Source organism: Streptomyces sp. NPDC046349 (assembly GCF_055587885.1).
The window spans coordinates 266,057-321,480 of record NZ_JBVJFK010000006.1; the positions used below are offsets into that span (position 1 = coordinate 266,057).

52 protein-coding genes (1 of these 52 cut by a window edge) are annotated in these 55,424 nt (G+C 72.8%); 29 read left to right on the plus strand and 23 right to left on the minus strand.

Annotation, left to right across the window (positions count from 1 at the left end):
* Positions 1–88: 88 nt before the first annotated feature.
* Both ACZ6JS_RS16545 and ACZ6JS_RS16550 read left to right on the plus strand, forming a co-directional pair.
* Complete coding sequence (locus tag ACZ6JS_RS16545) at positions 89–1,027, plus strand: beta-ketoacyl-ACP synthase III (RefSeq protein WP_469298496.1); 939 nt, start codon at positions 89–91, stop codon at positions 1,025–1,027.
* Entirely contained in the window at positions 1,024–1,797 is a 774-nt protein-coding gene (locus tag ACZ6JS_RS16550) for a thioesterase II family protein (protein WP_469298497.1), read from the plus strand. The genes ACZ6JS_RS16545 and ACZ6JS_RS16550 overlap by 4 nt, the downstream gene beginning before the upstream one ends.
* Positions 1,798–1,859: 62 nt before the next feature.
* Here the strand turns inward: ACZ6JS_RS16550 and ACZ6JS_RS16555 are convergent, their stop codons facing one another.
* Positions 1,860–3,137, minus strand: a complete 1,278-nt coding sequence (locus ACZ6JS_RS16555) for a M6 family metalloprotease domain-containing protein (protein ID WP_469298499.1) — start codon at positions 3,135–3,137, stop codon at positions 1,860–1,862.
* Between the two features lie 276 nt (positions 3,138–3,413).
* Between ACZ6JS_RS16555 and ACZ6JS_RS16560 the strand changes: the two genes are divergently transcribed.
* The 4 genes from ACZ6JS_RS16560 to ACZ6JS_RS16575 all read left to right on the plus strand — a co-directional run bounded on the left by ACZ6JS_RS16560 (position 3,414) and on the right by ACZ6JS_RS16575 (position 8,144).
* The gene (locus ACZ6JS_RS16560) at positions 3,414–4,073 is read left to right on the plus strand and encodes a TetR/AcrR family transcriptional regulator (protein WP_469298500.1); all 660 of its coding nucleotides are present in this window, start codon (positions 3,414–3,416) and stop codon (positions 4,071–4,073) included.
* Between the two features lie 93 nt (positions 4,074–4,166).
* Positions 4,167–5,705 (plus strand): MFS transporter, encoded by a 1,539-nt coding sequence (locus ACZ6JS_RS16565; protein ID WP_469298502.1) that lies wholly within the window; start codon positions 4,167–4,169, stop codon positions 5,703–5,705.
* Positions 5,706–5,817: 112 nt separating this feature from the next.
* The gene (locus ACZ6JS_RS16570; protein WP_469298504.1) at positions 5,818–6,642 is read left to right on the plus strand and encodes a dioxygenase family protein; all 825 of its coding nucleotides are present in this window, start codon (positions 5,818–5,820) and stop codon (positions 6,640–6,642) included.
* Positions 6,643–7,166: 524 nt separating this feature from the next.
* Complete coding sequence (locus ACZ6JS_RS16575) at positions 7,167–8,144, plus strand: sigma-70 family RNA polymerase sigma factor (RefSeq protein WP_469298506.1); 978 nt, start codon at positions 7,167–7,169, stop codon at positions 8,142–8,144.
* A 181-nt stretch (positions 8,145–8,325) separates the two neighbouring features.
* On the opposite strand, the gene ACZ6JS_RS16580 is transcribed toward ACZ6JS_RS16575, so the two are convergent.
* Positions 8,326–9,312, minus strand: coding sequence for a helix-turn-helix transcriptional regulator (locus ACZ6JS_RS16580; protein WP_469298507.1), 987 nt, complete (start codon positions 9,310–9,312; stop codon positions 8,326–8,328).
* Between the two features lie 62 nt (positions 9,313–9,374).
* Between ACZ6JS_RS16580 and ACZ6JS_RS16585 the strand changes: the two genes are divergently transcribed.
* Positions 9,375–10,937: an MFS transporter gene (locus ACZ6JS_RS16585; protein ID WP_469298508.1), complete on the plus strand. Its 1,563-nt coding sequence runs from the start codon at positions 9,375–9,377 to the stop codon at positions 10,935–10,937.
* Positions 10,938–11,037: 100 nt separating this feature from the next.
* Here ACZ6JS_RS16585 and ACZ6JS_RS16590 read toward each other — a convergent pair whose 3' ends face one another.
* Positions 11,038–11,808, minus strand: a complete 771-nt coding sequence (locus ACZ6JS_RS16590) for a DUF6227 family protein (RefSeq protein WP_469298510.1) — start codon at positions 11,806–11,808, stop codon at positions 11,038–11,040.
* 192 nt (positions 11,809–12,000) lie between these two features.
* Here ACZ6JS_RS16590 and ACZ6JS_RS16595 point away from each other — a divergent pair, with 192 nt between their 5' ends.
* A complete protein-coding gene (locus ACZ6JS_RS16595) occupies positions 12,001–12,642 on the plus strand; it encodes a vitamin K epoxide reductase family protein (RefSeq protein WP_469298512.1) in 642 nt (213 codons plus the stop codon).
* Between the two features lie 117 nt (positions 12,643–12,759).
* Here the strand turns inward: ACZ6JS_RS16595 and ACZ6JS_RS16600 are convergent, their stop codons facing one another.
* Complete coding sequence (locus ACZ6JS_RS16600) at positions 12,760–13,170, minus strand: rodlin (protein WP_469298514.1); 411 nt, start codon at positions 13,168–13,170, stop codon at positions 12,760–12,762.
* Between the two features lie 276 nt (positions 13,171–13,446).
* On the opposite strand from ACZ6JS_RS16600, the gene ACZ6JS_RS16605 reads away from it, so the two are divergent.
* Together ACZ6JS_RS16605 and ACZ6JS_RS16610 are read left to right on the plus strand one after the other, a co-directional pair.
* On the plus strand, positions 13,447–13,878 hold the full coding sequence (locus ACZ6JS_RS16605) for a hypothetical protein (protein ID WP_469298515.1): 432 nt from the start codon (positions 13,447–13,449) through the stop codon (positions 13,876–13,878).
* Positions 13,879–14,023: 145 nt separating this feature from the next.
* Positions 14,024–14,263, plus strand: coding sequence for a chaplin (locus ACZ6JS_RS16610; protein WP_030845163.1), 240 nt, complete (start codon positions 14,024–14,026; stop codon positions 14,261–14,263).
* Positions 14,264–14,376: 113 nt separating this feature from the next.
* On the opposite strand, the gene ACZ6JS_RS16615 is transcribed toward ACZ6JS_RS16610, so the two are convergent.
* The 5 genes from ACZ6JS_RS16615 to ACZ6JS_RS16635 all read right to left on the minus strand — a co-directional run bounded on the left by ACZ6JS_RS16615 (position 14,377) and on the right by ACZ6JS_RS16635 (position 17,498).
* The gene (locus ACZ6JS_RS16615) at positions 14,377–14,724 is read right to left on the minus strand and encodes a hypothetical protein (protein WP_030845165.1); all 348 of its coding nucleotides are present in this window, start codon (positions 14,722–14,724) and stop codon (positions 14,377–14,379) included.
* 191 nt (positions 14,725–14,915) lie between these two features.
* A complete protein-coding gene (locus ACZ6JS_RS16620) occupies positions 14,916–16,121 on the minus strand; it encodes a chaplin (protein WP_469298516.1) in 1,206 nt (401 codons plus the stop codon).
* A gap of 120 nt (positions 16,122–16,241) precedes the next feature.
* On the minus strand, positions 16,242–16,475 hold the full coding sequence (locus ACZ6JS_RS16625; RefSeq protein ID WP_469298518.1) for a chaplin: 234 nt from the start codon (positions 16,473–16,475) through the stop codon (positions 16,242–16,244).
* 239 nt (positions 16,476–16,714) lie between these two features.
* Entirely contained in the window at positions 16,715–17,125 is a 411-nt protein-coding gene (locus ACZ6JS_RS16630) for a rodlin (RefSeq protein ID WP_030767099.1), read from the minus strand.
* 118 nt (positions 17,126–17,243) lie between these two features.
* Entirely contained in the window at positions 17,244–17,498 is a 255-nt protein-coding gene (locus ACZ6JS_RS16635) for a chaplin (RefSeq protein WP_469298519.1), read from the minus strand.
* Positions 17,499–17,672: 174 nt separating this feature from the next.
* Between ACZ6JS_RS16635 and ACZ6JS_RS16640 the strand changes: the two genes are divergently transcribed.
* The 9 genes from ACZ6JS_RS16640 to ACZ6JS_RS16680 all read left to right on the plus strand — a co-directional run bounded on the left by ACZ6JS_RS16640 (position 17,673) and on the right by ACZ6JS_RS16680 (position 29,304).
* Positions 17,673–18,764 carry a DUF3344 domain-containing protein gene (locus tag ACZ6JS_RS16640; RefSeq protein WP_469298521.1) on the plus strand — a complete coding sequence of 364 codons (1,092 nt, stop codon included), beginning with the start codon at positions 17,673–17,675 and terminating at the stop codon, positions 18,762–18,764.
* Positions 18,765–18,783: 19 nt separating this feature from the next.
* On the plus strand, positions 18,784–19,980 hold the full coding sequence (locus tag ACZ6JS_RS16645; protein ID WP_469298522.1) for a glycosyltransferase: 1,197 nt from the start codon (positions 18,784–18,786) through the stop codon (positions 19,978–19,980).
* Positions 19,977–21,509, plus strand: a complete 1,533-nt coding sequence (locus ACZ6JS_RS16650) for an exopolysaccharide biosynthesis polyprenyl glycosylphosphotransferase (protein WP_469298524.1) — start codon at positions 19,977–19,979, stop codon at positions 21,507–21,509. Before ACZ6JS_RS16645 ends, ACZ6JS_RS16650 begins: the two co-directional genes overlap by 4 nt.
* Positions 21,509–22,978, plus strand: a complete 1,470-nt coding sequence (locus tag ACZ6JS_RS16655) for an O-antigen ligase family protein (protein WP_469298525.1) — start codon at positions 21,509–21,511, stop codon at positions 22,976–22,978. Before ACZ6JS_RS16650 ends, ACZ6JS_RS16655 begins: the two co-directional genes overlap by 1 nt.
* Positions 22,979–23,358: 380 nt before the next feature.
* Positions 23,359–25,263, plus strand: a complete 1,905-nt coding sequence (murJ, locus tag ACZ6JS_RS16660) for a murein biosynthesis integral membrane protein MurJ (protein WP_469298527.1) — start codon at positions 23,359–23,361, stop codon at positions 25,261–25,263.
* Positions 25,253–26,026, plus strand: a complete 774-nt coding sequence (locus ACZ6JS_RS16665) for a polysaccharide deacetylase family protein (RefSeq protein WP_469298529.1) — start codon at positions 25,253–25,255, stop codon at positions 26,024–26,026. Before murJ ends, ACZ6JS_RS16665 begins: the two co-directional genes overlap by 11 nt.
* 5 nt (positions 26,027–26,031) lie before the next feature.
* Positions 26,032–27,333, plus strand: a complete 1,302-nt coding sequence (locus ACZ6JS_RS16670) for a glycosyltransferase (protein WP_469298785.1) — start codon at positions 26,032–26,034, stop codon at positions 27,331–27,333.
* Positions 27,334–27,403: 70 nt separating this feature from the next.
* Entirely contained in the window at positions 27,404–28,165 is a 762-nt protein-coding gene (locus tag ACZ6JS_RS16675; RefSeq protein WP_469298530.1) for a YveK family protein, read from the plus strand.
* The gene (locus ACZ6JS_RS16680) at positions 28,162–29,304 is read left to right on the plus strand and encodes a GNAT family N-acetyltransferase (protein WP_469298532.1); all 1,143 of its coding nucleotides are present in this window, start codon (positions 28,162–28,164) and stop codon (positions 29,302–29,304) included. The genes ACZ6JS_RS16675 and ACZ6JS_RS16680 overlap by 4 nt, the downstream gene beginning before the upstream one ends.
* Positions 29,305–29,471: 167 nt before the next feature.
* On the opposite strand, the gene ACZ6JS_RS16685 is transcribed toward ACZ6JS_RS16680, so the two are convergent.
* Positions 29,472–31,151, minus strand: a complete 1,680-nt coding sequence (locus ACZ6JS_RS16685) for a glycoside hydrolase family 26 protein (RefSeq protein ID WP_469298533.1) — start codon at positions 31,149–31,151, stop codon at positions 29,472–29,474.
* A 294-nt stretch (positions 31,152–31,445) separates the two neighbouring features.
* Here ACZ6JS_RS16685 and ACZ6JS_RS16690 point away from each other — a divergent pair, with 294 nt between their 5' ends.
* From ACZ6JS_RS16690 to ACZ6JS_RS16710, 5 genes are all read left to right on the plus strand, one after another.
* A complete protein-coding gene (locus ACZ6JS_RS16690; protein WP_469298535.1) occupies positions 31,446–32,711 on the plus strand; it encodes a carboxylate--amine ligase in 1,266 nt (421 codons plus the stop codon).
* 64 nt (positions 32,712–32,775) lie between these two features.
* Entirely contained in the window at positions 32,776–34,089 is a 1,314-nt protein-coding gene (locus ACZ6JS_RS16695; protein ID WP_469298787.1) for an NAD(P)-binding domain-containing protein, read from the plus strand.
* 13 nt (positions 34,090–34,102) lie between these two features.
* Positions 34,103–34,378, plus strand: coding sequence for a hypothetical protein (locus tag ACZ6JS_RS16700; protein WP_469298537.1), 276 nt, complete (start codon positions 34,103–34,105; stop codon positions 34,376–34,378).
* 12 nt (positions 34,379–34,390) lie between these two features.
* Entirely contained in the window at positions 34,391–36,478 is a 2,088-nt protein-coding gene (locus ACZ6JS_RS16705; RefSeq protein WP_469298538.1) for a SpoIIE family protein phosphatase, read from the plus strand.
* A gap of 71 nt (positions 36,479–36,549) precedes the next feature.
* A complete protein-coding gene (locus tag ACZ6JS_RS16710; RefSeq protein WP_469298540.1) occupies positions 36,550–36,723 on the plus strand; it encodes a hypothetical protein in 174 nt (57 codons plus the stop codon).
* A gap of 37 nt (positions 36,724–36,760) precedes the next feature.
* Here ACZ6JS_RS16710 and ACZ6JS_RS16715 read toward each other — a convergent pair whose 3' ends face one another.
* Positions 36,761–37,198, minus strand: coding sequence for a DUF6299 family protein (locus tag ACZ6JS_RS16715; protein WP_469298542.1), 438 nt, complete (start codon positions 37,196–37,198; stop codon positions 36,761–36,763).
* Positions 37,199–37,353: 155 nt separating this feature from the next.
* Between ACZ6JS_RS16715 and ACZ6JS_RS16720 the strand changes: the two genes are divergently transcribed.
* The gene (locus ACZ6JS_RS16720; RefSeq protein WP_469298544.1) at positions 37,354–37,938 is read left to right on the plus strand and encodes a DUF4352 domain-containing protein; all 585 of its coding nucleotides are present in this window, start codon (positions 37,354–37,356) and stop codon (positions 37,936–37,938) included.
* A gap of 57 nt (positions 37,939–37,995) precedes the next feature.
* Positions 37,996–38,490 carry a DUF5949 family protein gene (locus ACZ6JS_RS16725; protein ID WP_469298546.1) on the plus strand — a complete coding sequence of 165 codons (495 nt, stop codon included), beginning with the start codon at positions 37,996–37,998 and terminating at the stop codon, positions 38,488–38,490.
* A 133-nt stretch (positions 38,491–38,623) separates the two neighbouring features.
* Here ACZ6JS_RS16725 and ACZ6JS_RS16730 read toward each other — a convergent pair whose 3' ends face one another.
* The 5 genes from ACZ6JS_RS16730 to ACZ6JS_RS16750 all read right to left on the minus strand — a co-directional run bounded on the left by ACZ6JS_RS16730 (position 38,624) and on the right by ACZ6JS_RS16750 (position 43,944).
* Positions 38,624–39,871: a cytochrome P450 gene (locus tag ACZ6JS_RS16730; RefSeq protein ID WP_469298547.1), complete on the minus strand. Its 1,248-nt coding sequence runs from the start codon at positions 39,869–39,871 to the stop codon at positions 38,624–38,626.
* A 145-nt stretch (positions 39,872–40,016) separates the two neighbouring features.
* Positions 40,017–41,174 carry a low temperature requirement protein A gene (locus ACZ6JS_RS16735; RefSeq protein ID WP_469298549.1) on the minus strand — a complete coding sequence of 386 codons (1,158 nt, stop codon included), beginning with the start codon at positions 41,172–41,174 and terminating at the stop codon, positions 40,017–40,019.
* A gap of 301 nt (positions 41,175–41,475) precedes the next feature.
* Positions 41,476–42,267 carry an ABC transporter permease gene (locus tag ACZ6JS_RS16740; protein WP_469298551.1) on the minus strand — a complete coding sequence of 264 codons (792 nt, stop codon included), beginning with the start codon at positions 42,265–42,267 and terminating at the stop codon, positions 41,476–41,478.
* Positions 42,264–43,220 carry an ATP-binding cassette domain-containing protein gene (locus ACZ6JS_RS16745; RefSeq protein WP_469298553.1) on the minus strand — a complete coding sequence of 319 codons (957 nt, stop codon included), beginning with the start codon at positions 43,218–43,220 and terminating at the stop codon, positions 42,264–42,266. Before ACZ6JS_RS16745 ends, ACZ6JS_RS16740 begins: the two co-directional genes overlap by 4 nt.
* A 55-nt stretch (positions 43,221–43,275) precedes the next feature.
* On the minus strand, positions 43,276–43,944 hold the full coding sequence (locus ACZ6JS_RS16750) for a DUF4097 family beta strand repeat-containing protein (RefSeq protein ID WP_469298555.1): 669 nt from the start codon (positions 43,942–43,944) through the stop codon (positions 43,276–43,278).
* Between the two features lie 243 nt (positions 43,945–44,187).
* Between ACZ6JS_RS16750 and ACZ6JS_RS16755 the strand changes: the two genes are divergently transcribed.
* On the plus strand, positions 44,188–44,934 hold the full coding sequence (locus ACZ6JS_RS16755; protein WP_469298557.1) for a helix-turn-helix domain-containing protein: 747 nt from the start codon (positions 44,188–44,190) through the stop codon (positions 44,932–44,934).
* 562 nt (positions 44,935–45,496) lie between these two features.
* Positions 45,497–45,709: a hypothetical protein gene (locus tag ACZ6JS_RS16760; protein WP_469298558.1), complete on the plus strand. Its 213-nt coding sequence runs from the start codon at positions 45,497–45,499 to the stop codon at positions 45,707–45,709.
* 22 nt (positions 45,710–45,731) lie between these two features.
* Here ACZ6JS_RS16760 and mscL read toward each other — a convergent pair whose 3' ends face one another.
* The 7 genes from mscL to ACZ6JS_RS16795 form a co-directional block, all read right to left on the minus strand.
* On the minus strand, positions 45,732–46,232 hold the full coding sequence (gene mscL, locus ACZ6JS_RS16765; protein ID WP_469298788.1) for a large conductance mechanosensitive channel protein MscL: 501 nt from the start codon (positions 46,230–46,232) through the stop codon (positions 45,732–45,734).
* Between the two features lie 123 nt (positions 46,233–46,355).
* Entirely contained in the window at positions 46,356–46,691 is a 336-nt protein-coding gene (locus ACZ6JS_RS16770) for a hypothetical protein (RefSeq protein ID WP_469298559.1), read from the minus strand.
* A gap of 348 nt (positions 46,692–47,039) precedes the next feature.
* Positions 47,040–47,888 (minus strand): orotidine-5'-phosphate decarboxylase, encoded by an 849-nt coding sequence (gene pyrF, locus ACZ6JS_RS16775; protein WP_469298561.1) that lies wholly within the window; start codon positions 47,886–47,888, stop codon positions 47,040–47,042.
* A gap of 314 nt (positions 47,889–48,202) precedes the next feature.
* Complete coding sequence (locus ACZ6JS_RS16780; RefSeq protein WP_469298563.1) at positions 48,203–49,036, minus strand: S-methyl-5'-thioadenosine phosphorylase; 834 nt, start codon at positions 49,034–49,036, stop codon at positions 48,203–48,205.
* A gap of 74 nt (positions 49,037–49,110) precedes the next feature.
* A complete protein-coding gene (locus tag ACZ6JS_RS16785; protein WP_469298565.1) occupies positions 49,111–49,428 on the minus strand; it encodes an FmdB family zinc ribbon protein in 318 nt (105 codons plus the stop codon).
* 67 nt (positions 49,429–49,495) lie between these two features.
* Positions 49,496–50,878, minus strand: a complete 1,383-nt coding sequence (locus ACZ6JS_RS16790) for an MFS transporter (RefSeq protein WP_469298566.1) — start codon at positions 50,876–50,878, stop codon at positions 49,496–49,498.
* Positions 50,879–51,246: 368 nt separating this feature from the next.
* Positions 51,247–52,773 carry a potassium/proton antiporter gene (locus ACZ6JS_RS16795; RefSeq protein ID WP_469298790.1) on the minus strand — a complete coding sequence of 509 codons (1,527 nt, stop codon included), beginning with the start codon at positions 52,771–52,773 and terminating at the stop codon, positions 51,247–51,249.
* A 286-nt stretch (positions 52,774–53,059) separates the two neighbouring features.
* Here ACZ6JS_RS16795 and ACZ6JS_RS16800 point away from each other — a divergent pair, with 286 nt between their 5' ends.
* On the plus strand, positions 53,060–55,424 hold the 5' portion of the coding sequence (locus tag ACZ6JS_RS16800; protein WP_469298567.1) for a penicillin acylase family protein. Its footprint extends 500 nt past the window's final position; 2,365 of the gene's 2,865 nt are visible here — the first part of the coding sequence; its start codon is at positions 53,060–53,062; its stop codon lies beyond the right edge, outside the window.

Here is a 55,424-nt window from a genome sequence, read left to right on the forward strand (position 1 = left end):
TCATATGAGCGCGGTCGGCCCGCTGCATAGGCTGACCATCGGTCAACCCGGATCCGGGTCAGGGTCCATGGAGCGAGGAGAAACACTGATGGTCGGGTCCCGCGTCCTAGCCTTCGGGCACTATCAGCCGTCGAAGGTGCTGACCAACGCCGATCTGGAGCAGATGGTCGACACCAGCGACGAGTGGATCCAGAGCCGGGTCGGGATCAAGACCCGCCGGGTGGCCGCCGAGGACGAGTCGGTTTCGGACATGGCGGCGAAGGCCGCCGCGAACGCTCTCGCCAACGCCGGTCTGTCCGGAGAGGACATAGATTTCGTCATCGTGGCCACCTGCACGGCGCAGGACCGTTCCCCCAACACGGCGGCCCGTGTCGCCGCGGCCGTGGGCGCACAGGCTCCGGCCGCGATCGACGTGAACACGGCCTGTTCCGGCTTCCCGCACGCGATGGCCCTGGCGGACCAGAGCATCCGTACCGGCTCCGCCACGAAGGCCCTGGTCATCGGCGTGGAGAAGCTGACGGACTTCGCCGACTGGACCGACCGCACCACATGCGTGCTCATCGGCGACGGGGCCGGGGCGGCCGTCGTGGCCGCCTCCGAGGAGTCGCGGATCAGCCCGGTCGTGTGGGGATCCGTACCCGAGATGGGGCACGCCGTGCGCATCGAGGCGCCGTCCCACACCTTCTCCCAGGAGGGCCAGTCGGTGTACCGCTGGGCGACCACAGCCCTGCCGAAGGTCGCGCTCCAGGTGTGCGAGCGGGCCGGAGTCAAGCCCGAGGACCTGGGCGGCGTCGTCCTGCACCAGGCCAACCTGCGGATCATCGAGCCGCTGGCCCGCAAGATCGGCGCGGTCAACGCCGTCGTCGCCAAGGACGTCGTGGAATCCGGCAACACCTCGGCGGCCAGCATCCCGCTCGCGCTCTCCAAGCTCATCGAGCGGGGCGAGATCGAGAAGGGGGCGCCCGTGCTGCTCTTCGCCTTCGGCGGCGGCCTGTCCTACGCCGGCCAGATCATCCACTGCCCGTGACCGGGACGGACGACGTGAGCGAGATCAAGTCCTCTTCCACCGCCCCCTGGTGGCCGCAGCTGCGGCTTCAGCCGGCTGCCGCGCCCAGGCGGCGCCTGCTGGTCTTCCCGCACTCCGGCGCCGGGCCCAACACCCTCTTCCCCCTCGTCGAACCACTGCCCGACGACGTCGAGGTGCTCGGGCTCTCGCTGCCGGGCAGGGAGCGCCGCTTCGGCGAGACCCCCGGCTGCCGCCTCGACGAGGTGATGGACTCCGTGACCGCCGAGGTGCTCGGCCGGGACCCGCTGCCCACCGTCGTCTTCGGCCACAGCCTCGGAGCGCTCCTCGCCGCCCGCGCGGCGCAACTCCTCGGCCCGCACTGCCGGGCCGCCGTCGTCAGCGGCCAGGTACCCGGCCGGACCCGGCGCCGGGCGCACGCCACCAGCAGCGAGGAGGACGCCGTCCGGCTGCTGCGGGAGGGCGGAGGCACCCCGGAGTGGGTCCTGCACGACCCGGAGATGCTCGCCCACGTCACGCGCGTCCTGCGCGCCGACATCGACCTCAGCAGGGAGGCCGCCGTCGGCTTCGAGGACGTACGGCTCGACGTGCCCCTCCACGTCATCGGAGGTACGGCCGATCCGCTGGTCCCGCACGAGCCGCTGGACGGCTGGGCCGACCACACGACCGGATCCTGCCGGGTCCGCCGCTTCGACGGCGACCACTTCTTCCTCCTCGCCGACGCCCACCGAGGCGCGGTCGTGGACATCCTGCGTGCGGCCCTCGCGCACTGACCGCGTGCCGGCCGGCACAGGGCAAGGAGCCGGGGCCGCGCCGGGCGGCCCCGGCTGCGGAGCTACGGGCGGATGATGCGGACCTGGTAGCTGCCGTCGCGCAGCTCGCCCACCACCGAGACGCTGATGCCGGCCTTCTCGTCGGTGAAGGTCTCGCCCGGCCGGAACGGCGCGTCCGACAGTTCGGCGTGCACGTTGGGCCGGCGGGTGCAGCCGCCGCTCGCGTCCGAGCTGTCCGACACGGTCACGGGACCGTGCCCGGTGTCCACGTCGGAGTCCACTTTGTAGATGAGGACGCCGGGCCTGCAGACGGCCTCGTCGTTGCCGGCCCGCGTCCGCACCTCGACGGCGTAGCCGACGCTCTCCGACAGCGGGACGAACGCCAGCTTCATGCCGCCCTCCACCGCCAGCGGGGTCAGCACGTGGTCGCTGGTGCCGGACTTCGACGCGCAGGAGATCTGCGTGCTGTCCAGCCAGCCCAGCTTCCACTTGTGCCAGCCCATCAGATCGTTGTTGGCACCCCAGTCCTCGCTCATGATGTCCCAGTGCCCGACGGTGTTCCCGCCGTCGGAGGTGTAGAGGTCGGGCAGCCCGAAGACATGGCCGTTCTCGTGGGGTAGCACGCGGTAGCCGGTCTCGCGGTAGGTCCCGGAGCCGTCGTCCTGCCGGCTGTAGACGAAGGACGTGTTGGACAGGGGCACCCCGTCGGCCATCGGCGCCTCGCCGTTCCCCGAGAAGGTCACCGACAGGACGGTGTCCAGGGCGGACGGCCCGGCGTTCGGCGTGACCAGGATGTTGATCAGGTCGTACCGGCTGAAGTCCACCTCGGAGTCGGCGGCCTTCGCGATGTGCTCGACGAGCTGCCGGTAGCCCGGCTCGTACGAGGAGCCGCGCTCGATCCCGTACGCCGCGAAGGGCATCGGCATCCGCAGCCAGGTCCTTATCGGAGCCTCGGCCCGGTAGGCCAGCCGGCCGTAGGAACTGGTGCGGAACCAGTCGGAGGTCTGCGGGAAGAACTCCGCCATCCGGTCCAGGGCCGTGCCCTCACCCTTGGCGTCGGGGAAGTCGATCATCAGGTTCAGCGCCCGTACCTCTCCCGTCGAGCGCGAGTACCCGGGCGGGGTCGGCATGCCCTCGGACATCTGCACGCCCATCGTCCCGGCGATCCGGCACGGCGCGAGCGCGGATTCGACGGTCGTGCCCACCGGCCCGGCGGCGGACTGGCCGCGGCCCGGTATGCCCGTGCTCGCCGTCGCCGTGACGCCGATCGCCAGCGCGGTCAGTCCGATGTACGCGCCGGTGAGGCGTGGTCTGCGTATCCGGGGGCGGGTCTGCGTCATGGAGATCGCCTTCGGGTCCGCGGCAGCCGGCCCTGTCCGGTCTGCGCCCTGTGCGATTCACCCTCCGTCGGGCGCGCCGCGCCCGCGCGTCGGGAGAGGCCAAACGGTGACGGCCCGCGCTCGACGGCGTGACCCGGCTCACACGTGCGAGTGAAATAACCGGGGATCAGTTCCCCGTTTGTACGTGAGTCCCGCCAAACGGGGACCGGCTCCCCGTTTGGGCGAGCCGGCGGGTACGTCCCGAATTGCTCGCCACCGTCCAAAGGGAGGCCCGGAATGAAGCGCCCCACCACGATCGCCGCGGCGGCCCCGCCCGTCCCGCGCACGCGGGCCGACGCCGTCCGCAACCGCGAGCGGATCCTGGCGGCGGCCCGCGAGGCCTTCGTAGAGTTCGGCTCGGCGGCCCCCTTCGACGAGGTCGCCCGCCGTGCGGGCATCGGAAACGCCACCCTCTACCGGCACTTCCCCGACCGCGACACCCTCGTCCACCACGTCGTGCTCTTCACGACGGAGCGGGTCACGGCCTCGGCCCGGTCCTCGCTGGCCGAGGAGGCCGACGCCTTCGCCGCACTGTGCCGGTTCACGCACACCGCCGCCGACGAGCGGATCGGCGCCCTGTGCCCGATGCTCGCCGACGGCTTCGACCGCGACCACCCCGAACTCCTTGCGGCGCGCACCGCCTTGGCGGAGGCCGTCGAGACCCTCCTGGCCGCCGGGCAGGAGGCCGGACTGGTCCGGGCGGACATCGGCGTCGGCGACCTGATGGTCGCCCTCTCCCAGCTCAGCCGCCCCCTGCCGGGCACCGCCTGCTTCGACACCGACCGCTTCGCCCACCGCCATCTCCAGCTCTTCCTCGACGGGCTGCGGGCCCCGGCCCGCTCCGAACTGCCCGGCTCCGCAGCAACTTTGGAAGACCTGACGCTGAAAACCGCCTGAAAACCACGCTGAAAACCATGTGATACCGCCAAAAGCTCAGAGCTTACGCAACAGCCTTTCCCGGTCATTCCGCACAGTGAAGTGGGTACCCCCATGCCGAAAACAGCCGCGACACTCCCGTCGGCTGCCGATCCCAGTCGCTGGAAGGCGCTCGTCTTCATAGCCCTGGCCCAGCTGATGGTCGTCCTCGACGCGACCATCGTGAACATCGCCCTCCCCTCCGCCCAGACCGACCTCGGCATCTCCGACGGCAACCGCCAGTGGGTCATCACCGCTTACGCGCTGGCCTTCGGCGGACTGCTCCTCTTCGGCGGCCGCATCGCCGACAAGTGGGGCCGCAAGAACGCCTTCGTCGTCGGCCTCGTCGGCTTCGCCCTGGCCTCCGCGCTCGGCGGCGCCGCGAACGGCGAGGCCATGATGCTCGGCGCCCGCGCCCTCCAGGGTGCCTTCGGCGCGCTCCTCGCACCGGCGGCCCTCTCCCTGCTCGCGGTGATGTTCACCGACGCCAAGGAGCGCGCCAAGGCCTTCGGCATCTACGGCGCGATCGCGGGCGGCGGCGGCGCCGTCGGCCTGATCCTCGGCGGCTTCCTCACCGAGTACCTCGACTGGCGCTGGACCTTCTTCGTCAACATCCCCTTCGCGATCGTCGCGGCCGTGGGTGCCTGGATGGTCATCCGCGAGCCCGCCGGCTCCCGCAACCGCGCCCCGCTGGACATCCCCGGGGTGGTCCTGTCCACCACCGGTCTCGTGGCCCTGGTGTACGGCTTCACCCGCGCCGAGTCGGCCGGCTGGTCGGACGCGGTCACCGTGGCCATGTTCATCGCCTCGGGGGCCCTGCTGGCGGCGTTCGTCCTCGTCGAATCCATGGTGAAGTCCCCGCTGCTGCCCCTGCGCGTGCTGCTGGAGCGCAACCGCGGGGGCGTCTACCTCTCGCTCGGCCTGGCCGTCATCGCGATGTTCGGCCTGTTCCTCTTCCTCACCTATTACCTCCAGGTCGTCAAGGGCTTCTCGCCCGTCAGGACCGGCTTCGCGTTTCTGCCGATGATCGCGGGCATGATCCTGGGCTCCACCCAGATCGGCGCCCGCCTGATGACCCGCGTCGCACCGCGCCTGCTGATGGGCCCGGGCTTCCTGGTCGCCGCCGTCGGCATGCTGCTGCTGACCCAGCTGGAGGTCGGATCGTCGTACCCGGCACTGATCCTGCCGGCGCAGCTGCTGCTCGGCCTCGGCATGGGCACGGCCTTCATGCCGGCCATGTCCCTGTCCACCCACGGCGTGGACCCGGCCGACGCCGGTGTCGCCTCCGCCATGGTCAACACCTCGCAGCAGGTCGGCGGCGCCATCGGCACGGCGCTGCTGAACACCATCGCGGCATCGGCGACCACCGCGTACCTGGCCGACCACGCGGCAGAGGCCGCCGCCGGCGGTGTCGCGGCCCGGATGGTGCAGGCGCAGGCCATGGTCGAGGGCTACGCCTCCGCCATCTGGTGGGCGGTGGGCATCCTGGCCGCCAGCGCGGCCATCGCCCTGGCGCTGATCAACACCGGCCGCCCGGGTGCGGGCGACCCGGCGGCCTCCGGCTCCGGGTCCGCCGAGGACGCCGTGATCAAGGTCCCGGTGATCGCCCACTGACCCGGGCCCCGCGCCGGCGGGAATGACTGGGCACCCCACTTGGTTCAAACTTGAACCAAGTGGGGTGTGTCTTTTTCGAGGCAGCCCCGTACGACGACGGAGGAGCGCCCTCATGACCCCGGCCCCCGCACCCCAGGACCCGACGGGCGCGACCCCGCAGGCGGCGCGCATGCCGGCGCTGTACCTCAGCCACGGGGCGCCGCCGCTCGCCGACGACCCGGTCTGGCCGGGCGAACTGGCCGCCTGGTCGGCGGACCTGCCCCGCCCCACGGCGATACTCATGGTCTCCGCCCACTGGGAGGAGGCCCCCCTGGCCCTCGGCGCCACCGAACGGGCCCCGCTCGTCCACGACTTCTGGGGCTTCCCCGAGCACTACTACCGGGTCCGTTACGACGCCCCGGGCGCCCCCGCGCTCGCGGCCTCGGTCCGGGCGCTGCTCGGGGCCCCGGGCACCCCCGTCCAGGACATCCCGGACCGCGGCCTGGACCACGGCGCGTACGTCCCGCTGGTCGAGATGTTCCCGGAGGCCGACATACCGGTCCTCCAGATGTCCCTGCCGACGCTGGACCCGCGCCGCCTGATGGACATCGGCCGCAAGCTGGCACCCCTGCGCGACGAGGGCGTCCTCGTCGTCGGCAGCGGCTTCTTCACCCACAACCTGGCCGCACTGCGCCACACGGGCCCGGGCGTCCCCGCCTGGTCCGCGGAGTTCGACGCGTGGGGCCGGGAGGCGCTGGCCGCCGGCGACGTCGACTCGCTGCTCGACTTCGAGGCCAAGTCCCCGTCCGGCCGCCTGGCCCACCCCCGTACGGAACACTTCGCCCCGCTCTTCGTCACCCTCGGCGCGGCCGACGCCACCGGCGACCTCACGGCTCGCCGCGACCCGGTGTCCGGCTTCTGGATGGGCCTCTCGAAGCGCTCCCTCCAGTTCGGCTAGGAGGTTCCCTTCCAGGCCGCGGTGATCGACTCGTCGATGGCGCATCCCTCGGCGGGTCCCGCGTATGGCCCCCGGCGACGCCCTGGGACGCAGAGGCCGCGTCCCATGCCGAAGAAATATGCCCGGTCCTCACCCGAACGGGTGACCAGGCAACCGGAAGCCCGTGGGGGCCGTCTTCGGGGGTGGGAGTGCAGCCGGGGCGGCGCCGTTCCGAGTGAACGCGGTGGCGCCGAGCGTGACGGCCGTCTCACGGACACGAGTCCTCGGGCGACGTCGGGCGGGGCGCTTTTCGTGGTCTGACCTGCACATCTTCGCGATCGTGCGACATTCGTCCCGCTCTCGCGGGCGGGGCAGGATACTGCAAGATCTCGAAAAAGAGGGACCGGCGTGGGAATTCTGTCCCGATTCCAGTCGTTGTTTCCTTCGGAAGCGGGCACTCGGGAGAGTGTCCGAGGACGCACCACCGCACCACGGTGGCCGTCCGGAAGCCGCACCGCGACCGAACTCATCGCAAGGGAGCACGCATGGCAACCCGCGCCGTCGCCCGCCGTCAGTCCACGAGCAGCGCACGCGCTGTGGGCGGGGAGATCGCAGACCGCGACCTGGTCGGCATGTACCTGGACGAGATCGCGCGCACCCCGCTCCTCGACGCCGCAAGGGAAGTGGAGCTCTCCCAGATCATCGAGGCCGGTGTATACGCCCAGCAGATCCTCGACGGCGCGATAGAGCGCGACGGGGACAAGCCCACCGGCGAGGAGCTGGAGGCGCTGGCCGCCGAAGGGGAGCGGGCCAAGGAAGTCTTCATCCGCTCCAACCTCCGCCTCGTCGTCGCCGTCGCCCGGCGCTATCCGCGCAGCGGCCTGCCCCTCCTCGACCTGATCCAGGAGGGCAACGCCGGCCTGGTCCGCGCCGTGGAGAAGTTCGACTACACCAAGGGCTTCAAGTTCTCCACGTACGCCACGTGGTGGATCCGGCAGGCCATCACCCGCTCCATCGCCGACCAGTCCCGCACCATCCGCCTCCCCGTCCACCTGGTCGAGGAGCTCGGCCGGATCCGCCGGGTCCAGCGCGAGTTCAACCGCGAGAACGGCCGCGACCCGGAGCACGCCGAGATCGCCGCCGAGCTGGACTCGACGGAGAAGCGCGTCGGCGACGTACTGGACTGGGCGCGCGACCCGGTCAGCCTGAACATGTCGGTGGACGACGAGGGCGACACGCAGTTCGGTGACCTCCTGGAGGACACCTCGGCGATCTCCCCCGAGCAGTCCGTGCTCTCGCTGCTGCGCAGCGAGGAGCTGGAGGACCTGCTCGGCAAGCTCGACCAGCGCACCGCGTCGATCATCAAGATGCGCTACGGGATCGACGACGGCCGCGAGCGGACCCTGACCGAGGTCGGCAAGCAGCACGGTCTGACCCGCGAGCGGATCCGCCAGATCGAGAAGCACGCCCTGCTGGAACTGAAGCGGATGGCGCGCGACACCGGCTTCGACGCCGTGGCCTAGGTCGTCTGCTCCGGTCCTGCGGGCCCGGCCGCCCGGCACCGCACCTCGCCCCGCCGCCGAGCCCCCTTACGAGCCCCGGTGCCTATCCCCCCCAGGCGCCGGGGCTCTCCCTGTCCGGGGCCGGGTCGAGGCCGGCCGCGGACGCGGTCCGGCAGGTCTCGGGCAGCGCGCTCCGTCCCCCTCAGGTGCCTGGCGGCCGCTGCCCGTCGGCCGCCCCGAAGGAAGCGGCTCCGCTCAGGCGCGCCCCCAGCATCCGAGCCGCCTCCGCCAAGGGGCCCGGCCCTCGCACCGTGAAGGCCAGCCCCGTCAGGGCCAGCCGGGCCGCCAGCCACTCCGGCGCGTCCCGGCTCTCGAACCGGACCACGGTCGGGCTCGCCCCGCCCGGCACGGCGGCCGCCCGCAGCCACTCCGGCAGCTCGGCCGCTCCCGCCTCGAAAGCGACCTCCACCGGGTACGTCCGCGAGCCGTGCGCGCCGAGCCCCCGCCGTACGAACTCCTCCGCGTCCATCGGCAGCTCCCGCGGCGCGAACCGGGCCCCGGTCGCGAAGGCCTCGGCCACCCGGTCCACCCGGAAGGTCCGCCAGTCCTCCCGCTCCATGTCGTAGGCCACCAGATACCACCGGCTGCCCGTGCTGACCAGCCGGTAGGGCTCCACCAGCCGCCGGGACTCGGCCCCGTCGCGCGCCCGGTAGGCGAACCGGAGCCGCTCCGGCCCGGCCACGGCCGCCGCCATCGTCGTCAGCGTCCGCGGGTCCACGCTGGCGCCGTCGCCCCGCGTGAGCGCGATCGTGGCCGACTGGAGCGTGCCCACCCGGTGCCGCAGCCGCGACGGCAGCACCTGCTCCAGCTTTGCCAGGGCGCGTACGGAGGCCTCCTCCACGCCCTCGATCGCGTGCCCGGCCCCTGCCCGCAGCCCCACCGCGATCGCCACGGCCTCCTCGTCGTCGAGCAGCAGCGGCGGCATCGCCGCGCCCGCCACCAGCCGGTAGCCGCCTTCGGCCCCGAGGGTGGCCTCGACGGGGTAGCCGAGCTCCCGCAGTCGCTCGATGTCGCGTCGGATGGTCCGCGAGCTGACCCGCAGTCGCTCCGCCAGCTCGCTGCCGGGCCATTCGCGAGGGGTCTGCAGGAGGGACAGCAGGGAGAGCAGCCGTGCCGGTGTGTCGGTCATGGCACCAGGTTGCCAGCGAAATAGGACACTAACTGACCTACATCCCGTCTAGGTTTCTCCTCATGACCACCGAGACGCCCAAGAAATCGCCCGAAAGAGAGAACGGGCCCGCACAAGAAGAGCGGAACGACGAAGCCCACGACGCACCGAGCTCACCCCCCGACCGCCGCCGCTGGCTGGCGCTCGCCATCGTGATGACCGCGGCCTTCATGGACCTGGTCGACGTCACGATCGTCAACATCGCGATACCCACCCTGCGCCAGAACTTCGGCGCCTCCACCAGCGCGATCCAGTGGATCACCGCCGGCTACGCGCTCGCGTTCGCCGCAGGGCTCATCACCGGCGGCCGTCTCGGTGACATCTACGGACGCAAGCGCCTCTTCCTCATCGGCATAGCGGGCTTCACGGTCGCCTCGCTGCTCTGCGGCATCGCGGCCGATCCGGGCATGCTGGTCGCCTCCCGCATCCTCCAGGGCGGCATGGCCGCCATGATGGTGCCGCAGGTGCTGGCCATCATCCACGTGACCTTCCCGCCGCAGGAGCGTGGCAAGGTCTTCGGGATGTTCGGCGCGATCGTGGGCCTCGGTGCCGTCTCCGGCCCCATGCTCGGCGCGCTGCTCACGGAGTGGAACCTCTTCGGTCTCGAGTGGCGCCCGATCTTCCTGATCAACCTGCCCGTCGGCATCGCCGGCGTGATCCTGGGCCGCAAGTTCATCAGCGAGTCCAAGGCCCCGCAGGCCCTGCGGCTGGACCTGGTCGGCGTCGTCCTCGCGACCCTCGCCCTCGTCATGCTGATCTTCCCGCTCACCCAGGGCCGCGAGAACGGCTGGCCGCTGTGGGGTTTCGTCTGCATGATCGCGTCGCCGTTCGTCTTCGCCGCGTTCATCGCGTACGAGAAGTACAAGATCAAGAAGGACGGCTCCCCGCTCGTCGAGCTCTCGCTCTTCAAGGTCAAGAGCTTCGCCGGCGGTATCGCGGTCCAGCTGACCTTCGGTATCGCGACCGGCATCTTCTTCCTGGTCTGGACCCTCTACATGCAGATGGGCCTCGGCTGGAGCGCCCTGCGGGCCGGCACCACCGGCATCCCCTTCTCCATCGCCGTCTCCGTGGCGGCCGGCCTCTCGGTGGAGAAGCTCGTGCCGCGCTTCGGCCGCAAGGTGCTCCAGGCGGGCGCCCTGGTCATGGCCGCGGGCCTGGTCCTCTACATCTGGGAGTCCGAGCACTACGGCATGGAGATCGCCTCCTGGCAGATGGCCGCCCCGCTGATCCTCATGGGCATCGGCATGGGCCTGATCGTCGCCCCGCTCAACGACACCACGCTGTCCGAGGTGCCGCGCCGGGACGCGGGTTCGGCCTCCGGGCTGATCAACACCACCGGCCAGATGGGCAACGCGCTGGGCCTCGCCCTGACCTCCGTCGTCTTCTTCGGGCTGATCGAGGACGACATGGTCTTCGGCCCGCCCTACGTCGAGGCCTTCCGCGGCGCGCTCTGGTGGGTCGTGGGCGTGCTGGTCGTGATCTCCGCGGTGATGTTCATGCTGCCGCGCAAGGCGATCCCGATGGAGGAGCGCGAAGGCGCCGCCGAGCACGCGGCGAACACCCCCGAGAAGGTGCCCGCCCTCTAGGCACGGCCTCGGTCTTCGCTCCGGACATGCCCGCCCTTCCTGGGCGGGCATGTCCGCTTTCCCTTGTTCCCATCCCCAAAGGTGCGGACGGGAGACGGGCTCAGCCGACCCGGGCGCGCAGCTCCATCGCCCCGCGCGCGACGGCCTCGCTCTCGTACACCTCGCACATGTGCCGCCCGTCGGGCGTCGCCGTGTGCTCGACCTCCCACAGGCTCAGTTCGGTCCCGTCCAGCAGCACGAAGGCGTGCTCGTAGAGATTGAAGCCCGCGTCCCGTCCGTTCGGCAGGGCCTGCCGCGTCCCGAACGCCTGGGTGATCTGGTGCGCGTACGCCGCGCGCAGCAGCGCGGCCACCCGCTCGCCGGGCCGGTCCGGATTCTCCGCGCGGCGCAGCACCCGGCGCGCGTGGTCGGCGGAATCCTGCACCACGTACTCCCGATGCCGGGGCACCGGAGCCGCGGAGGCCAACAGCGCACCGAGCGCCGAGGCGTCGTCGTACGGATCCTCCTCGCCCGCGAGCGGCACCGGATCGGGGACCGCCCCCGCGGCGGACTCCCCGAACAGCCGGGCCACCGCCAGGCAGGTCTCCGCCTTGCTCGCGAAGATCTCGTGCCGCACGGCGCGGTCGCCCTCCGGCCGGTACGACAGCTCCCACAGCGAGGCCGAACCGCCGTCGGCCAGCAGGTAGGTGTGCCGGTGCGTCTCCCGCCAGACGCCGGCCGCCGGGTTGTGGTGGGTGGTGTGGAGCGAAGAGCTGTGGGCGAGCGCCGTACCGAGGCGCTCGACCAACCTGTCGGGCAGGTCGAAGGAGTTGAGGGCGCGGCCGAGGAGTCGGTCGAGGTGCGCCCCGGTTGTCTCGTACGGATCGCTCAAGGTGGGTCTCCAGGCCGTCGCAGCTTGTCACTTCGCGGAAGCTCAACGTAACCCCTGGCTCTGACATCACGTCCGGGGTTCGGTAAAACGTCCGGGAAGCATCGGAGGTTCCCGCCACACCTTCAGGTCAACTTGCGTGCGAATGCGCATGGTTGGGTCCGCTCTGGGTGGAGACGGGGGAATATGGGCCACATGGCAACGAATACAGTGGGCGTCCCGCGCCAGCAGGGGCGGGCCCGCAGCACAGACGCAGGCGAACGGGACGCCGTACCAAGGGGCCTGGCCTGGCTGCTGGCCGTCACCGGCGCGGCCGGCGTGCTGGCCTCATGGGTGATCACCCTCGACAAGTTCCTCCTGCTGGAGGACCCGAACTTCAAGCCCGCGTGCAGCCTCAACCCGGTGGTCTCCTGCGGCAGCGTGATGCAGAGCGAGCAGGCGCAGGCCTTCGGCTTCCCCAATCCCATGCTGGGACTGGTCGCCTACGCCGTCGTGGTCTGCGTCGGCGCGGGCGCCCTGGCGGGCCCCCGCTACCGTGGCTGGTTCTGGCTCGGACTGAACGCCGGCACGCTCTTCGGCGTCGGCTTCTGCAGCTGGCTCATGGTCCAGTCGCTCTACGAGATCAACGCGCTCTGCCTGTGGTGCTGCCTGGCCTGGGTGGCGACCCTGCTGATGTTCTGGGCGGTCACCGCGCACAACGTCCGTACGCGGGCGCTCCCGGCCCCCGGTCCGCTGCGGACCTTCGTCAGCGAGTTCGGCTGGGCCCCGCCCGCCCTGCACATCGGGGTGATCGGGATGCTTGTCCTCACCCGGTGGTGGGACTTCTGGACCGGCTGACCGCCGCGTGCGCGGCACGTGCGAGGGCCCCGGCAGCTGGACGCTGCCGGGGCCCTGTCGCAACACTTCCGCGGGCCCGTCGGCCCGGACCCTCGCGCGGGGCGGGGGGAGCGGAAATCAGCTGCCGACGGAGGCGTTGCCGGACAGGACCGGGATGTTGTCCAGGATGTGGGAGAGCGGCTCGTCGCCCTTGGCCTGGGTGGAGTTCTCGGTGCACTGCTGGTTCTGCGGGTTGGACAGGACGTTGATGTCCTGGACGCCGATGTTGAGCGCGGCGATCAGCGACTGGGCGTTGACCTTCGCCGGCAGGCCGATGCAGGGCTTGTTCAGGGAGCCCTGGACCAGGCTGAGCTGCGGGCTCTGGTCGCCGTGGGTCTTCTGGTTGCCGTAGATCTGCTGGGCACCGTTGCCGTTGACGGTGTTGACCCCGTTGTCGTTGCCGATGGCCATGGCCGGGGCAGCGGCAGCAGCGCCCGCGCCGACGGCAACGGCGGTAACCGCGGCGGCGGTCATGAACTTCTTGAACATCTTGATCCTTTTGTCGCACGAGTGCCCGCTGATGGAGCGCCCTGATCAACTGCCCGGCCGGGGGTTGGTTCCGCTGCTTCACTCAAACGGCCCGCGCGTCCCGATGTTTTACCCAGCCCGGGTGAGCCGCCTGCGGACAGGTGCGCGAAGCCCGTACGCGGCCCCCATCGCCCGGCTTCCTGTTGCGCTCCGTACGGGGTGTTCCCACGGTGAGTCAAGGAGCGGTCCGGTCCGGGCCGCTCCCGTGTCCCCGTGTCCCCCCGCGAAGGAACCCCCATGCACCGCACGAAGCCGTCCCGCGCCCGCCTCCTCGTCCCCTCGGCGCTCGCCGTCGTCATACTGACCGGCGCGGCGGCACCCGCGAGCGCTCTCGACTCCGGGCCCGATGCGGTGTCCACCAAGGCGGCCCCGTCGGGCCCGATCGACGACCTCGTGAACGGGCTCCTCGAGCAGATCAAGGCCCTGCTGCCGGCGGGCGTCACCCTGCCGGAGATCAAGATCCCGGACATCGAGCTTCCCGAGATCAAGCTGCCGGAGATCAACCTGCCGAGCATTCCGGGGGTGCAGCTCCCCGAGATCCCCGGGGTCGAGCTCCCGCAGGTGCCGCTCACCCCGCCGGCGCTGCCCGATCCGGCGGCGCCGGTCGAACTCGTGCCGGAGATCCCCGACGTGGAGATCCCCGACGTCCAGCTGCCCGCCCTCCCGTAACGGGACCGGAACGGCAACACGGTGACGGCGATTGAGCCGAACAGGTCTGTTCGTGCGCGAAGCCGTGTCGTCTGGGAGTGTGGACCGTTTCGCTCGGTGTGAGCCCCGGAGCGGGGCGGAACGTCGAACAGAAGGTGCACTTCCCATGAACTCTGCCAAGAAGGCCGCCCTGGTCCTGGCCACCGCTGGTCTCGCCGCGGCCGGTGCCGCCGGCTCCGCCGTCGCCGACTCGTCGGCCGAGGGCGCGGCCGTGGGTTCCCCCGGCGTCCTCTCCGGCAACCTGCTCCAGGTCCCGGTGCACGTCCCGGTCAACGTCTGCGGCAACACCGTGAACGTGATCGCCCTGCTGAACCCGGCGTTCGGCAACGTCTGCGTCAACGACTGACGTAGGTCGCAGCAACTGACAGTGGGCGCCCCGGCCTTGCCGGTGGCGCCCACAGTCCTGTCGGCAGGTGGGGGAGGCGGACCCGCCGGATCCGGTGCTGTGACCGGAAGGATTCAGCCCTTGCCGCCGTTGAGCTGTACGCCGCCCAGCATCGGCGATGCCTGGGTGGCGCCGTTCGCGAGGCCGAGGACGGTGCCGGGGACGTCGTTGCGGACCTTGTTGACCTTCTGGGCGGTGCCCACGACCTTGTTGACGGTGTCGCCCTGCTCGGCCAGGCCGTTGCCCACCGTCTGCGGAAGGTTCTCGGTGACGGGGGCGACGGCGTCCAGTGTCTGGGTCACCCCGCCGGTCAGGCTCATGGGGGGCATCGCGGCCGCCGGCTCGGCGGCGAACGCGGTACCGGAGGCGCCGAGGGCGGCGACGGAGCCGACGACGACAGCGGCGACCTTCGTGAGCTTCATTATCGAAATCCTCTTCTTTCGTGGACAGAGGCGTGGGCGGCGACCGGCGCGCCCCTTTCGCCATGCGTAACGATTCCCGGGCGCCCTGGAAACGCGAAAGCGCGAGCGAAAGCGCGAGTACATGACAGCGGCCGGAGAATCCGACGAGGGATTCTCCGGCCGACATGTCTTCCGATTACCGGTATTGCCGGTCAGGCGGCGCGCGAGCGCCGGTACAGAATGGCGCCGCCCAGGATCAGCGCCGAGGCGAGGGCCGCTGCGGCCGCGGGCTGACCCGCGCCGGTTTCGGCCAGCTGAGGCGTACCCGCCTGTGCGGGGGCCGGAGCGGGCGCGGGGACCGGGGCGGGCGCGGCCCCGGGGGCGGACTCCGGCGCCGGTGCGGGGGCCGGCGGTACGTGGAGGGAGGTGTCGCCGCCGGGGGCGGCCGGCGGCTGGTCCGCCGGCGGCGCGGCCTCGGGGACCGGGGCGGGCGCCGGGCGTTCCACGCGGTGGCTGCCGTGCGGCGGCGCGGGCGGCGCCTCCTCCTCGACCACGGGGGCCGGGCCCGGCGCGGGGGCGGGCAGTGTGTGCGGGGCCTCTTCGGCCGGCGGCTGCGGGGCGGGCAGCGGCTTGGGGGCCTCCGCGGCCGACGGCTGCGGGGCGGGTGCCGGCGCGGGGAGCGGTACGGGCTGCTCCGCGGGCGGCGCCGGAGCCTCCTGGACCGGCTGCGGGGCGGGCAGCGGGGCCGGGTGGTCCTCCACCGGCTCCGGCTTCGGGTGCGGGTGCTCGGGTGCGGGCGGCGCGTGGTGTGCCGGCGGATGCGGTGCGGGGTGGTCGTCGCACTCCTCCTCCCGGGCCTCCTGCCCGCCGGGACTGCCGTAGCCGTCCTCGTGACGGGGCTCCTCGTGGCGCGGCTTGGCGTGGCGGGGACCCTCCTTCCGGGGGGCCTCCGGCCGGGCCTGATCCGGACGGGCCTGATCCGGCGGTGCCGTCTCCGGTTGCGGAACCTGCTGCCGCGGCACCTCGTACGGCCGCGTCTCCTGGCGCTGTTCCGGGACCGCGTGGCGGCCGGCGCGCTCGTCGAGGTAGCGCTCGAAGGCCTCGGCCTGTTCGGGGCTCAGGTAGCGCTCGTAGTCGCGGCCCGCGCCGGTGTGCGATCCGCCGCCGGTGGCGCAGGTGTTCCCCATGGCGGGGTTGAGGGCCGCACCGCCGTCCACGCTGTTGCCGCACACGTTCGGGGAGAACGTGATGGGTACCGAGACGCTGTTGCCGGCCAGCACCCCCGGCGAATGCGAGGCCTCGGCCGTGGCACCGGTGTGCGCGTAGGCCGCCCCGGTCGCGATCGACAACAGGCTCGACGCGGCTGCCGCCGTGAGCATGCCCTTGCCCAGTACCTGTCGGCTCAGTACCTGTCGCATGGGTCCTTCCCTGTCTACCGGCAGGCGCCGGTGGTGAATCGAAGGTGGCCTCGGAGTGCACCGCCGTGCACTCCGAGGCCACCTTCGAGGAGGTCTGCCCTTGCGGGCGCACGCGCTGCGTCAGGCGTTGACGCAGGTGTTGCCGAACGCGGGGTTCAGCAGCCCGACGATGTTGACGCTGTTGCCGCAGATGTTGACGGGGATGTTGACCGGAATCTGGGCGACATTGCCGGAGGCGACACCGGGGGAGCCCGCGGCCGTGCCGGCGGCGACCGAGTCGGCCATGGCGGGGGAGGCGGCACCGGCGGCCATCAGAGCGCCGGCGGCCAGCACCACTGCCTTCTTGTACGTCATTTTCTTTTCGATCCTTCCCACAGAGGCGTATCCGCTGCAGAATCAACAACGAGCAGTCGGGGCAAAAGAAACCGCGCCTTTTCGGCGATCCTCCGGAAATTCACCCCGACGCCCGGTGTAATTCCGGCGGCCGATCGGACGGTGATTTGCGCCGCGAATTCCGGAGGGCGGATCCGTCCGACATGCGGCGAGGCCGCCGCGACCCGAAGGTGCGGCGGCCTCGCGGGCGCGGGGTGCGATCAGCTGCCGGCGGAGGCGTTGCCGGAGAGGATCGGGATGTTGCTGAGGATGTGCGAGAGAGCCTCGTCGCCCTTGGCCTGGGTGGAGTTCTCGGTGCACTGCTGGTTCTGCGGGCTGGACAGGACCGGGATGTCCTGGACGCCGACGTTGACCAGGGCCAGCACGGACTGGACGTTGGCCTTCGCGGGCAGCGCGATGCAGGGCTTGTTGAAGGAGCCCTGGATGAGCGCCATCTGCGGGCTCATGTTGCCGTAGGTGGCCTGGTTGCCGTAGATCTGCGCGGAGTTGTTGCCGTTGACGGTGTTGATGCCGTTGTCGTTGCCGACCGCCATCGCCTGCGGGGCCATCGCGGCACCCATGCCCACGACCGAGGCGGCAACCGCGGCCGAGGCCATCATCTTCTTGATCATTGTCGTCCCTTTTTTGCAGGATTGCCCGGTAGCGGAGCACCCGGATCAACGGCGGCGACCCGGCTCGGGTTGCGCGGCTTCACTCGGATGCAGCCGTTTCGGGCGGCGTGATTGACGCTCAGGCGTTCACGCACGTGTTGCCGAACGCGGGGTTCAGCGCGCCGGCGAGGTTCGCGGTCAGGCCGCAGACGTTCACGGGTACGTGGACCGGGATCTGGCCCAGGTTGCCGCTCGCCACACCGGGGGAGCCGGCCGCGAGGCCCTCGGCCGTCGCACCGCCCCCGCCGTGTGCGGAGGCGAGGCCCGCGCCGCCCATCAGCACGGCGACACCCGCGGCGGCGATGGTGGTGACGCGCACCAGCCTCTTCTTCATCTGCGTATTTCCTTTCGGTTCGAACAATGGTGCAGCTCATAACGACCCGCCCGTTGCCAGGGTGCGTGCTATCGCCCAAAAGGCCGTACGAGCGAGTCCGGCGTGATTTCCAGCCCGATTTCTGACAAAGTGCACTCCTGTTTTGTCCCCTTGATCGAAAATTGGAGACAGGTCATGGGTTCCTCCGGCAGAATCCTCGGCGCGCTCGGCCTGCTGTCCTGCCTCGCACTTTCCGTGAACACTCCCTCGGCGGCCGCCGCGGCACCCGCGCCCAAGGAGCTGCCCCGCGTCCCGTTCACCCAGCGCTACCAGGCCGTGCAGCACGGCGGGCTGGTCCGCGCCTCCAACTCGGGCATCAGCTGCCGCAAGGAGGAGTCCCCGCAGGCGGAGCCGTGCGTCGAGGTCAAGCGGGGCGCGGCGGGGGTCAACGGCGAGTACGAGATGTTCTACAGCGAGGTCGACAAGGACCCGGACACCTACAACTCCACCCGGGCCGAACTCAAGGTCCCGCAGGGCGCGAAGGTCTCGTACGCCAGGCTCTACTGGGGCGGGAACCTGCGGGTGGGCGAGCAGAAGCCGCCGGAGGACAACGGCCGGGTGCTGGTCGCCGAGCCGGGCGGGGAGTACAAGGAGGTCCTCGCGGACACGGTGATGGGCCACCGCACGGACGCGGGCAGCGACGCCTATCAGGCCTCCGCGGACGTGACCCCGCTGGTCCGCAAGGGCGGCGCGGGGATGTGGACGGTCTCCCAGCTGAACATCGCCATGGGCCACTCCGAGGTCGGCGCCTGGGGCGGCTGGACGCTCGTGGTCGCCTACGAGCACCCGCAGGAGCCGCTGCGCCGGATCTCCCTCTGGGACGGCTTCGAGTCGCTCGCCGCCCGGGCGGGCGACGGAACGGTCGGGATCGAGGGCCTGGACGCGCCGGCCGGCTCGGCGGGCCGGGTGGGCGTGGTCGCGTACGACGGGGACCGGGGCACTCTCGGGGACTCACTCACCGTGACGGCCGACAGTGGCCGCCGGGTGAGCCTCAGCGACGGCGAAAACCCTTTCAACGACGTCATGAATTCCACGATCACGGAATTCGGCGGCCAATCCTTCGTGCGACAGCCGGATCATATGAATAATCTCGGATATGACGCGGACGTGTTCGACCTGAGTCCCGCCCTGTCCGGTGGTGCCCGCAGCCTGAACTTCAGGTTCACGGGCGAAAGTCAGGGTCATTTCCTCGGTGTGCTCTTCGTTCAGACAGACGCGCGCCGCTGAACGCAGGAGACCACTCCACGTGCTCACGCACTCCCGGGCGGCACAGCCCACGACCGTCCTCCACCTCGTGCAACCCGTCGACGGCGGTGTGGCCAGGGTCGTCACCGACCTCGTCCGCGCCCAGACCGCGGAGGGCCTCCGCGCCGTCGTCGGCTGCCCGCCCGGCGGCACGCTCGGCGACGCGGCCCGGTCCGCCGGGGCCGAGGTGTTCACCTGGCGGGCCGGCCGGGCCCCCGGCCCGGGGCTGCCCGCCGAACTGGCCGGCGCCCGCGGGCTGCTGCGACGCGTCCGGCCCGACCTGCTGCACGCCCACAGCGCCAAGGCCGGACTGGCCGGACGGCTCGCCGCGCGCGGGACGCTGCCCACCGTCTTCCAGCCCCACGCCTGGTCCTTCGACGCCGTCGGCGGAGCCACCGCCGCGCTCGCCCTGCGCTGGGAGAGGTACGGCGCCCGCTGGGCCGACCGGGTGCTCTGCGTCAGCGAGGCCGAGCGCCGCGCGGGCGAGAGCGAGGGCATCACCGCCCGCTGGACGGTGATCCGCAACGGCGTGGACCTCGACCACTTCCGGCCCGGCGCACCGGACCCGGCCCAGGACCGGGCCGAGTCCCGCGCGGCGCTGCCGCTGCCCCGTTCCTTCGCGGCCGGCGGGCCGCTCGCCGTCTGCGTCGGCCGGATCTGCGCCCAGAAAGGCCAGGACATCCTGCTGGAGGCCTGGCCGGAGGTGCTCGCGACCGTCCCCACGGCCCGCCTCGCCCTCGTCGGGGACGGCCCCGACACCGAACGGCTGCGCCGCACCGCGGCGCTGTCCGGCACCAGCGTGCACTTCGCCGGCGCCGCTGCCGACATCCGACCGTGGCTTCGGGCCGCCGATCTCGTTGTACTGCCGTCGCGGTGGGAAGGCATGGCGCTCGCCCCGCTCGAAGCCATGGCCTGCGGCCGGCCGGTCCTGGTCTCCGACGTCAGCGGTGCCCGGGAGAGCCTGCCGCCCGGCCGGGGACGCCTGTGCCTGGTGCCGCCGGAGGACCCTCCGGCCCTGGCCAGAGCCCTGGGACGGCTGCTCTCCGAGCCGCGGCTCCTCGCCGAACTGGGGGAGCAGGCCCGGCAGCACGCCCGGACCGACTTCGACGTGCGGCGGACCACGGACGCGGTCAGCGGCCTGTACCACGAACTGCTGGGCAGGCCCCGGCCCTTGAACCAGGAGCGCATCAGCCGATGACGATGGACAGCGCACCCGCCCGGCACACCGGGCAGGGCGGCACAGGGCCCGGCAGCAGCGCCTTCGCGCCCGCGCCCGCAGCAGCCCGCCGTTCCGCGACCGCCATCCACCCGCCGCGCGGGCCCCGGGTCGACCGGGCCCGGTCCGCCGTACGCCCGCAGCGCGTCCGCCGCCGCAGCCGGGTGCTCCCCCTGCTCACCGCCGACGCACTGGCCGCCGTGGTCACCGCGGCCACCCTGCCCGGACCGGTGCTGCCCGGCCCGGCGGCCGCGCCGGCCGTCGCCGCGCTGCCCGCCCTGCTCGTCGTCCTGCACGCGCATGCCGGCCTGTACCGGCCGCGGCTCGCCCCCTCCGCCCTCTTCGAACTGCCCGCGCTGGTGGGGCGCTCCACCGTCCTGTGGTGCGCGGCCGCCGCCGTCGCGGCCGCCTTCGACCCCGCGCGCGCCATGGGGTGGAGCGCACTGCTCACCGCGGTGTGCCTGCAAGCCGTACTGGTCTGCGCGGGCCGGGGCGTCGCCAACCAGCTGCACCGCCGCGCCGCCGTACGCCGGCCCGCCTCCGCCCTCGTGGTCGGACCCGGCGCGGGGGCGAGCGCGGTGGCCGCCGCCCTCCACGGCCGCCCCGAGTTCGGCCTGCGCCCGGTCGGGCTCGCCGACACCGGGACCCCCGCCGACGGGGACACCGGGGCCCTCCCGGTCCTGTCCACCCCCGAGGACATCCGGCGCGCAGTCATCCAGAACTCCGTCCGCCACGCGGTGTTCACCCGCCCGCCCGAGGCCGACGAGCGCACCGCCTCCCTGGTCCGGCTCTTCCACGACCACGGCTGCCGGCTGTGGCTGGCGGACCCGGCCGGCACCGCCAAGATCACCGGGATGCGGCTGGCCCACCCCGCCGACCAGCTGTGGGGATACGCCGTGCAGCCGCTGCTGCCGCGCCCGGCCCGGCCGCTGGAGCGCTGGGCCAAGCGGGCCATCGACTCGGCGCTCGCCCTGGTGGCCCTGGTGGCCGCCGCACCCGTGATGCTGCTCTGCGCGGCGGCCGTACGCCTCTGGGACGGACCGGGGGTGATTTTCCGTCAGGAACGGGTCGGCCTGTACGGGCGCCCCTTCACCCTGCTGAAGTTCCGCACGCTGCGCGCCGACGCGCACGAGTCCGCCACCCGCTGGACCGTCGCCGGGGACTGCCGGATGAGCACGGTCGGCTCCTTCCTGCGCAAGTCCTCCCTCGACGAACTGCCCCAGCTGTGGAACGTCGTACGGGGCGACATGAGCCTGGTCGGCCCCCGCCCCGAACGGCCCTTCTTCGTCGCGAAGTTCTCCACCGTGCACCCGGGCTACGAGGCCCGTCACCGGATGCCCGTCGGCATCACCGGCCTCGCCCAGATCAACGGCCTGCGGGGGGACACCTCCATCGAGGACCGGGCGCGCTTCGACAACCACTACATCGACACCTGGTCGCTGTGGCAGGACCTGTGGATCCTCGCCCGCACCGCGGCCTCCTTCTTCCGCTTCCGGCTGGGAGGCAGCTGATGAGCCTCGCCGCCCCAGGGCACTGGGCCCGGCCGGACGTGCCGGGCACACTGCGCCGGCACTGGCCGCTGCTGCCGCTCGCCGCGACCGTGCTGTTCCTGCTCGCCCCGCTCCCGGCCGGGGACGCGACCGCCTCCGGCAAGGTCGGCCCCGCCGACGCCGCCTCGCTGCTGCTGGTCCTCGTCTGCGCCGTGCAGGCACTGCGCGGCCGGGTGAGGGCGCTGACCCCGCTCGGCGTCCTCGTGCTCGGTGCGCCGGCCGCCGGCCTCGCGGTGGCGACGGTGACCGCCGGGGACCCGTACGCCGCTCTGCCGGGCTTCGTCCGCTACCTCCAGGTCTTCGTGCTGGTCCCGGCGGCCGTGGTGCTGCTGGTGCGCGACGCGCGGGAGTTCCGGCTGGCCGCGGGCTGCTTCGTGGTCCTCGCCCTGGTGCAGGGCGCGGTGGGGGTCGTGCAGTATGCGACCCACACCGGCGCCTCCTACCAGGGCGAGGACGTCCGGGCCGTGGGCACCTTCGGCCCCGGCGACGTCATGGGCATGGCCACGGTCGTCGCCTACGGCCTGATCGTCGCGACCGCGGCCGCCCTCGCCCCCGGCCTGCCCGCACGCCTGCGCCGGATCGCCGCGGGCTGCGCCCTGGTGCTCGTCCTGCCACTGGTGCTGTCGTTCAGCCGCGGCGCGTGGATCGCCACCTTCGGCGCGGCCCTGCTCGTGATGGCGCTGGCCGGGATCCGGCGGGCGCTCACCGTGCTCGCCGCGCTGGCCGCAGCCGGGGTGGTCCTGGTGGGCGGGCTCGGCGTCGGCTCCGAGATGGTCGGTGAGCGGCTGACCTCCATCACCCAGGTCTCCAGCGCCCCCGACCAGTCGGTGACCGACCGCTACACGATGTGGGCCGCCGCCGAGTCGATGTGGCGCGAGCGGCCGGCGGCGGGCGTGGGACTCAAGGGCTTCCCGGCCCACCGCGACGGCCACGCCTCGCTCGGGCTCTCCTCCGGCAGCGACACCGCCGGTGCGGGCCAGGCATACATCCGCCAGCCGCTGCTCTCCCCGCACAACATGTACCTGCTGATCCTGAGCGAGCAGGGACTGATCGGACTGGTCGCGCTGGCGGGCGGCTGGGCGGCCCTGCTGGTGGCGGGACTGCGGCGGCTCGCCTCCGGTGCCGGGACGCGGATGCGGGACTGCGGGCTCATCGCGACGGGGCTGCTCGTGTGGCAGCTGACCGACTTCCTCTACGCGGACATCGGCGGCCCGTCCACCGTCCTGACGGGCGTGATCGTCGGCCTGGCGGCCTGGTGGGCGCTGCCCTCCCCCGGCGGCGCGGATCCGCTGCGCGGTGCCGTCACCGGACCCGGGGCCGTCCCGGGCCCGGCGAAGGCCCGGGGGAGGGCGCCCGGAAGCACCGGCGGCGCCATCGGCGCCGGCACCGGTGCACCGGGCCCCGTCCCCGAGAGTTCGAGCGGCCGGTGACGGACACCACGCCCTGGCGGCCCGCCTCCGGCCCTCCGGCCGGGGCGGGCCACACCCGCGTCCCGGCCGCACCCGCCCCTGCCCTGCCGTTCGGTGAACCACCGGCGCGGGAGAACCCGTGCGGCTCTGCCGGGTACCTGCCGAACGCGCCCGCGGACGGGGCGCCCGGCGGCCAGCCGGGCCCGGGGGCCGGCACGGCGGTTCCGGCGGCCTCCGGACGGTCGGGCCGCACCGGCCGCGGGGCGACACCGGATCGGGCGGCGCCGGTACCGGGCGCTGCGCGGTGCGGCGGCGGAGTCCGGCCGCCCCGCGGTGCGGCCGCACCGCTTCCGGCGGACCCGGGGTTCGTCGCCGGAAGCCTGCCGGGCGGCGCCCCCGCCGTGCGGGCGCCGCTGTTCGGCGCCGCCGGGTATCCCGGCGGCGCCCCGGCGGGTCTCGGCGTGCGGGTGGCGGCGCGCACCACGAGCGCACCCGCCGGCGGCGAGCGCCGGGTGGGGGAGCCGGCCGTGTCCGCGGCTCCCGGCGGGAGCCGGCCCGGTGCGGCCCGGCGCCGCGGCGGATCCACCGCCGCCCCCGACGGGAGCCGGTTCGGACGTGCCCGCCGGGGCGGCCCCGCCGCCCCTGCCGCTCCCGCCGGACCCGGCGGGAGCCGACCTGCCGAGCCCGCCGCAGGCGCAGGGGCGCCCCTCGGGCGGTTCCTGGCCAAGGCCGCCGCCGTGACCGCCGGGCTCACCGCCGCCGGGGCCCTGTTCGGGCTGGTGCGCGACCAGACCATCGCGCACCTCTTCGGCGCCGGGCACGACAGCGACGCCTTCCTCATCGCCTGGACCGTCCCGGAAATGGCCTCGACGCTGCTGATCGAGGACGCCATGGCGCTGCTGATGGTCCCGGCCTTCAGCCACGCCCTGGCCCGGCGGGCCGCCGCCCGGGCCGGGCTGACCCGCAGGGAGGCCCGCACGCAGGACCCCGTACGGCTGCTGGTCGGGGCGACCCTGCCGCGGCTCGTCGTGTTCCTGGCCCTCGTAGCCGCCGTCCTCGTCGCGGCCGCGCCGGCCGTCGTCGCCGTGCTCGCGCCCGGCCTGCCCGACCCCGCACTGGCCGTCGAGTGCACCCGCCTGACCGCGCTGACCGTGCTCTCCTTCGGAATCGCCGGCTACTTCAGTGCCGCACTGCGCGCGCACCGCTCCTTCCTGCCACCCGCCGCGATCTACGTCTCCTACAACGTCGGCATCATCGGCACGATGGTGACCCTCCACACCCTGTGGGGTGTGCGGGCCGCCGCCGCGGGCGTCGCCGTCGGCGGACTGCTGATGGCGCTCGTCCAGCTCCCCGCCTTCGTCCGCAACGTGGGCTTCGGCCCGCCCCGGGCCAAACGGGCCGCCGCCCCGCGCAGCCAGCGCGACCGCGACCGCCCCACCCTCATCGCCTTCGGGGTCATCGCCCCCGTCATCCTCTTCGCCGTCTTCCGCCAGTCGCAGGTGCTCGTCGAACGGTTCCTGGCCGCCTCGCTCCCGTCCGGGGCCATCTCCCACCTCAACTACGCGCAGAAGGTCGCGCAGATGCCGATGGTGCTGTCGCTGATGATCTGCACCGTCACCTTCCCCGTCGTCGCCCAGGCCATGGCCGGTGGCGAGCGGGAGAAGGCCCGCCGCCGTGTGGAGCGGGACCTGGCACTGGCCTCGCTCGCCGTCCTGATGGGCACCGCACTCGTCATCGGCTACGCCCCCCAGATCATCCAGGTCCTCTTCGAACGGGGCGCCTTCACCCACGACGACACCCGCGCCACCGCCTCCGTCATGCGGGTCTACGGACTCGGGCTGCTCGGCCACTGCCTCGTCGGGGCACTGTCCCGGCCCTTCTTCTCGACCGCCCGGCCCACCTGGTTCCCGGCGCTCGCGATGGGTGCCGGACTGCTCGTCAACATCGTGGCCGGAGCCTTCGCCGTCCGCTGGTGGGGCACCTACGGGATCGCCGCCGCCAACGCCGCCGGCATCTCCACCGCCGCAGCCCTGCTGCTCACCGGAATCGGCCCGCGGATCATCGCCATCCACGTCCGCCGGGTCGCCGTCAGCATCGGACGGCTCGCGGTGGCCGCCGTCGCCGCCTGTGCCACCGGCTGGATCGCCGGCCCGATGATCCCCGATCCGCTGCTCAGCGCCGGACTCGGCTGCCTGCTCGTCCCGGCCATGTTCGGCGCCACCGGCATGGCCATACGCGCCCTCGAAGTCACCGCCCTGCCCGGTCAGATCTCCCAGTTCACGCAGAGGTTCCGCAATGCCCGCTGACACCGACACGGCCCCCGCCGTGGTGGTCCCCGCCCGCCGGACCGCATCGCCGTGGGTCCTGATGTACCACTCGGTCGCCGAGTTCACCGACCCCGCCGAGGACCCCTACGGGATCACCGTCACTCCGCACGCGCTGGAGGCGCAGCTGCTGTGGCTGCGCTCCCGGGGCCTGCGCGGGGTGTCGGTCGGCGAACTGCTGCGGGCCCGGGCCGCCGGACGCGGAGCCGGGCTCGTCGGACTCACCTTCGACGACGGCTACACCGACTTCCTGACCCACGCGCTGCCGCTGCTCCAGCGCCACGACTGCACCGCCACCCTGTTCGTGCTGCCCGGACGCCTCGGCGTGGACAACGTGTGGGACCCGCTGGGACCGCGCAAGTCCCTGCTCACCGCCGAGGGAGTCCGCGAAGTCGCCGCCGCCGGACAGGAGATCGGCTCGCACGGCCTGCTCCACCAGGACCTCACCGCCACCGCCGACGACGTGCTCCAGCAGGAACTGCGCGGCAGCCGGGATCTGTTGCGCGAGCTGACCGGAACCCTGCCCGAGGGCTTCTGCTACCCCTACGGACACCTCGACGCCCGGGTCGTCGACGCGACACGCGCGGCAGGCTACGGATACGCCTGCGCCATCGCCCCCGGGCGGCTCGCCGGCCCGCACGCCCTGCCGCGCACGCACGTCAGCCAGGCCGACGCCGGCACCCGGCTGCGGGTCAAGCAGCTGCGCCACCGGGTCCGCGAGCTGCGGCGGGCGGTGCACCGGTGAAGCCGATCGAGGTGGTCAAGGCCCTGCACGTCATCACCGGCCTCGGCGTCGGCGGCGCCGAGCAGCAACTGCGGCTGCTGCTGCGGCACATGCCGATGCGCTGCGACGTGCTGACGTTGACCAACCCCGGGCCGGTGGCCGAGGGGCTGCGCGCCGACGGCGTACGGGTCGTGCACCTGGGGATGCGCGGCAACCGGGACCTGGGGGCGCTGCCGCGGCTCGCTCGGTTCATCCGCCGGGGCCGGTACGACCTCGTGCACACGCACCTGTACCGGGCCTGCGTGTACGGGCGGATCGCGGCCAGGCTCGCGGGCACCGGGGCGACCGTCGCCACCGAGCACTCCCTCGGCGAGGGCGAGATCGAGGGCCGCCCCCTCTCGGGCGGGGTCCGTGCCCTCTACCTCGCCAGCGAGCGCCTGGGTGCGGCGACCGTGGCCGTGTCGGACACCGTCGCCGCCCGGCTGGAGGGATGGGGGGTGCCGGCCGAGCGGATCCACGTCGTACCCAACGGGATCGAAGCCGTCCGCTTCCGTTTCGACGAGGGCGTCCGCCGGGCCGCGCGGGCCCGCACCGGGCTGCCCGAGCGGGCCTTCGTGGTCGGCGGGGTCGGCCGGCTCGTCCCGGGCAAACGGTTCGACGTGCTGGTGCGGGCCGTGGCCGCGCTGCCGGGCGCGCACCTGCTGCTGGCCGGGGACGGCCCGGAGCGGGCAAGGCTGCGCCGGCTGGCCGCCGAGTCGGGCGCCCAGAGCCGCATCCACCTGCTGGGCGAGCGGGACCCGCTGGGCGACAGCACGGACGGCCGCACCCCCGGCATCCCGGCCCTGCTGGCCGCCATGGACGTCTTCGTCTCGCCGTCGCGGGAGGAGGCCTTCGGGCTCGCGGTCGTCGAGGCGCTGTCCGCCGGACTTCCGGTCCTGCACGTGACCTGTCCGGCCATCGACGACCTGCCCGCCGCGGAGGCCCCCGGAGCCCGCCGCATCGGCACCGGCACGGAGGAACTGGTCGCCGCGCTTCGCGGCCACATGGAGGCGGGCGTACGCCGACTGCCCCCGCCGCCGGTCGTGCGCCGCTACGACATCGGCCGCAGCGCGAGCCGGCTGCTGGACGTGTACGACCTGGCCCTCTCGGCCGCACCGGGTGCGACGGCCCGGGGCTCCGCGCCGGGCCCGCGGGCGCCGGGCCCCGTCGCGGCCCCCGCACCGGACCCGTCCGCCGCTGCGGCGCCGGACCCCGCGCCGCGCCCGGCGGCGGGACTCACGGTGCCCTGCCCCGGCTCGCCCCGGCAGACGCCGGGCGCCCGTGGCTGATCCCCACCCCCGAAGGGGTCCCGGCCGGGACCCGACGGAACCCACCTCCCTCCAGGAAGCGAGCACGACCATGGCCGACACCGCAGCGAAGAAGTCAGAGAGGTCGGAGAACCCCGAGAAGAAGCCGGAGCGCAAGGGCGACCACCGGTCCGGGAAGAGGCCCAGGCGGCGCTCCCGGCCCCCCGTGTGGTGGCCGCTGCCCGCCTGCGCCGTGCTGGGGCTGGCCGCAGGCGGCGCGTACGGCGTGCTCAAGGCCCCCGAGTACGCCGCGACCAGCTATGTCGTCGCCGTTCCCGACGACACCACCGAGCCCGCCACCGCCCTCGGCTTCGCCCAGGCGTACGCCCGTATCGCCACCAGCAGTTCCACCCTCGCCTACGCGCAGCCCCGCGCGGGCATCACCGCGCGGCAGCTGCGGACCCAGGTACGGGCCGAGACCTCCCCCGAGTCCCCGATGATCGCCATCACCGGCACCTCCCAGAGCCCCGCCGAGGCCGCCGACATCGCGAACGCCGTCGCCGACGCCCTGTCGCTGAGCAGCAACCAGGCCGCCAAGAACACCGGCGTCCAACTCCTCCTCTTCAACCAGGCCGTTGCCCCCACCGACCCCGCCTCCCCCTCCGCCGCCATCAGCGGTGCCGTGGGCCTGTGCGCCGGCGGGCTGCTGGGCGGCCTGTGGCTGCTCGCCCGGCCCGGCCGCGCCCGGCGCCCCGAGGAGGGTGTGGCCGCGCCCGCGGCCGCTCCGGTCGCGGAGCACGTGGCCGAGGAGTACGCCACCCTTCCCGCGCAGGGTGAGCCGGCCTCGGCCAAGGAGAAGGAGTCCGTGCGATGAGTTCGGGCTCCGCCGGGGCCCTGTCGGTGACACTGTGCCGCGACCCCCGGCAGTTCGCCGCGCTGGAGGAGCCGTGGAACCGGCTCGTCCGCGCCTGTCCCACCGCCACCCCTTTCCAGAGCCACGCCTGGCTGCACTCCTGGTGGCTGTCGTACGGGAAGGACGGCCGGCTCCGGATCGTCCTCGTCCGGCGCGGCGGGGAACTGGTCGGCGCGGCCGCCCTGATGCTCGTGCACCGGCCGCTTCCGCTGCTGGTGCCCCTCGGCGGCCCGATCACCGACTACTTCGACGTGCTCGTGGCCGCGGAACACGCCGCCCAGGTCGTCCCGGCGCTGGCCCACGGGCTGCATCGGGCGGCCCGCGGCGCGGTGGTCGACCTGCGGGAGGTCCGCCCGGGGGCCGCCGCCGAGGAGCTGTACCGGCAGTGGCCCGGCATCGGCAGCAGGCTCGCCGACTCCACATGCATGGAGCTGCCGACCCTGCCGTTCGACGAACTGGTCAAGCGGATGCCTTCCTCCGGCGCCCAGCGGGTGCGGGCGAAACTGCGCAAGACCGACGCTGCCGGGATCGAGGAGCACGAGGCCACCGAGCAGGAAGTGCCGGGCGCGGTGAGGAACCTGCTGCGGCTGCACGAGAAGCAGTGGCGCGGCCGCGGGGTGACCCCGGAGCACCTGCGTCCCCGCTTCGCCGAGCACCTCACCCGGGCCACCCGCCGGATGGTGCGGGCGGGGGAGGGACGGCTGACGGAGTTCCGACTGGACGGGAAGGTGGTGGCGGCCAACGTCACCCTGCTGTCGGCCGGCCTCAGCGGCGGCTACCTCTACGGGGCGGACCCGGACCTGCGGGCGCGCAAGGTGGACGTGGCGACGCTGCTGCTGCGCCACGAGGCCCGGCGGGCGCTGGCGGAGGGCCGGCCGGTGGTCAGCTTCCTGCGGGGCAGTGAGCCGTACAAGAACCACTGGCGGCCCCGGACGGTCGTCAACCAGCGCTTTCTGATGGCCACGAGCGCGCTCGCGCCCCTGCTGCGGCTGCACGAGTCACAGGTGACGGGGCGGGAGCGGGCGGTGGACGCGCTGCGCGAGGCGCTGCCGGCCGCCAGGGACTGGCGGGCGCGGCTCAACGAACTGCGGGTGCGATGACGCGTCCGGGGCCCTCCATTCCGATCGGGCCGGATCAGGGAGCGGCGTCCGGTGCCGCGCACCGCAGGGCGGAGGAGGAAGTCCCCGCGGAGCATCGGCGACCGGCGACGACGCGGCGGGGCGCGGCACCGGACGCCCCGGGCCCGGCAACATCCGGAAGCGAGGTCCTAGAAGGGCCAGAAGCCGGAGTCGTCGCCCAGGTCGAGCTTGATGCAGACCGACTGCTTGCCGACGAGCTTGGACAGCCACTCGCCGAAGTTGATCGGTACGCACCACTGCCTGCTGTTGAGGGGCGGCTGCTGCGGCTGCGGCAGGGGCTTGGCCGGTGTGGGCTCGGGCCTGGGTACGGCCGGGTCCGGCGTGACGGGCGCCGTCACCACGGGCGAGGGGGTCACGGGCGAGGGCTTCGGCACTTCGGGGCTGGGGGTGACGGGCTCGGGGACCTCGGGGCTCGGCTCCAGCGGGCTGGAGCTGGGGCTCGGGCTCGGGCTGACGGGTGCCGGGACCTCGGGGCTCGGGCTGACGGGGGACGGCACGAGCGGGCTCGGGGCCACCGGAGTCGGCACCTCGGGGCTCGGGGGGACCGGGCTGGGGGCGACGGGGCTCGTTTCCACCGGCGAGGGCTCGGTGACCTGCGGCGTGGGGGCCTGCGGGGTCGGGACCTGCGGCGTGGGGACTTGCGGAGTGGGAACCTGCGGCGTGGGAACGGCCGGTGTGGGGACCTGCGGCGTGGGAACGGCCGGTGTGGGGACCTGCGGCGTGGGAACGGCCGGCGTGGGCGCGACCGGAGTGGGCACCACGGGGGTCGGCACCACAGGAGTCGGCACCACGGGCGTCGGCACGACCGGCGTCGGGACCACCGGGCCGGGCGCCTCGGGGGTCAGCGCGTCCCGGAACACCTTCGTGGACTCGGGGTTCTGCTTGCACTGCCACACGCCGTGCGGACAGTAGTCGGTGATGGTGTGGTAGAGCGGCTTGTGCTGCGCGATCCACTGCAGCATGCGCCGCACGTACTCCGGGTTGTCGCCGCGCCGGAACAGGCCCCACTCCGGGTAGGAGATCGCTTTGCGGTGTGCCCGCGCGAAGTCGACGTGCTGCTGGAGCCCGTACGGCTGGGAGATCTGGTCGTCGAAGGTCTGTCCGGGCCCCTGGTCGTAGGAATCCATCCCGACGATGTCGACGTAGTCGTCGCCCGGGTAGCACTTCGTCCAGCCGATCGCGTCCGTGCCCCGGTTCGGGGCGAAGTCGAACTTGAACTTCTGACCGGGCACGGCGCGCATCACGCTGACGATGCGCCGCCAGTACACCTTCCAGTTCGCCGGATCGGGGCGGCAGCGGTGGGTGTAGGTGACGCCGTTCATCTCCCAGCCGAGCACGATCACGGTGTCCGGCACGCCCAGCGACACGAGCCGTTCGGCCAGCCTGCGGAAGTGCTCGTCGTACTGGCCCTGCGCGCCCGCCCGGATCAGCCGGGCCACCTGCCGGTCGGGCACCCCCTCCTCGTTGCGCGCCTGCATGGGCACGTTGAGGACGAACATCCGGTCGGCGTCGGCGAGGCGCCACCGCGCCCAGTCCTCCAGGAAGGAGACCCGGCCTTCGATGCCGGCCCACTGGTCGCCGGGGAGATAGGTGTGGCCGACCCGGATCTCCCTGCCGCCGAGCCAGCGCGAGAGGTGCGGGATGCGGGCCACCCCGCCGGGGCCGTAGTCGAGATAGGCACCCATGGCGGCGGCGGAGTCCTCGGTCCGGTTCTCGTCCGGCGCGGCGAGGGCGGCCCCGGTGGCGAGCAGTCCGGCCGTGACCGTACCGATGCAGGTGCTCGCCAGTCGGCGGCGTGGTGTGGGCATGGCGTCTCCCGAGCTTTCCTGAATCGGTGTGCTTGCCCAAGACGTTAGGCATCAGATCCGACGAATGGCCTGTTCGGTGCCTGCCGCGTAGGCCATTAGCAGCTGCACACCACCCCCGCTTGGTCCGACTAGGTGAAAGACACCGTTGCCATGCACGCGTTCGCCAACCATGTGCCCGCCGTTGTGCTCAGACTCGACCGCAATCCGTTCCACCACGGAACCCTCGGCGCCGTCAGATCCCTTGGCCGCAAGGGCGTGGAGGTCCATGCCGTCGTCGAAGCCGGGGGAGGTCCCATGGGGCGTTCGCGGTACCTGCGCGCCGTGCATCCCGGTCCGGCCGGCGGGCTGGACCCGGAGGCGCCCCAGGCCCTGCTGGAGTGTCTGGCCGGGGTCTCGGAGCTGATCGGCCGCCCGGCCGTGCTCATCGCGATGGACGACCTGAGCGCCATCGCCGTGGCCCGGGTCGCCCCGATGCTCCGCGAGCGTTTCCGGATCCCCCACCAGCCCGACAACCTGCCCGCCCGGGTGGCCGACAAGGCCGAGCTGTCGCGGCTCTGCGCACGGTGGGACGTCCCGCACCCGGAGACCGTGGTCCCGGCGAGCGGGGCCGAGGCGGCGGAGGCGGCCTGGCGGCTGGGCCTGCCGGTGGTGGCCAAGTGGAGCCGGCCCTGGCTGCTGCCCGCCCGGGCGGACGGCCTGCGCAGCACCACGCTCGTGCGCACCACCGCCGAGGCGCGCCGGCTGTACGAGCGCTCCGCGGAGGCGGGGAGCCGGCTGCTGCTCCAGCGGTTCCTGCCGGCGGGTCCGGACACCGACTGGTTCTTCCACGGCGCCTTCACCCGCGGCGGGCGCCCGCTGCTCGCCGGCTCGGGCCGCAAGGAGCTGTCCTGGCCGGTGCGCACCGGGCTGACGGCGGTGGGGCGCTGGCTGCCGGACCCGGCCGTGGAGGAGGCGTCGCTGCGGCTCGCCGAACGCCTCGGCTACCAGGGGATCCTGGATCTGGACTTCCGCCGGGACGAGCGCGGGGTCTTCCGGCTGGTGGACTTCAACCCCCGCCCGGGCGCGCAGTTCAGGCTGTTCGCGGACACCACTGGACTGGACGTGGTCCAGGCGATGTACCTGGATCTGACGGGCCAACCGGTGCCGCAGCCCTCGGGCGGCGCGGGCCGCGTCTTCGTCGCGGAGAACTACGCGCTGCTGGCGGCGGTGCGGGGCCGTTCGCTGCCGTGCCGCCGCCCGGCGGCCGACACCGCGCCCCCGAAGCCGGGACCGGCGGGGGAGCGGGGTCGGGGTGCCGAGCGGGGGCAGGTCGAGGCCGCCTGGTTCGCGTCGGACGACCTCCGGCCGTTCCTGGCCATGCTCGCGGCGTTCCTGGGACGCGGCGCGGCCAAGGGGGTACGGGTCCTGCGCGGTGTCCCGGCGCAGGGCCGCCGCACCGCGCGCGCGGTCGTCCGTGCGCCCCGGCAGCGCGGGCGGGAGCGGCCGGGCGTGACCTCCGAGGCCTCCCGCCCCCTCCCGCCGGAGGCTTCGGCCGAGCCGGACGAACTGGTGACCCGTTGAGGGGGCCCGGACCGGCCGGGGCCGGGCAGGTAACCATGGTGCCGAAGGAGCGGGCGTGACGCGGATCGACGACCTCGTGGTGATCGGCGCGGGCCCGTACGGGCTGTCGATCGCCGCCCACGCGGCCGGCGCGGGCCTGGGGGTACGGCTGCTGGGGCGGCCCATGGCCTCGTGGCGCGACCACATGCCCGAGGGCATGTACCTGAAGTCGGAGCCCTGGTCCTCCAACCTGTCCGCGCCGGACGGGCGGCACACGCTGGCCGAGTACTGCGCCTCCCTCGGAACTGTCGCGGAACACGGCACTCCGCTGCCCATCGGCACGTTCAGCGCGTACGGGATGTGGTTCGCCCGGCACGCCGGGCCGCAGGTGGAGGAGGTGACCGTCACGGAGGTGACCCCGCAGGGCGACGGCTTCCTCGTCCGCACCGCCGAGGGGCCGCCCCTGCTCGCCCGGACGGTCGCCGTCGCGGTCGGGGTGATGCCCTTCACCCAGTACCCCGAGGCGCTGAGGGACCTCCCGCCCACCCACTGTTCGCACAGCAGCGGCCACCGGGACCTGTCCGGCTTCGCAGGCCGCGAGGTCGCCGTGCTCGGGGCCGGGCAGGCGGCCCTGGAGACAGCCGCCCTGCTGGCCGAGCAGGGCGCCAGGCCCTGCCTGGTGGCCAGGCGCTCCCGGCTGAACTGGAACACCGTCCCGCAGCCGTTGAGCCGGCCCCCGCTGCGCGCCCTGCGCGACCCGCACAGCGGCCTCGGCACGGGCTGGCGCAGCTGGGCATGGTCGGAGCTGCCCTGGGCGGTGCGCCGGCTGCCCGCGCACACCCGGGAACGGATCGCGGCGACCGCGCTGGGACCGGCCGGCGCCTGGTGGCTGCGGGACCGCTTCGAGCGGCGCGTGCCGGCGCTGCTCGGGCACCGGTTGCACCGGGCGGTGGCGGCGGGCGAGCGGACTCGTCTCGGGCTGACCACACCCGCGGGTGAATCGGTGGTCCTGGACGTCGCCCACGTCATCGCGGCCACCGGCTTCGCCCCCGATCTCGCCCGGCTCGGCATGCTCGACGCGGGGCTGCGCGCCGCGCTGAGGACGGTGGGCAAGGGCAGGGCCCCGGAACTGGGCCCCGGCTTCGAGTCCTCGTGGCCCGGACTGTTCTTCGCGGGCCTGCTGGCGGCTCCCTCATTCGGCCCTTCCATGCGATTCGTGCACGGCGCGGGCTTCACGGCGGGGAGACTGGTGAGAGGAGTCCGCAAGCGCCTCGGTGCCGGGGGTCCGCGGCCGGGCTCCTCCGGTGCCGCCCGGCTTGTCCGGGCTGCTTCCCCCGGGCCCGGCCCGGGGGCACCCCCAGGGCATCCGAAGACGCACCTGCGGCGAGATCCGCGGTGAGAAGGGGTCCGTGATGAGCACGGAGCGAGCGCAGGGCCGCGGCTGGGTACGCATTCCCGCCAGCCGCGGCGAACAGTCCGCCACGACCGCCGGGCACGACCGGCCCGCGTACCCAGGACCGCACGCCGGCCCGTACACGGGTCCGTACGCGACGGCCGCCGCCACCGACCCGGCCACGATCTACCTCTCCGTCGTCCAGCGCTGGCGGGAAGCCGGGCGCACCCTTCCGGGCCATCCCGACGAGGAATGGGAGCGGCTGATCTCCCAGCCGTGCTGGCCCGGCCGTTAGGGGGTGCGGACGGTGGCAGCTGCGGAGCGCGACCAACCCGGGCCGGACCGGCGGACCCCCGTGACCGACGCCGGGGAGCGGCTCGCGCTGAACGGCATGGGCAGCTTCGAGTGGGACCTGGGCACGGGGACGGTGGCGCTGGACGCGGCCGCCATGGCCGTGTTCGACCTGGAGCCCGAGGAGTACGACGGCACCGCGGAGGGCGCCGCGCTGCGCGTGCGGCCCGAGGACGCGGCCCGGCTGCGCGACACCATCGCCGGAGTCCTGGCGGAGGGCGGGGAGACGTTCGGCGCGTACTTCACGGTGCACCGGCGCGACGGCCGCGACCAGTGGACGCACACCACGGGCCGGGTGGTGCGGGACGCCGTGGGGCAGGCGCTGCACATCGCCGGGATCGTCCGGGACGCGGCGGCGGAGCTGGCCCACGCGACGCTGCTGCGCAAGCTGGAGGCGGCGCGCGCCCAGCAGACGACGATCGTGCAGCGGACCACCGAGGCCCTGTCGCGGGCCGTGACGGTCGACGACGTCACGGCCGCGCTGACCGGCGCGGGCGCGCTGGAGCGGCTCGGGGCGGACGGCCTGGCCCTGGGGCTGGTCGAGGGCGGCACGATGAAGATCATCGCACTGAGCGGGGAGTCGCTGGAGATCCTCAGTGAGCGCCGGTTCACTCGGATGGACGGCTCGCTGCCGCTCTCGCACGCCGTGCTGACCAGGCAGGCACGTTTCGTCACCTCGCTCGCCGAACTCGGCGGCGAGTTCCCGCTCCTCGCGGACTACCTGAACCGCATCCGCTTCGACGCCGCCGCCTACCTGCCGCTGATCGCCCAGGCCAAGGCCATCGGCGGGCTGGTCCTCTTCTACCGGCACCGCGAGGAGTTCAGCCCGGAGGAGCGCAACCTGTGCCTGGGCCTGGCGGGCATCGTGGCCCAGTCACTCCAGCGGGCCCTCCTCTTCGACCAGGAGCGGGAGTTCGCGACGGGCCTGCAGGCGGCCATGCTGCCGCGCCGGATCCCGGAGATCTCCGGCGGGGAGATCGCGGTCCGCTACCACGCCGCGTGGAGCGGGCGGGAGGTCGGCGGGGACTGGTACGACGTGATCGCGCTGCCCCGCAGCCGGGTCGGCATCGTGGTGGGCGACGTACAGGGCCACGACACGCACGCGGCGGCCATCATGGGCCAGCTGCGGATCGCGCTGCGGGCGTACGCGGGGGAGGGCCACCCGCCCTCCACCGTGCTGGCCCGGGCCTCGCGCTTCCTCGCCGAGCTGGACACCGAGCGCTTCGCGACCTGCATGTACGCGCAGGTGGATCTGGAGACGGGCGGCGTACGCGCGGTCCGCGCGGGCCACCTCGGACCGCTGATCCGCCACACGGACGGGCGAACGGGCTGGCCCAACGTGCGGGGAGGCCTGCCCCTGGGGCTGGCCTCGGCCTTCGAGCAGGAGGAGTTCCCCGAGACCCAGCTCGACCTGGTCCCCGGCGAGACGCTCGTGCTGTGCACCGACGGCCTCGTGGAGGAGCCCGGTACGACCATCACCGCGGGCATGGACGCCCTCGCCCACGCGGTGCGCAGCGGCCCCCAGGGCGCCGGGGCGCTCGCCGACCACCTCTCGGACCGGCTGTGGGAGCGCTGGGGCTCCGGGGACGACGTGGCGCTGCTGGTGCTGCGCAGGGCTCCCGACCCCGGCACCCACCGGGCGCCGCGCATCCACCAGTACATCCACCAGGCGGACCCGGAGGGCCTCTCGGAGGCCCGCTATGCGCTGCGGCAGGCCCTGCGCGACTGGGGTGTGCCGGAGCTCGCCGACGACGTGGAGGTGGCGGCCGGGGAGCTGCTGGTCAACGCCCTGCTGCACACCGACGGCGGGGCGGTGCTGACCATGGAGGTGCTGCCGGAGCCGGTGCGGCGGATCCGGTTGTGGGTCAAGGACCGCTCCAGCGTGTGGCCGCGCCGGCGCAGCCCGGGCGAGGCGGCCACCACGGGGCGCGGGCTGCTGCTGGTGGACGCCCTGGCCACGCACTGGGGAGTGGAGTCCCGGGGTGACGGCAAGGCCGTGTGGTGTGAGTTCGACGTCGGCGGCGGACCCCGCGGCGCGGGGTGACCGCCCGGACACGCCGAGTTGTGGCCGACAGGGGTCGGGGTGATGATGCCGACCATGGAAAGGAACGAGCTGTGCGCAGGCTGAGCAAGGGTGCCGTGACGGGCATCCTCGCCGCCCTCCTGCTGGCCGCCGGAGTGCCGACGGTCGTGAACCGGACGACGGGACGGCCGCACGCCGACCCCGGGTGCCAGGCGGTGGCCTTCATGTCGATGACCGGCGTCGCGCCCGAGTGCCGGTCCCGGTAGCGGCGGCTACCGGGAAGCGCCGCGGCCGCGCACGGGTTCAGTGCCTGTGGACCTCGACGTCCTGCCTGTCCTGGGCGACCGTGGCGACCGACCTGGGCATCAGGCCCGAGAGGCGGATCTCCTGGAGTTCCGCGGTGACCACCGCGTGGCCCGGGCGCACGTCCACCCAGCGGCCCGGGGCCGTGGCCACCCACCGGCGCTCCTTGCCGTCGCAGACGGGCTGCTCCGCGCCGATGCTCAGCCGGCCGCCGCCGTGCTCGACGGTCGCCTTGATCTGCATCGCCCCCGCGGGTGACGCCTGCTCACAGTGGTAGGACCCGGAAAGGGTGACGGTTCCGTCGCCCGCGACGTACGCGTCGTGGTGCACGGAAATACCTTGATTGAAAACGGTGGCGCCGGCCGGGGCGCAGAACAGCGTGGTGGCGGCCAGTGCGGAGAAGGCCGCGAGGGCCATTCGGCGCGGGGAGATGCGCATTCTTCCTCCAGAGGATGCGGACGGCGGTATTCCGCCGGAACGCATTGTGCTGGCAGGTAGCCGTACGCACTCGCTCCCCGCACTCGTGTCGGTGTGTGCAATTGCCTGCCCGGGCGCGTGAAACTGGCCGCAATACGTCCCCGAAGGGATCTTGCATGCGCCAGCCCGCCCTCCCCGTCCTCGCCCTCCTCCCGCTGCTGCTGTTCGGCGGCTCCGCCTGCCAGAGCGTTCCCGGGGGAGCCGCCCTCGCCCCGGCCGTGGTGCCGGCCGTCCCGGTGGACGACGGTGCTCCGGGGGGCGAGGCGGGTCCCGGCCGGCCGGGCGCGAAGGACGCCCATGTGGGTGACGCCGTACGGGTGCACGGCACGCAGGTCGGCCGTCACCTGGAAGTGCTGCTCGGCGCGTACGTGGACCCCGCGATCAGCGCCGACAAGAACTTCGCCCCGCCCGCCGGCCGGCGCTGGGTCGCTGCCTCGATGTCCTTCGTCAACGTCGGCGGCGCCTCGTACGGGGCGCTCGGACGCATGTGGGCGCACGACGGCGCGGGGCAGCGCCACGCGGTGGTGCCCACGGGTGAGCTCACGACCGGCAAACCGATCGTCTTCGATTCCCTGGAGGTCGGTGAGCGGGCAGAGGGGTGGGTGGTGTTCGAAATCCCGGAAAACGCTCGCATTGTGCGGCTCGAATACCAGGACGCGAACATCAGGGCGAATACCGGAGAGGGATTCTGGGCCGTCTAGCCCGCCCGGGTGAAAGGCCGTGAAAGGCCCGTGCCCGGGACCACTAGGGTGCGGCGCATGACTTCTACTCAAGCCGAAATCGACCGGTCCCAGCTCGGCACCCTTTCGGTGCTCGCCTGGATCGGCGACCCCTCCGAGGCGCACGACATCCCGTACCTCCTCGCCTACACCCTGGGCGACGGCCCGGGTGGCCGGGAGGCCGGCGAGGCGGCGGCCCGCGGGCTGCTGGAGGAGATCGGCCTGCCCATCGGCGACGTCGTCATGGACGGCACCCGCAACCCGGCCGGCTTCCCGGTGCAGATCCTGCTGGAGGGCAATCAGATCGCGCTCACCCTGCCCGGGATGAACGCGCAGTGCACCGCCCCCGACGAGTGGGTCGCCGCGGCGGACGAGAGCGGGCAGGCGTACTTCCTCTTCGCGACGCGGGCCTGGCCCGAGGCGGTCCCCGGGCGGCCGGTCGACGCGAAGACCCTCCAGGCCTTCGCGGGCGACGAGGAAGTCCTCACCACCAGCGCTCACTGCGTGCTGTCCGTGCGGCGCCTGCAGAAGTAGCCGCTCGCGGGCGCCCGCCCCACCCGCTCCGGCCGCCGGGCTCCCAGCCCGCCCGGTGGCCGGCCCCCGCGGGGCCTCGGCCCATGGCCTGCGCCCAGGCCTCTGCTCGGGGCCCTTCGCCCAGGGCCTTCCCTCAGGGCTGCTCGAAGGTGAACCTGAGCGAGCGGACCCGGTTGTCGAAGTTCGAGCCCGCCAGGTCAGGCAGGCCCACCGCGCGCAGCCCGACCGGCCGGGTCAGCAGCTCGCGGAAGAGTGCCTTCATCTCCACCCTGGCCAGGTGGGCTCCCAGGCAGAAGTGCGGTCCGCCGCCGCCGAAGCCCAGGTGCGGATTGGGCGAGCGCGTGATGACGAAGGCGTCGGGATCGGGGAAGACCGACTCGTCGCGGTTGGCGGAGGCGTAGTACAGGACGACCTTCTCGCCGGGCCGGAAGGTGCGGCCGCCCATGGTGTGCTCGGCGACCACGGTCCTGCGGAACTGGATGATCGGCGTCGAGTGCCGGATCATCTCGTCCACGGCGCCGTCCGCGTACTTCTCGAAGTCCGACAGCAGCAGGTCCCGCTGGTCGGGGTGGTCGGTCAGCAGGGTCAGCCCGTGGGTGATGGCGTTGCGGGTGGTCTCCACTCCGGCGACCATCAAGAGGGAGAAGAAGGCGCCGAGTTGGCGGGCCCCCAGGGCCTGGCCGTCGACGTTGGCACAAACCAGCGCCGAGATCAGGTCATCGGTGGGGTTCTTGCGGCGCTCCCGGCCGATGCCCGCCACCATCCGCTGCATCCGGGCGAGGGCGCGCAGCCCGCGGCCGGGCATCCGCAGCCGGGAGGCCAGGCCGCGCTCCACGCCGATGTTCTCCGAGGCGTGGTCGACCCGGTCGGCGATCTCGGCGCGGAAGCGCTCCGGGATGCCCATCATGTTGCAGATGACCTCCAGCGGCAGCCGGGAGGCCACCGCCGAGACGAACTCGTCCGGCCGGTCGGCCAGTACGTCGTCCACGATGCGGGCGGCCACGGCGTGGACGTCGGCCTCGGCGGCGGCCAGCAGCCGCGGGGTGAAGGCCCGCTGGACGATCTTGCGGAGCTGGGCGTGGTCCGGGCCGTCGAGGTTGACCATCGAGTCGCCGAACAGGGCGCGGACCCAGCGGGCCGGCTCGGGGGTGGTGACGCCGGGGGCGCTGGCGAAGACCTTGGGCAGCCGACTGGCCTCCTGCACGTGGGCGTGCCGGACGAGGGCCCAGTGTCCGGCCCCCTCGGGTACGTACACCGGGCCCTCGGCGGCGCGCAGGCGGGCGAAGACGGCGAGCCGGTGGGCGGGCGGCTGCTGCCAGAAGCCCGGCTCGGCCAACTCCCTGCCGGGGTCGGTGCCGTGGCGTTGCGCCGGGAGTGTCATGGCCGTGGCCTCCAGTCGGTGCGGTTCGTCCTGCTCGTCTGCGCTGGAGAACGGCGGCGGGGGTGCGGGAGTGACGGTTCGGCGGGTCCGGCCGGGCAGCCCGTGCACCGGCTGTGCCCGGCCACACCGCCCGTCGCCCCGGCCGCTACGGGGCCTCGACGCCCCGCCGTTCGGCGAGGACCACGCCGACGGTGACCGTGGCCACCGCGACGAGCCCCGCGTAGAGCACGGCGTAGGCGCCCGTCCAGGTGCAGGCGAGGGTGAGCACGGCGGCGGCCGGCAGCACCAGCTGCTGGGCGAGGCCGCGCTTGAAGTGGCGCGCGTGCAGCAGCCACACCATGAAGAGGAAGGCCGCGGCCGGGACCATGACGGAGGCGTTCGCAGAGAGCTGCGAGATGTGCGCCTTGCCGACCGCGTGCTCGACCGCCACCTCGATGCCCGCACCGATCGCCGCACCGGACGCGAAGACCAGCAGGTGGCCGTAGCCCCACGGGATGGCTTCCCGGTTGGAGGTCAGGTGCTGGTGCATGGGTACGGCGAAGTAGATCCACCACGCGGCGAACACGATCAGCAGCCCGCCCCCGGCGATGGGGAGCAGCAGGCCGAGCGCCTCCTGCTCGTCGAGTGCGGACTTCACCGCCACCGTGCTCGCCGCGATGGTCTCGCCGAGCACGATGATGGTGAACAGCCCGTACCGCTCGACGATGTGGTGGGCGTGCCATGGCGTCCGGTGCCCGCGCTCGGCGATCACCGGGACCATGAGTTCGGCCGCCACCAGCACCAGGAACAGCCAGCGCTTGGCCTCGTCGGGCGCGAAGAGCAGTCCCACCCAGCCGGCCTGGCAGATCACCAGCCCGGCCGCGTACTTCAGGGCCGCGGTGCGGGCGGCGCCGCTCTCCCCGGCTGCGGCCCGCAGCCACTGCGCGGTCAGCGCGACGCGCATGATGATGTAGCCGACGACGGCGATCGTCCAGTCGTTCTCGTCGAAGGCCTCGCTCACCCCCGCCGCGTAGACGAGGACGCCCGCGATCTGGACGAGCGTCGCGATCCGGTAGGGCACGTCGTCGCAGTCGTAGGCGGAGGCGAACCAGGTGAAGTTCATCCAGGCCCACCACACGCCGAAGAAGACGAAGAAGTAGCCGATCACCCCGGTACCGGGATGGCCCTCCGCGAGCGCGTGCACGAGCCGGGCGCCGGCCTGCGCGACCGCGACGACGAAACAGAGGTCGAAGAACAGCTCCAGCGGGGTCGATGCGCGGTGGTCCTCGTCCCGGCTGCGGGCGGTCATGGGGGTGTAGGCCATACCGGCCAGGAGACCAGGGGCCTGACGCGCCGCAGCTCAGGCGCGCTGCCCCGGATGCCGCTGTGCCCCGGGCGGACGACGCGGCCCGTACGGCCCTGACGCGCCGGGCCAACGCACTGCGGTCGGCGGGACCTTGTGTCGTCGCCCGCGGCGCCTTCTCCTCTGCCGCGGGACGGTGCCCGGACCGTACGGCGGATCCTTTGCGGGACAGGCCGGGTGCCACGGCCGGCTTCTGGCGCGCGGAAGGGGCGGCGTACCCCGACGGTGTCGGGGTACGCCGCCCCTCGTGCGGCGGGCGCGGCTACTTCGGGTCCTGGCCGAACTTCGAGGCCGACCAGCGGTAGCCGAGTACCGCGAGACCCACGCACCAGGCGATCGCGATCCAGCCGTTGTTGCCGATCTCGGTGCCGAGGAGGAGGCCGCGGAGGGTCTCGATGGCGGGGGTGAAGGGCTGGTATCGGGCGATCGGCTGGAACCAGCCCGGCATCGCCTCGATCGGGGTGAACGCGCTGGAGATCAGCGGGAGGAGGATCAGCGGCATCGCACTGTTGCTGGCGGCCTCGGCGTTCGGGCTGGCCATGCCCATGCCGACCGCGATCCAGGTGAGCGCCAGGGCGAAGAGGGCGAGGAGGCCGAAGGCCGCGAGCCATTCCAGGGCGGTGGCGTCCGCGGAGCGGAAGCCGATGGCCACGGCGACGGCGCCGACGAGGACCACGCTGGCGACCGACTGCAGCACGCTGCCCACGACGTGCCCGATGAGCACGGAGCCCCGGTGGATCGCCATCGTGCGGAAACGGGCGACGATCCCCTCGGACATGTCGGTGGCGACGGACACCGCGGCCCCGATGACGGTGGAGCCGATGGTCATCAGCAGGATGCCCGGGACGACGTAGGCGATGTACTCGGAGCGGTCGGCTCCACCGCCTCCCATGCCCGCGCTCATCACGTCGCCGAAGATGTAGACGAAGAGCAGCAGCAGCATGACCGGGGTGAGCAGCAGGTTCAGGGTCAGGGACGGATAGCGCCGGGCGTGCAGGAGGTTGCGGCGCAGCATCGTCGAGCAGTCGCGGACGGCGAGCGAGAGGGAGCTCATCGGACGTTCTCCTTGGGCTGGTGGGGGATGGCGGCGCCGCCGGTGAGGGCGAAGAAGACGTCGTCGAGGTCAGGGGTGTGCACGGTCAGCTCGTCGGCCTCGATTCCGGCGCGGTCCAGCCGGTCGAGCACGGAACGCAGGTCGTGCTGGCTGCCGTCGCAGGGGACTTGCAGGGCCAGGGCCTCGTCGTCGCGGGTGGTTCCGGGCAGGGCGAGGGCGGCCGACCGGTAGGCGGCCGGGTCGGTGAAGCGGAGCCTGACGTGCCCGCCCGGGACGAGCCGCTTCAGCTCGCCGGCGCTGCCCTCCGCGGCGATCCTTCCGTCGTGGAGCACGGCGATGCGGTCGGCGAGCTGATCGGCCTCCTCGAGGTACTGGGTGGTGAGGAAGACGGTGACGCCGCCGGTGACGAGCTCGCGGATGATCTGCCACATGGTGTGGCGGCTGCGGGGGTCGAGCCCGGTGGTCGGTTCGTCGAGGAAGATGACGCGCGGGCCGCCGACCAGGGTCATGGCGATGTCGAGGCGGCGCTTCATGCCGCCCGAGTAGGTGGCGGCGGGCTTCCTCGCGGCCTCCATCAGGTCGAAGCGCTCCAGCAGTTCGCCGGTGACGCGGCGTCCTTCCCTCCGGGACAGGTGGTGCAGGTCCGCCATGAGGAGCATGTTCTCCTCGCCGGTGATCAGCCCGTCGACGGCGGAGAACTGGCCGGTGACGCCGATCGCGGCGCGCACGGCCTGCGGGTCGGCGGCCAGGTCGTGGCCGGCCACGCGCAGTTCGCCGGCGTCGGCGGTGACCAGGGTGGAGAGGATTTTGACGGCGGTGGTCTTGCCGGCCCCGTTCGGGCCGAGCAGGGAGAAGACCGTCCCGGCCGGTACGGCCAGGTCGATGCCGTCGAGGACCGTCTTGTCGCCGTAGGACTTGCGCAGCCCGCGGGCTGCGATGGCCGGGGTGGTCATGGTGGGGGCTCCTTCGGGGGCTGCGGGTCAGAGGCTGTGGGGCAGAGGCTGTGGGTCAGAGGCTGCGCGCGGTGATGTCGCCGTAGGCGGTGGTCGCGTGGATGGCGAGGTCCGTGCCGCCGCCGGCGTTCTTGAGGGCGTTGCGGACGCGGCCGTAGGAGGTGCCGGCATCGAGGGTGGCGTCGGTGCCGCGGGCCGCACCGATGGAGATGTCACCCGCCTGCGTCCGCAGGACGACCGTGCCGTGGACGGCCTCGGTGACGTGCAGATCGCCCTTCTGGGTGCTGATCTCCGCAGGGCCGCCGAGGCGGCCGACGGTGATGTCGCCGGCCTGGAGGGTGAGGCGGGCGCTCGCGGTCTCGTCGAGCTTGACCTCGCCGTGCGCGCTGTCGAGGGTGACGTCGCCGAGCCGTCCCACGCCGCGGATCTCGGCGCTGGCGGTCCTGGCCTCGACGTGGGAGCCGGCGGGGAGCTGGAGGGTCACCTCGACGGCTCCGGAAGCTCCGAGGAGCCGGTTCTTCGGCTCCGCGGCCGTGATCCGCAGGACGCCGTCGCCGTACTGGACCGTGATCTGCTCCGCGGCCTTCACATCGCGCCCCTTGGCGACGTCGGCCGGGAGGATCTCGACGGTGGTGTCGGCGCGGTCGGCGGCGATGAACCGGATGCGTCCGGCGGGAACGTCGAGCACGGCGGCGATCGGGGCGGCGGTGGCGAACTTCTGCATGGTGCTTCTCCTTCTGCGTCAGCGGCGCCCTTGCGGCCCGCTGTTTCCGATGAAGGAAAAGCTACGTTGCATTCGCACTCTCATCAACTTATTCGTTGCGTGATATTGCCGTTAGTGCAGGTCAAGATGGGGAAATCATTGCAACGGTCTCGCGGTTAAAGCAATGGCAGGGCTCCCTTCGTTGCAATGGTATGGGGATGAACGCTATGATGGAGACCTCACAGGCGACAGAAGGAGACCGCGATGCCGGGAGGCAGGCTCACTCAGCAGGAACGCCAGCAGATCGCCTTGGGGGTGGCCGACGGCCTTGCCTACGCCGAGATCGCCAGGCGCCTGGACCGTCCGACCTCCACGGTCACCCGCGAGGTCATGCGCAACGGCGGCCCCACCGGCTATCGCGCGGACCAGGCCCACCGCGCCACCGAGCGCCGCGCCCGCCGGCGCCGGCCCGCCGAGCCCCGGGGTGCGGACCCGGCCGCCCTGCCGCACGGCCGCGACCCCGAGGCCGTGGCCGAGTACGAAGAGCAGTTCACCGCCGTGATGATGCAGTCGGGCCTGTCCAACAAGATGACAGCCCGGGTGATGGTCTGCCTCCTCACCGCCGATTCCGGCAGCATGACCGCCGCCGAGCTCGTCCGGCGCCTCCAGGTCAGCCCGGCGTCCATCTCCAAGTCGATCGCCTTCCTGGAGGGGCAGGCCCTCGTCCGCCGGGAGCGTGACGAGGGCCGCCGGGAGCGCTACGTCATCGACGAGAACCTCTGGTACCAGTCGATGGTCGCCAGCGTCCGCTCCCTCAACCAGCAGGTCGACATCGCGCGCCAGGGCGCTGGTGTCCTCGGTCCCGGCACCCCGGCCGCCGTCCGCCTGGAGAACGTCGCCCGCTTCCTGGACTTCGTCGCCGAAAGCCTCGCCCGCGCCGCCGAGCAGGCCCGCGACGTCCTCCATGTGAAGGCGCAAACCCCCTCGGACGAGGCCGGCGGCCGGAGCTGACCGAGGTTTCGTGAGTGCACCCCCACCTACGGAAAGGGCTTTCGGCCTCGACGGAGCCCGCGACTGCATCCAGCGGAACTGCACGCCCTACGGTGGTGACGATTCCTTCCTCGCCGGTCCCGCCGACCGCACCACCGGCTGCCCTGCCGTGAGCCGGGAATGGCCACGTGGCAGGCACTGGGAGGGACTTCACCCTTCACGCCACCCCCTCGCCCCCGCCCCCCACTCCGGGGCTGCCAGGAGTCGCCGAGGCCGCGGCACCCCAGCCGGCGTCTCCGGAGACGGGAGGCCGAGGGGCAGGTGCTGAGGGCCAGGGGTCGATGCGCCGGAGGCCCCGAAGCGGTCCAGGACGGCGGCGGGCGCCGTCACCGGCGCCATCGCCGCCTACGGTTCTTCTTCATCCCGGCGATGTCCGCGGCGACGGCCGTCACCAGCGCGCTGTGGCTGTCCATCGGCTTCTGCGCCACGTGCCTGACCGGGTGCGGGTGGTGCTCCGCCCGCAAGGGAGCCGAGGCGCCCCGCTGAGCGGAGCCGCCACCTGGGCCGGCCGTACCCTGGAGGCATGAGCAGCACCCCCGCCTCCGACCCGCAGCCCCCGCGCCCCGCCCCCGCGGCCCGGCCGCCCCGGCCGAAACCGCGGATCGACTTCGACGACCCGCTGGACCAGCAGTCGTCGGACGACACCGACCGGGGCTGGGGCGAGCGGCCGTCCACCGGAGGAAGCGCGGCCGACCTGGCACGCTTCCTCGACGAGAAGCCCCCGCACCACATCTGACCGGCCGGGACGGCCGGCGCGGTCAGAAGCCGTCGCGAGATCCCCCCTGGCCGCCGACACCGCCGCCGCCCGCACGCTGCGCGACCAGGTGGTCCCGGATCTCCTTGAGGACCTCCAGCTCGGTGATCTCGACGGTCTCCTGGACCCCCTCGCGGGCCTTGCGGCGGTCCTCCTGGCGCGCCAGGTACTTCGCCATCGGCAGCACCATCAGGAAGTAGACGACAGCCGCGGTGATCACGAAGGTCAGCGTGGCGTTCAGCACGGACCCCCAGAGGATCTCGACACCGGTCGGCTGACCGTCGGGGCCGACTTGGCACGGGGCCTTCAGGCAGGACTTGTAGCCGTCCAGGCTCTTCGTGCCCACCGCGCCCACCACCGGGCTGATGATCCCCTTGACCACGGAGTTCACGATGTTCGTGAACGCGGCGCCGATCACCACGGCCACCGCGAGGTCGACCACGTTGCCGCGCATCAGGAAGGCCTTGAAGCCCGCCAGCACGCTTTCCTTCTTCTTCTCGCCCATCATTGAGTCCTTCTTCACGGGAGCCAAACACGGAGCCAACGGTTCCGAAAGCTACGGCAGTCCGGGAGAGGTGTGTCCAATCGGCCGTCACTTTGAGGTGAACCGACTGATCGTGCGTACGAGTCAGCACAACGTCACCGCCAACCGCGCCGTCGCGCCCGCAGCCACCAGGTCACGCGCGGTGTCCCTCGGCACCGACAGGACGACCAGCGCCCCACCGTCCCCAACACCCCCGTCTGAAGCGGGGACTTCGGCGACCCGCGCTCCCGCCGCCACCACCCGCGGCTGCTGCGCCCGCTCCGCCGCCACCACGTCGACCCGGTCACCGGGTCGCAGCAGCCGCACCGTCGCGGCGTCCGCGATGCGCACCGGCGCCGAGACCATCCGCACCGCCGGCGGCGGCGGTTTCACCACCGGCGGCGGCGCGCCCCGGGAGGCCTGAGCCTCGGTCCCTCCCACGGCCACCGCCGCCGCGACGACGGCCAGAGCTGCCGAGGCGGCCCGCCGCCGACGCCGCACCGCCCGGCGCAGCCGCCCCGACCCCCGTCCCACGCGCAGCGGCGGGAACGGCGGGACGGGCCGCGACGGCGGACACGTGGAGGAGGTCGGCGAGGAGGACGAAGACGAGGTGGGAGGGGAGGACGAAGACGAGGGCGAAGGGGCCGCGGAAGTACGGGACATGACGAGCACCACCAAACGGAGTGAGTTCCTGTGCCCGGACCCGCCGCCCGGACACACCCCACGATCCGGCCTCCCCCCGCATCCCGCTCATGCCTGTGGACGGTCCCCAGCCTGTGGAAAACCCCATCACCCACCCGAGTGAGAAGCCCCTGTCCCCAGCGCCTCCCGGGCTGCCTCCCGGACTAGGCGCAGCGCGGCCACCGGGTCCGCCGCCCGCGCCACCGACCGGCCCACCACGACGTGCGAGGCCCCCGCTGCGAAGGCCGCCGCAGGTGTCCCCGGCCGGGCGTGCCCGCCCGCGCCTCCCTGCCCCCGCGCGCCTTCCCGGCCGTCCGCCCCGCCCTCCGCAGGCACCGCTGCCCCCGGTTGTGCGCCCGGCGGCACCGGCGGCATGCCGGGCGTCACGTCCGGCACCACCAGCGTCACGCCCGGCGTCACGATCAACGGCTCCGGCCCCAACAGCGTGCGCAGCGGCCCCGCCTCCTGCGGCGATGCGACGACCCCGTCGCACCCCGCACCCATCGCCAGCCGGGCCAGCCGCAGCGCCTGCTCCTCGGGGCCCGCCCCGACACCGACGGCGGCGAGGTCGCTCGCGGTCATGCTGGTCACCACGGTCAGCGCGAGCACCCGCAGCCGCGGGAAGTCCCGCGCCGCCTCCACCGCCGCCGCCATGATCCCCGTACCGCCCATGGCGTGCACCGTGACCATCGACGCGCCCAGCGCGCCGGCGGCCCGCACGGCGCCCGCGACCGAGTTCGGGATCTCGAAGAGCTTCAGGTCGAGGAAGACCTCGTGCCCCCGCGCGACCAGGTCCCGTGCGAGTCCCGGTCCCGCTGCGGTCAACAGCTCAAGGCCGATCTTGTAGGAGCCGCAGGAGTCGCCGAGGCGCTCCACGAGCGCTTCGGCGGACCGGCGGTCGGCGAAGTCGAGGGCGACGACGACCCTGTCGCCGCAGTCGGGGAAGTCGTTGTCCATGCCGTCATTCTCGGTGGGCGTCACCGCTTCGCCGGCACCTGGCAGGAATTCGAGAAACCCTGACCGGTCAAGCCGAAGGCGCTGTTCACGCGCGGGCGCCGGTTCTCCAGCGCGACGACCGCCGTCAGTTCGACGAAGGCCGCCCTTCCGAGCCGTGCGTTCAGCGCCGCGGCCAGCTCGTCGGCCGGCGGACGTACGAGAACAGCACGCGCGGGTTGTGCCCGTAGGCCTGGCCGGGGCCCATCACCGGGGAGGACAGGACAGCCGCCCCGGACGTGACAGCCCGGGGCGCGGCCCGGGCCGCGCCCTGCGGACTACGGGAGCGTGATGCCCAGGTCCCAGCCGTCCAGGGCGTGCGTGCACAGGCAGTCGCGGGTTGCGGTGGCGGGCAGCGCCGCCACCGCGTCGAAGAGGACCTCGCGCAGGCGGCCGACGTTCTCGCCGAACACCTTCAGCACCTCCGTGTGGGAGACGCCCTCACCGGTCTCGGCGCCCGCGTCCAGGTCCGTGACCAGTGCCATCGAGGTGTAGCAGAGCCCCAGCTCGCGGGCCAGGATCGCCTCCGGGTGACCCGTCATGCCGATCACCGACCAGCCCGCCGAGGCGTACCATCGGGACTCGGCACGCGTCGAGAAGCGCGGCCCCTCGACGACGACCATGGTGCCGCCGTCCACCGGCTCCCAGTCCCGCCCGCGGGCCGCGGCCACCGCCGCGGACCGGCCCACCGGGCAGTACGGGTCGGCGAAGGTGGTGTGCACGACGTTCGGAACCGAGCCGTCCGGCAGCGCCACCCCGTCGAAGAAGGTCTGTACGCGGCTCTGCGTACGGTCGACCAGCTGGTCGGGAACGAGCAGCGTGCCCGGCCCGTATTCAGGTCGCAGGCCGCCGACCGCACACGGGCCGAGCACCTGGCGGACACCCACCGAGCGCAGCGCCCAGAGGTTCGCCCGGTAGTTGATCTTGTGCGGCGGGACCGTGTGGCTGCGCCCGTGCCGGGGCAGGAAGGCCACCGAGCGGCCGGCCAGCTCGCCCATGTAGAGGGAGTCGCTGGGAGGCCCGTAGGGGGTCTCCACCTGGATCTCGGAGACGTCCTCCAGGAAGGAGTAGAAGCCCGAGCCGCCGATGACACCGATCTCTGCGTTCACCATGCCGCTCACCCTAACGGGGCATGCCTGAGGCCCCGCTGCCCGGTGGGGGCGTGCGGGGCCTCGGGGAAGAGCGGTCAGGCGGCCGACGTGGTGCTGCTGCTCGTGCTCGACGACGTCGAGGAGGACGAAGCGGCGGGAGCGGCTGCGGCGGTCGACGTCGAGGACGACGTCGAACTCGACGCGGGCTTCGATGCAGGGGTGCTGCTCGACGAGGCGCCACGGCTGTCGTTCCGGTAGAAACCGGAGCCCTTGAAGACGATGCCCACGGCGGAGAACACCTTCTTCAGGCGTCCGTCGCAGTTCGGGCACACGGTCAGCGCGTCATCGGTGAACTTCTGCACGGCCTCAAGGCCCTCACCGCACTCGGTGCACTGGTACTGGTAGGTCGGCACGAATTTCCTCCTGGCACTCTGACTCAATGAGTGCTAACGACGCTCCATGGTGACGTATTCCGGCGGATCAGTCCACCGTCACCGGCACGCGGTGACCCATCCCACGCTCGTTCACCCGGTTACGGGGCGTCGGTGAGGGCGTGGCCGCAGCCGTGGCCCCGGTGCGCGGCGCCACCTCGGTGCGGGCGGCGGCCTCGGCGCCGGGCGCGGACGCGTTCACGATCCGGCTCGGGGCCTTGGGGGCCAGCTTCGCGCGCAGCGCCAGCAGGGTGGCCAGCGCCAGAGCAGTGGCCGCCATCGGCACCATGAAGCCGTAACTTGACCCGTGTGCGTCGGTCAGGCGGCCCGCCAGGATCACCGCGAGGGCCTGCCCGAAGGCGATCGAGCCGGTCAGCCAGGTGAAGGCCTCGGTCCGGGCGTTCGCGGGGATCAGCTGCTCGACCATCGTGTAGCCGGTGATCAGGGCCGGGGCGATGAACAGCCCGACGACCAGGCCGAGCGCACCGAGCAGGATCATCGAGTTCGCGGCCCACAGGACGGACGCGGCGGCGGTGAGGCCGACGTAGCCCAGGATCAGCCGGCGGCGCGGGCCGATCTTCCACGCGACGGCGCCCATGGCGATGCCCGCGATCATGTTGCCGGCCGCGAAGACGCCGTAGAGCAGGCCGTTGGCGCCGGGGTTGCCGATCTCGTTGGAGAAGGCGGCGAGGGAGACCTGCATGCCGCCGAAGACGGCGCCGATCCCGAGGAAGGCGAAGATCAGGACGCGCAGGCCCGGGTGGGACAGGGCGAAGGCGCGCTTCTCCCCGGTGGCCGCCGGGGCGTGCGTCCTGGGCTGGGAGGCGCGGCGGGCCGCGAAGAGCAGACCGCCGAGCAGCGTCAGCGTGGCCTCGGTGACCAGGCCGGCCGCCGGGTGGACGCCGGTGCACAGCGCGGTCGCCAGGACCGGGCCGACGACGAAGGTGAACTCGTCGGTGACGGACTCGAAGGCGGCGGCCGTCGGCAGCAGCGGCGAGCCCTCCAGCCTGGCGGCCCAGCGCGCCCGGACCATCGGTCCGACCTGCGGCACGGAGGCGCCGGTGGGCACGGCGGCCAGCGCCAGCGCCCAGACGGGGGCGCCGGCCAGCGCGAGGGCGGCCAGGCCGCTCACGGCTGCGGCGTGCGCGAGGACCACCGGTACGAGTACGGCGCTCTGGCCGAACCGGTCGGTGAAGATCCCCATCAACGGGGCGGAGAGGGCCATCGAGATGCCGGTGACGGCGGCGACGATGCCGGCGCTGCCGTAGGAACCGGTGGTGTGCTGGACCAGCAGCAGGATGCTGATGGTCAGCATGCCGAAGGGGAGCCGGGCTGCGAAGCCGGGGAGTACGAAGCCGAGGGCGCCGGGTGTGCGCAGGAGCTGCCCGTAGCCGGGGCGGGCGGACTTGTCGGTCGTGACCGCGGATGTCACGGCCTTGCCTTTCCGCTGCCTGGTAGAACTCCCCGTCTGCGGACGGTGCCGTGCTTTGTGAGCGGTCGCACCCGTACGTGTTGGGAGCCCCGAGAGCTGTCCTCTTGCGCAGAACCGAGTGATACCTGGGCGCCCACTGCGGGAGGGTGCCACGGCCGCTTTGCGGTCGCGCCAGCTCTGCGTCAGGCAGAGTTGGTTCGATCTGTTGTGCCTTCATCGTACAGGGGAAGTCGATACCACGCCCTGTGATTGCGCCGACAAGCCGTCCCGCCACCTGCGATTAACGGGAACTTCGCAGATGAATGCCCCTCTATATCCAGAAAATAGAGGTCAGATCGCTCTTAATCCGGCCGAATTAGAACGCCGCTCTAATGGGATGTGTGGCCGTTCCCGGTTCCCAGCCAGCCCGCCAGCTTGCCGCCCCGGGCCACCGCCCGCAGCCGCGCCTCCGCCGCATCCCGGACCGGGTCCGTGGCCACCACCAGCAGCTCGTCCCCGCGCCGCAGCACGGTCGACGGCGCCGGTACGAAGCTCTTGGAGTCCCGGACGACCAGCGTGACCGAGGCTCCCGGCGGCAGCCGCAGCTCGCTCACCTCGACGCCGTGCATCCGCGAGGCCGGCGGGATGGCGAAGGACAGCAGGTGCCCGCGCAGCTTCTCCAGCGGCGCCGACTCGATGCCGAGGTCGGAGGCGGTCTCCATGCCCCGCCCGAGGTCCAGCTTGCGCGCCAGCCAGGGCAGGGTCGGCCCCTGCACCAGCGTGTAGACGACGACCAGCACGAAGACGATGTTGAAGACGCGGTCGCTGCCCTCGATCCCGGACACCATCGGGATCGTCGCCAGGATGATGGGCACGGCGCCGCGCAGGCCCGCCCACGACATCAGGACCTGCTCCTGCCAGGGGATCCGGAAGGGCAGCAGGCTGACGAAGACCTCCAGGGGGCGCGCCACCATCGTCAGCACCAGGCCGATGACGACGGCGGGCCAGAAGTCGCGGACCAGCTCGTGCGGCGTGACCAGCAGGCCCAGCAGTACGAACATGCCGATCTGGGCGATCCAGCCGAGCCCGTCCGCGAAGCCGCGCGTGGCCGGCCAGTGCGGGAGCTTGGCGTTGCCCAGCACCATCGCCGCCAGGTACACCGCGAGGAAGCCGGAGCCGTGCGCCATCGCGCCGGCCGCATACGCCACGATCGCGATGGCCATCACGGCGATCGGGTAGAGGCCGGAGGCGGGCAGGGCCACGTGCCGCAGGCCGTAGGCGCCGAGGAAGCCGACGGCCAGGCCGATCGCGGCGCCGATCGCCAGCTCCAGGGCGATCTTGCCGAGCAGGACGTACCAGTCGTCCACCGGGCCGACCGTGGAGAAGGCCACCACCAGGATCACGACGGGTGCGTCGTTGAAGCCGGACTCGGCCTCCAGGACACCCGTGATCCGGGCCGGCAGCGGTACCTTGCGCAGCACGGAGAAGACGGCCGCGGCGTCGGTCGAGGAGACGACCGCGCCGATCAGCAGCGCCTGGCGCCATTCGAGTCCGACGAGGTAGTGCGCCCCCGCCGCCGTCACGCCCACACTGATCGCCACGCCCACCAGGGACAGCATGATCGCGGCCGGCAGGGCCGGCCTGATCTCTTTCCACTTGGTGCCCAGACCGCCCTCGGCGAGGATCACGACGAGGGCCGCGTAGCCGATGACCTGGGTCAGCTCGGCATTGTCGAAAACGACGTTCCCGATGCCGTCCTGGCCGATGGCGACGCCTATGCCGAGGTAGATGAGCAGGCTGGGCAGGCCGCTGCGCGAGGAGACCCGTACCGCGGCCACGGCGACGAGCAGTACGAGCGAGCAGACCAGCAGGAGCTCATTGAGCGTGTGGACAGTCAGCGGGCGGCCCTCCTCAATGCGCCCGGCGGATCGATCCTCCCGGCGACAAGTTCGGCAAGTAGTTCGTTACCTTACCTAATCTTTGACGCGCCCTTTACGCGATAACCACATTGTGAAACGGCTGTTCGCCCCTGTCCTCGGGACCGTGGGACCCGTTGTAGATCCATTCCGGACCGCCTCCCGGACCGTCCCGGGATACAGGCCCTCCACACGGCCTCCACCCCTGGCGGATCAACGGAGTCGGTCCTGCGCCTATGGTTGCTCCCAGCACTCCCAGGACCACCCTGCCCCTCTAAGGACAGCGATGCCCGCCAACGAAACCGCTCCTCCCGCCAAGAAGAAGGGACGACGCGCCCGTCTGATCGCGCTCGTACTGGTCCTGGGTCTCGTCGCGGGCCTCGGCTACGGGGCGTACTGGAGCGTGGACAGCGTGCGCGCCTCCTTCCCCCAGACGACCGGCTCCCTCGACGTGCCCGGCCTGAAGGGGGCGGTCGAGGTGAAGCGCGATGCCAACGGCATTCCCCAGCTCTACGCGGACAGCGACGACGACCTCTTCCGCGCGCAGGGCTTCGTGCACGCGCAGGACCGCTTCTGGGAGATGGACGTACGCCGCCACATGACCGCGGGGCGGCTCTCGGAGATGTTCGGCGCCGGCCAGGTCGAGACCGACGCCTTCCTGCGGACGCTGGGCTGGCGCCAGGTCGCGCAGGAGGAGTACGACACCAAGCTCTCCGCCGAGACGAAGAAGAACCTGCAGGCCTACGCCGACGGGGTCAACGCGTACCTGAAGGGGAAGTCCGGCAAGACCCTCTCCGTCGAGCACGCCGCCCTCAAGCTCAGCGACGGCTACCAGCCCGAGCAGTGGTCGCCGGTGGACTCGGTGGCCTGGCTCAAGGCGATGGCCTGGGACCTGCGCGGCAACATGCAGGACGAGATCGACCGCGCGCTGATGGCGAGCAAGCTCTCGCAGGCGCAGATCGCCGAGCTCTACCCGCCGTACCCGTTCGACCGGAACAAGCCGATCGTCGAGGGCGGCAAGGTCGACGGCGGCAAGTACACCCCCCAGGGCCAGAGCGGGAACTCCGGCTCCGGCTCGGGCAGCGGCTCCGGTTCCGGCTCCGGCTCCGGCGGCAGCGTCGCCAACCAGGCCTCCACCGCCCAGGGCGCCGGCAGCACCACCGGCCTCGCCGGCAACGCCACCGCCCAGGGCGCGGCCGTCGGCCTGCGCACCCAGCTGAGCGCCCTCGCCGACACCCTGGAGGAGGTCCCGGCGATACTCGGCCCCAACGGCAGCGGCATCGGATCGAACTCCTGGGTCATCTCCGGCAAGTACACGACCACCGGCAAGCCGCTGCTCGCCAACGACCCGCACCTGTCGCCGCAACTGCCCTCGGTCTGGTACCAGATGGGCCTGCACTGCCGCGCCGTCTCGGCCCAGTGCAAGTACGACGTGGCCGGCTACACCTTCTCCGGCATGCCCGGCGTGGTCATCGGCCACAACGCCGACATCGCCTGGGGCATGACCAACCTCGGCGCCGACGTCACCGACCTCTACCTCGAGCAGATCAAGCCCGAGGGCTACGTCTACGACAACCGCGTGCTTCCCTTCACCTCCCGCGAAGAGATCATCAAGATCGCGGGCGGCACCAGCAAGAAGATCACCGTCCGCACCACCAACAACGGTCCGCTCGTCTCCGACCGCAGCGAGGAGCTCGCCACGGTCGGCACCCGCGCCCCCGTCGACAGCTCCGCGCCCGACCGCGGTGACGGTTACGCCATCGCCCTGCGCTGGACCGCGCTGGACCCGGGCAAGAGCATGGACGCGGTCTTCAAGCTCAACCAGGCCAAGAACTTCGACGACTTCCGCAAGGCGGCCGCCGACTTCGAGGTGCCCTCCCAGAACCTGATCTACGCCGACAGCAAGGGCGCCAACGGCAACATCGGCTACCAGGCCCCGGGCCGCATCCCGGTCCGCGGCCAGGGCGACGGCCGGATGCCGGCCCCCGGCTGGGACTCCAAGTACGCCTGGAAGGGCGGCCGGGACGGCAACGCCGGCTACATCCCGCAGAACGAGCTGCCCTGGGACCAGAACCCCTCGCGCGGCTACATCGTCACCGCCAACCAGGCCGTCGCGGAGAACGGCACCGGCGCGGGCAAGTACCCGCACCTGCTGACCACCGACTGGGGCTACGGAGCCCGCAGCCAGCGGATCAACGACCTCATCGAGGCGAAGATCAAGGACGGCGGGAAGATCTCGACCGACGACATGCGGACCATGCAGATGGACAACAGCAGCGAGATCGCCGCGCTGCTCACCCCGATGCTGTCGAAGATCCAGGTGTCGGACCCGGGCGTGCGCGCCGCGCAGAAGCTGCTGGACGGCTGGAACTACACGCAGGAGTCCGACTCGGCGGCCGCCGCCTACTTCAACGCGGTCTGGCGCAACATCCTCAAGCTGGCCTTCGGCGACAAGATGCCCAAGGAGCTGCGGATCGAGGACAGCTGCATGAACGTCCTGGGCAACGGCAGCGGCCCGGCCGACGACCTCGCCAAGACCGTTCGCGAATGCGGCACCCGCGACGCCGACTCGGCGCAGCCCGACGGCGGCGACCGCTGGTTCGAGGTCGTCCGCCGCCTGGTCAAGGACGAGAAGTCGCAGTGGTGGAGCG

Bases quoted from the DNA above. Each gene is read 5' to 3' on its own strand.
- ACZ6JS_RS16545 (WP_469298496.1), top strand. From the start codon at position 89: ATGGTCGGGTCCCGCGTCCTAGCCTTCGGGCACTATCAGCCGTCGAAG.
- ACZ6JS_RS16555 (WP_469298499.1), bottom strand. From the start codon at position 3,137: ATGACGCAGACCCGCCCCCGGATACGCAGACCACGCCTCACCGGCGCG.
- ACZ6JS_RS16560 (WP_469298500.1), top strand. From the start codon at position 3,414: ATGAAGCGCCCCACCACGATCGCCGCGGCGGCCCCGCCCGTCCCGCGC.
- ACZ6JS_RS16565 (WP_469298502.1), top strand. From the start codon at position 4,167: ATGCCGAAAACAGCCGCGACACTCCCGTCGGCTGCCGATCCCAGTCGC.
- ACZ6JS_RS16570 (WP_469298504.1), top strand. From the start codon at position 5,818: ATGACCCCGGCCCCCGCACCCCAGGACCCGACGGGCGCGACCCCGCAG.
- ACZ6JS_RS16575 (WP_469298506.1), top strand. From the start codon at position 7,167: ATGGCAACCCGCGCCGTCGCCCGCCGTCAGTCCACGAGCAGCGCACGC.
- ACZ6JS_RS16580 (WP_469298507.1), bottom strand. From the start codon at position 9,312: ATGACCGACACACCGGCACGGCTGCTCTCCCTGCTGTCCCTCCTGCAG.
- ACZ6JS_RS16585 (WP_469298508.1), top strand. From the start codon at position 9,375: ATGACCACCGAGACGCCCAAGAAATCGCCCGAAAGAGAGAACGGGCCC.
- ACZ6JS_RS16595 (WP_469298512.1), top strand. From the start codon at position 12,001: ATGGCAACGAATACAGTGGGCGTCCCGCGCCAGCAGGGGCGGGCCCGC.
- ACZ6JS_RS16600 (WP_469298514.1), bottom strand. From the start codon at position 13,170: ATGTTCAAGAAGTTCATGACCGCCGCCGCGGTTACCGCCGTTGCCGTC.
- ACZ6JS_RS16605 (WP_469298515.1), top strand. From the start codon at position 13,447: ATGCACCGCACGAAGCCGTCCCGCGCCCGCCTCCTCGTCCCCTCGGCG.
- ACZ6JS_RS16610 (WP_030845163.1), top strand. From the start codon at position 14,024: ATGAACTCTGCCAAGAAGGCCGCCCTGGTCCTGGCCACCGCTGGTCTC.
- ACZ6JS_RS16615 (WP_030845165.1), bottom strand. From the start codon at position 14,724: ATGAAGCTCACGAAGGTCGCCGCTGTCGTCGTCGGCTCCGTCGCCGCC.
- ACZ6JS_RS16620 (WP_469298516.1), bottom strand. From the start codon at position 16,121: ATGCGACAGGTACTGAGCCGACAGGTACTGGGCAAGGGCATGCTCACG.
- ACZ6JS_RS16625 (WP_469298518.1), bottom strand. From the start codon at position 16,475: ATGACGTACAAGAAGGCAGTGGTGCTGGCCGCCGGCGCTCTGATGGCC.
- ACZ6JS_RS16630 (WP_030767099.1), bottom strand. From the start codon at position 17,125: ATGATCAAGAAGATGATGGCCTCGGCCGCGGTTGCCGCCTCGGTCGTG.
- ACZ6JS_RS16635 (WP_469298519.1), bottom strand. From the start codon at position 17,498: ATGAAGAAGAGGCTGGTGCGCGTCACCACCATCGCCGCCGCGGGTGTC.
- ACZ6JS_RS16640 (WP_469298521.1), top strand. From the start codon at position 17,673: ATGGGTTCCTCCGGCAGAATCCTCGGCGCGCTCGGCCTGCTGTCCTGC.
- ACZ6JS_RS16650 (WP_469298524.1), top strand. From the start codon at position 19,977: ATGACGATGGACAGCGCACCCGCCCGGCACACCGGGCAGGGCGGCACA.
- ACZ6JS_RS16655 (WP_469298525.1), top strand. From the start codon at position 21,509: ATGAGCCTCGCCGCCCCAGGGCACTGGGCCCGGCCGGACGTGCCGGGC.
- ACZ6JS_RS16665 (WP_469298529.1), top strand. From the start codon at position 25,253: ATGCCCGCTGACACCGACACGGCCCCCGCCGTGGTGGTCCCCGCCCGC.
- ACZ6JS_RS16675 (WP_469298530.1), top strand. From the start codon at position 27,404: ATGGCCGACACCGCAGCGAAGAAGTCAGAGAGGTCGGAGAACCCCGAG.
- ACZ6JS_RS16680 (WP_469298532.1), top strand. From the start codon at position 28,162: ATGAGTTCGGGCTCCGCCGGGGCCCTGTCGGTGACACTGTGCCGCGAC.
- ACZ6JS_RS16685 (WP_469298533.1), bottom strand. From the start codon at position 31,151: ATGCCCACACCACGCCGCCGACTGGCGAGCACCTGCATCGGTACGGTC.
- ACZ6JS_RS16690 (WP_469298535.1), top strand. From the start codon at position 31,446: ATGGGGCGTTCGCGGTACCTGCGCGCCGTGCATCCCGGTCCGGCCGGC.
- ACZ6JS_RS16700 (WP_469298537.1), top strand. From the start codon at position 34,103: ATGAGCACGGAGCGAGCGCAGGGCCGCGGCTGGGTACGCATTCCCGCC.
- ACZ6JS_RS16715 (WP_469298542.1), bottom strand. From the start codon at position 37,198: ATGCGCATCTCCCCGCGCCGAATGGCCCTCGCGGCCTTCTCCGCACTG.
- ACZ6JS_RS16720 (WP_469298544.1), top strand. From the start codon at position 37,354: ATGCGCCAGCCCGCCCTCCCCGTCCTCGCCCTCCTCCCGCTGCTGCTG.
- ACZ6JS_RS16725 (WP_469298546.1), top strand. From the start codon at position 37,996: ATGACTTCTACTCAAGCCGAAATCGACCGGTCCCAGCTCGGCACCCTT.
- ACZ6JS_RS16730 (WP_469298547.1), bottom strand. From the start codon at position 39,871: ATGACACTCCCGGCGCAACGCCACGGCACCGACCCCGGCAGGGAGTTG.
- ACZ6JS_RS16735 (WP_469298549.1), bottom strand. From the start codon at position 41,174: ATGGCCTACACCCCCATGACCGCCCGCAGCCGGGACGAGGACCACCGC.
- ACZ6JS_RS16740 (WP_469298551.1), bottom strand. From the start codon at position 42,267: ATGAGCTCCCTCTCGCTCGCCGTCCGCGACTGCTCGACGATGCTGCGC.
- ACZ6JS_RS16745 (WP_469298553.1), bottom strand. From the start codon at position 43,220: ATGACCACCCCGGCCATCGCAGCCCGCGGGCTGCGCAAGTCCTACGGC.
- ACZ6JS_RS16750 (WP_469298555.1), bottom strand. From the start codon at position 43,944: ATGCAGAAGTTCGCCACCGCCGCCCCGATCGCCGCCGTGCTCGACGTT.
- ACZ6JS_RS16755 (WP_469298557.1), top strand. From the start codon at position 44,188: ATGCCGGGAGGCAGGCTCACTCAGCAGGAACGCCAGCAGATCGCCTTG.
- ACZ6JS_RS16760 (WP_469298558.1), top strand. From the start codon at position 45,497: ATGAGCAGCACCCCCGCCTCCGACCCGCAGCCCCCGCGCCCCGCCCCC.
- mscL (WP_469298788.1), bottom strand. From the start codon at position 46,232: ATGGGCGAGAAGAAGAAGGAAAGCGTGCTGGCGGGCTTCAAGGCCTTC.
- pyrF (WP_469298561.1), bottom strand. From the start codon at position 47,888: ATGGACAACGACTTCCCCGACTGCGGCGACAGGGTCGTCGTCGCCCTC.
- ACZ6JS_RS16780 (WP_469298563.1), bottom strand. From the start codon at position 49,036: ATGGTGAACGCAGAGATCGGTGTCATCGGCGGCTCGGGCTTCTACTCC.